The organism is Limnohabitans sp. TEGF004 (assembly GCF_027924965.1).
Taxonomy (GTDB): Bacteria; Pseudomonadota; Gammaproteobacteria; order Burkholderiales; family Burkholderiaceae_C; genus Limnohabitans.
The window spans coordinates 902,196-957,985 of record NZ_AP027056.1 but is presented as its reverse complement, the minus strand read 5'-3'; the positions used below and the strand labels follow the sequence as shown (position 1 = coordinate 957,985).

Annotated in this window: 56 protein-coding genes and 2 tRNA genes (2 of these 58 cut by a window edge); 22 read left to right on the top strand and 36 right to left on the bottom strand. The window is 55.6% G+C overall.

Features of this window, described 5'->3' with window-relative positions:
* Both LINBF2_RS04840 and LINBF2_RS04835 read left to right on the top strand, forming a co-directional pair.
* Window positions 1-794, top strand: partial view of a ThiF family adenylyltransferase gene (locus LINBF2_RS04840; RefSeq protein WP_281890837.1) — the 3' portion only. The gene continues 19 nt to the left of window position 1, outside the view; 794 of the gene's 813 nt are visible here — the last part of the coding sequence; its start codon lies off the left edge, out of view; it ends in the stop codon at window positions 792-794.
* A gap of 3 nt (window positions 795-797) precedes the next feature.
* Entirely contained in the window at window positions 798-2,567 is a 1,770-nt protein-coding gene (locus tag LINBF2_RS04835) for an FAD-dependent oxidoreductase (RefSeq protein ID WP_281890835.1), read from the top strand.
* A gap of 4 nt (window positions 2,568-2,571) precedes the next feature.
* Here LINBF2_RS04835 and LINBF2_RS04830 read toward each other — a convergent pair whose 3' ends face one another.
* On the bottom strand, window positions 2,572-3,381 hold the full coding sequence (locus tag LINBF2_RS04830) for an IclR family transcriptional regulator C-terminal domain-containing protein (RefSeq protein ID WP_281890833.1): 810 nt from the start codon (window positions 3,379-3,381) through the stop codon (window positions 2,572-2,574).
* Between the two features lie 124 nt (window positions 3,382-3,505).
* Between LINBF2_RS04830 and LINBF2_RS04825 the strand changes: the two genes are divergently transcribed.
* Window positions 3,506-4,522 (top strand): TRAP transporter substrate-binding protein, encoded by a 1,017-nt coding sequence (locus LINBF2_RS04825; protein ID WP_281890831.1) that lies wholly within the window; start codon window positions 3,506-3,508, stop codon window positions 4,520-4,522.
* Between the two features lie 58 nt (window positions 4,523-4,580).
* Here the strand turns inward: LINBF2_RS04825 and LINBF2_RS04820 are convergent, their stop codons facing one another.
* From LINBF2_RS04820 to LINBF2_RS04785, 8 genes are read right to left on the bottom strand one after another with little or no spacing between them, the layout of a single operon-like run.
* Window positions 4,581-5,537, bottom strand: coding sequence for a Gfo/Idh/MocA family oxidoreductase (locus tag LINBF2_RS04820; protein ID WP_281890829.1), 957 nt, complete (start codon window positions 5,535-5,537; stop codon window positions 4,581-4,583).
* A gap of 12 nt (window positions 5,538-5,549) precedes the next feature.
* Complete coding sequence (locus tag LINBF2_RS04815) at window positions 5,550-6,428, bottom strand: class III extradiol dioxygenase subunit beta (protein ID WP_281890827.1); 879 nt, start codon at window positions 6,426-6,428, stop codon at window positions 5,550-5,552.
* 2 nt (window positions 6,429-6,430) lie between these two features.
* A complete protein-coding gene (gene ligA / locus LINBF2_RS04810) occupies window positions 6,431-6,868 on the bottom strand; it encodes a protocatechuate 4,5-dioxygenase subunit alpha (protein WP_281890825.1) in 438 nt (145 codons plus the stop codon).
* Window positions 6,868-7,797: an amidohydrolase family protein gene (locus LINBF2_RS04805; RefSeq protein WP_281890823.1), complete on the bottom strand. Its 930-nt coding sequence runs from the start codon at window positions 7,795-7,797 to the stop codon at window positions 6,868-6,870. The genes ligA and LINBF2_RS04805 overlap by 1 nt, the downstream gene beginning before the upstream one ends.
* Window positions 7,798-7,819: 22 nt before the next feature.
* On the bottom strand, window positions 7,820-8,815 hold the full coding sequence (locus tag LINBF2_RS04800; protein WP_281890821.1) for a tripartite tricarboxylate transporter substrate binding protein: 996 nt from the start codon (window positions 8,813-8,815) through the stop codon (window positions 7,820-7,822).
* Window positions 8,816-8,841: 26 nt separating this feature from the next.
* Window positions 8,842-9,525, bottom strand: coding sequence for a 4-carboxy-4-hydroxy-2-oxoadipate aldolase/oxaloacetate decarboxylase (gene ligK, locus LINBF2_RS04795; RefSeq protein ID WP_281890820.1), 684 nt, complete (start codon window positions 9,523-9,525; stop codon window positions 8,842-8,844).
* Between the two features lie 22 nt (window positions 9,526-9,547).
* Entirely contained in the window at window positions 9,548-10,582 is a 1,035-nt protein-coding gene (locus LINBF2_RS04790) for an amidohydrolase family protein (RefSeq protein ID WP_281890818.1), read from the bottom strand.
* A 30-nt stretch (window positions 10,583-10,612) separates the two neighbouring features.
* Window positions 10,613-11,329, bottom strand: coding sequence for a substrate-binding domain-containing protein (locus tag LINBF2_RS04785; RefSeq protein ID WP_281890816.1), 717 nt, complete (start codon window positions 11,327-11,329; stop codon window positions 10,613-10,615).
* A gap of 106 nt (window positions 11,330-11,435) precedes the next feature.
* Here LINBF2_RS04785 and LINBF2_RS04780 point away from each other — a divergent pair, with 106 nt between their 5' ends.
* On the top strand, window positions 11,436-12,356 hold the full coding sequence (locus tag LINBF2_RS04780; protein WP_104800250.1) for a LysR family transcriptional regulator: 921 nt from the start codon (window positions 11,436-11,438) through the stop codon (window positions 12,354-12,356).
* A 5-nt stretch (window positions 12,357-12,361) separates the two neighbouring features.
* On the opposite strand, the gene LINBF2_RS04775 is transcribed toward LINBF2_RS04780, so the two are convergent.
* The 3 genes from LINBF2_RS04775 to LINBF2_RS04765 all read right to left on the bottom strand — a co-directional run bounded on the left by LINBF2_RS04775 (window position 12,362) and on the right by LINBF2_RS04765 (window position 15,245).
* Window positions 12,362-13,270 (bottom strand): tetratricopeptide repeat protein, encoded by a 909-nt coding sequence (locus LINBF2_RS04775; RefSeq protein WP_281890814.1) that lies wholly within the window; start codon window positions 13,268-13,270, stop codon window positions 12,362-12,364.
* A gap of 267 nt (window positions 13,271-13,537) precedes the next feature.
* Window positions 13,538-14,521, bottom strand: a complete 984-nt coding sequence (locus tag LINBF2_RS04770; protein ID WP_281890812.1) for a tripartite tricarboxylate transporter substrate binding protein — start codon at window positions 14,519-14,521, stop codon at window positions 13,538-13,540.
* Between the two features lies 1 nt (window position 14,522).
* Complete coding sequence (locus LINBF2_RS04765) at window positions 14,523-15,245, bottom strand: RraA family protein (RefSeq protein WP_281890811.1); 723 nt, start codon at window positions 15,243-15,245, stop codon at window positions 14,523-14,525.
* Window positions 15,246-15,277: 32 nt separating this feature from the next.
* Here LINBF2_RS04765 and LINBF2_RS04760 point away from each other — a divergent pair, with 32 nt between their 5' ends.
* Entirely contained in the window at window positions 15,278-16,165 is an 888-nt protein-coding gene (locus LINBF2_RS04760) for a LysR family transcriptional regulator (protein WP_281890809.1), read from the top strand.
* A gap of 214 nt (window positions 16,166-16,379) precedes the next feature.
* Here the strand turns inward: LINBF2_RS04760 and LINBF2_RS04755 are convergent.
* The 10 genes from LINBF2_RS04755 to uvrB form a co-directional block, all read right to left on the bottom strand.
* A tRNA-Val gene (locus LINBF2_RS04755) sits at window positions 16,380-16,454 on the bottom strand.
* 35 nt (window positions 16,455-16,489) lie between these two features.
* Entirely contained in the window at window positions 16,490-17,203 is a 714-nt protein-coding gene (gene dnaQ / locus LINBF2_RS04750; RefSeq protein ID WP_281890807.1) for a DNA polymerase III subunit epsilon, read from the bottom strand.
* 2 nt (window positions 17,204-17,205) lie between these two features.
* Window positions 17,206-17,544 (bottom strand): ISC system 2Fe-2S type ferredoxin, encoded by a 339-nt coding sequence (gene fdx / locus LINBF2_RS04745; protein ID WP_104800242.1) that lies wholly within the window; start codon window positions 17,542-17,544, stop codon window positions 17,206-17,208.
* Window positions 17,545-19,401 carry a Fe-S protein assembly chaperone HscA gene (hscA, locus tag LINBF2_RS04740; protein ID WP_281890804.1) on the bottom strand — a complete coding sequence of 619 codons (1,857 nt, stop codon included), beginning with the start codon at window positions 19,399-19,401 and terminating at the stop codon, window positions 17,545-17,547.
* An 18-nt stretch (window positions 19,402-19,419) separates the two neighbouring features.
* Complete coding sequence (gene hscB, locus LINBF2_RS04735; RefSeq protein ID WP_281890802.1) at window positions 19,420-19,968, bottom strand: Fe-S protein assembly co-chaperone HscB; 549 nt, start codon at window positions 19,966-19,968, stop codon at window positions 19,420-19,422.
* A gap of 28 nt (window positions 19,969-19,996) precedes the next feature.
* Window positions 19,997-20,320 (bottom strand): iron-sulfur cluster assembly protein IscA, encoded by a 324-nt coding sequence (gene iscA, locus LINBF2_RS04730; RefSeq protein WP_104800240.1) that lies wholly within the window; start codon window positions 20,318-20,320, stop codon window positions 19,997-19,999.
* Window positions 20,321-20,335: 15 nt separating this feature from the next.
* Window positions 20,336-20,725, bottom strand: a complete 390-nt coding sequence (iscU, locus tag LINBF2_RS04725; RefSeq protein WP_104797705.1) for a Fe-S cluster assembly scaffold IscU — start codon at window positions 20,723-20,725, stop codon at window positions 20,336-20,338.
* Window positions 20,726-20,740: 15 nt separating this feature from the next.
* A complete protein-coding gene (locus tag LINBF2_RS04720) occupies window positions 20,741-21,961 on the bottom strand; it encodes an IscS subfamily cysteine desulfurase (protein ID WP_281890800.1) in 1,221 nt (406 codons plus the stop codon).
* A gap of 16 nt (window positions 21,962-21,977) precedes the next feature.
* A complete protein-coding gene (iscR, locus tag LINBF2_RS04715; protein ID WP_104800237.1) occupies window positions 21,978-22,517 on the bottom strand; it encodes a Fe-S cluster assembly transcriptional regulator IscR in 540 nt (179 codons plus the stop codon).
* A 125-nt stretch (window positions 22,518-22,642) separates the two neighbouring features.
* A complete protein-coding gene (gene uvrB / locus LINBF2_RS04710) occupies window positions 22,643-24,694 on the bottom strand; it encodes an excinuclease ABC subunit UvrB (RefSeq protein WP_281891285.1) in 2,052 nt (683 codons plus the stop codon).
* A 224-nt stretch (window positions 24,695-24,918) separates the two neighbouring features.
* Here uvrB and LINBF2_RS04705 point away from each other — a divergent pair, with 224 nt between their 5' ends.
* Window positions 24,919-26,115, top strand: coding sequence for an amino acid aminotransferase (locus LINBF2_RS04705; RefSeq protein WP_108282382.1), 1,197 nt, complete (start codon window positions 24,919-24,921; stop codon window positions 26,113-26,115).
* Window positions 26,116-26,228: 113 nt separating this feature from the next.
* Here LINBF2_RS04705 and ygiD read toward each other — a convergent pair whose 3' ends face one another.
* Window positions 26,229-27,050, bottom strand: coding sequence for a 4,5-DOPA dioxygenase extradiol (gene ygiD, locus LINBF2_RS04700; protein WP_281890797.1), 822 nt, complete (start codon window positions 27,048-27,050; stop codon window positions 26,229-26,231).
* A gap of 104 nt (window positions 27,051-27,154) precedes the next feature.
* On the opposite strand from ygiD, the gene phaZ reads away from it, so the two are divergent.
* The 3 genes from phaZ to LINBF2_RS04685 are packed head-to-tail and all read left to right on the top strand — an operon-like array spanning window position 27,155 to window position 30,498.
* Window positions 27,155-28,582 carry a polyhydroxyalkanoate depolymerase gene (phaZ, locus tag LINBF2_RS04695; RefSeq protein WP_281890796.1) on the top strand — a complete coding sequence of 476 codons (1,428 nt, stop codon included), beginning with the start codon at window positions 27,155-27,157 and terminating at the stop codon, window positions 28,580-28,582.
* Window positions 28,579-29,238 carry an electron transport complex subunit RsxB gene (rsxB, locus tag LINBF2_RS04690; RefSeq protein WP_104800233.1) on the top strand — a complete coding sequence of 220 codons (660 nt, stop codon included), beginning with the start codon at window positions 28,579-28,581 and terminating at the stop codon, window positions 29,236-29,238. The genes phaZ and rsxB overlap by 4 nt, the downstream gene beginning before the upstream one ends.
* Window positions 29,239-29,295: 57 nt before the next feature.
* Window positions 29,296-30,498 (top strand): MFS transporter, encoded by a 1,203-nt coding sequence (locus tag LINBF2_RS04685; RefSeq protein WP_104800232.1) that lies wholly within the window; start codon window positions 29,296-29,298, stop codon window positions 30,496-30,498.
* A gap of 71 nt (window positions 30,499-30,569) precedes the next feature.
* On the opposite strand, the gene LINBF2_RS04680 is transcribed toward LINBF2_RS04685, so the two are convergent.
* On the bottom strand, window positions 30,570-31,439 hold the full coding sequence (locus LINBF2_RS04680; RefSeq protein ID WP_104800231.1) for an amidohydrolase family protein: 870 nt from the start codon (window positions 31,437-31,439) through the stop codon (window positions 30,570-30,572).
* A gap of 119 nt (window positions 31,440-31,558) precedes the next feature.
* Here LINBF2_RS04680 and LINBF2_RS04675 point away from each other — a divergent pair, with 119 nt between their 5' ends.
* Genes LINBF2_RS04675 through LINBF2_RS04650 form a run of 6 tightly spaced genes read left to right on the top strand, consistent with a single transcriptional unit; the run spans window position 31,559 to window position 38,207 of the window.
* On the top strand, window positions 31,559-32,335 hold the full coding sequence (locus LINBF2_RS04675) for a crotonase/enoyl-CoA hydratase family protein (RefSeq protein WP_104800230.1): 777 nt from the start codon (window positions 31,559-31,561) through the stop codon (window positions 32,333-32,335).
* A gap of 25 nt (window positions 32,336-32,360) precedes the next feature.
* A complete protein-coding gene (locus tag LINBF2_RS04670) occupies window positions 32,361-34,214 on the top strand; it encodes a feruloyl-CoA synthase (protein WP_281890793.1) in 1,854 nt (617 codons plus the stop codon).
* Window positions 34,215-34,226: 12 nt separating this feature from the next.
* A complete protein-coding gene (locus tag LINBF2_RS04665; protein WP_281890791.1) occupies window positions 34,227-34,991 on the top strand; it encodes an SDR family NAD(P)-dependent oxidoreductase in 765 nt (254 codons plus the stop codon).
* A 44-nt stretch (window positions 34,992-35,035) separates the two neighbouring features.
* Window positions 35,036-36,040 carry a Bug family tripartite tricarboxylate transporter substrate binding protein gene (locus LINBF2_RS04660; protein ID WP_281890790.1) on the top strand — a complete coding sequence of 335 codons (1,005 nt, stop codon included), beginning with the start codon at window positions 35,036-35,038 and terminating at the stop codon, window positions 36,038-36,040.
* 20 nt (window positions 36,041-36,060) lie between these two features.
* Window positions 36,061-37,770: an acyl-CoA dehydrogenase family protein gene (locus tag LINBF2_RS04655; protein WP_281890789.1), complete on the top strand. Its 1,710-nt coding sequence runs from the start codon at window positions 36,061-36,063 to the stop codon at window positions 37,768-37,770.
* Complete coding sequence (locus LINBF2_RS04650; protein WP_281890787.1) at window positions 37,767-38,207, top strand: MarR family transcriptional regulator; 441 nt, start codon at window positions 37,767-37,769, stop codon at window positions 38,205-38,207. Before LINBF2_RS04655 ends, LINBF2_RS04650 begins: the two co-directional genes overlap by 4 nt.
* Window positions 38,208-38,283: 76 nt before the next feature.
* Here LINBF2_RS04650 and LINBF2_RS04645 read toward each other — a convergent pair whose 3' ends face one another.
* The 5 genes from LINBF2_RS04645 to scpA are packed head-to-tail and all read right to left on the bottom strand — an operon-like array spanning window position 38,284 to window position 45,590.
* Window positions 38,284-38,766 carry a VOC family protein gene (locus LINBF2_RS04645; protein WP_281890786.1) on the bottom strand — a complete coding sequence of 161 codons (483 nt, stop codon included), beginning with the start codon at window positions 38,764-38,766 and terminating at the stop codon, window positions 38,284-38,286.
* On the bottom strand, window positions 38,766-40,814 hold the full coding sequence (locus tag LINBF2_RS04640; RefSeq protein WP_281890785.1) for an acetyl/propionyl/methylcrotonyl-CoA carboxylase subunit alpha: 2,049 nt from the start codon (window positions 40,812-40,814) through the stop codon (window positions 38,766-38,768). Before LINBF2_RS04640 ends, LINBF2_RS04645 begins: the two co-directional genes overlap by 1 nt.
* A gap of 20 nt (window positions 40,815-40,834) precedes the next feature.
* Window positions 40,835-42,367, bottom strand: coding sequence for an acyl-CoA carboxylase subunit beta (locus LINBF2_RS04635; RefSeq protein WP_281890783.1), 1,533 nt, complete (start codon window positions 42,365-42,367; stop codon window positions 40,835-40,837).
* Window positions 42,368-42,402: 35 nt separating this feature from the next.
* A complete protein-coding gene (gene meaB, locus LINBF2_RS04630) occupies window positions 42,403-43,416 on the bottom strand; it encodes a methylmalonyl Co-A mutase-associated GTPase MeaB (protein ID WP_281890782.1) in 1,014 nt (337 codons plus the stop codon).
* The gene (scpA, locus tag LINBF2_RS04625) at window positions 43,413-45,590 is read right to left on the bottom strand and encodes a methylmalonyl-CoA mutase (protein WP_281890781.1); all 2,178 of its coding nucleotides are present in this window, start codon (window positions 45,588-45,590) and stop codon (window positions 43,413-43,415) included. Before scpA ends, meaB begins: the two co-directional genes overlap by 4 nt.
* A 133-nt stretch (window positions 45,591-45,723) precedes the next feature.
* Between scpA and LINBF2_RS04620 the strand changes: the two genes are divergently transcribed.
* Window positions 45,724-46,359, top strand: coding sequence for a GntR family transcriptional regulator (locus tag LINBF2_RS04620; RefSeq protein WP_281890779.1), 636 nt, complete (start codon window positions 45,724-45,726; stop codon window positions 46,357-46,359).
* Window positions 46,360-46,371: 12 nt separating this feature from the next.
* On the opposite strand, the gene dusA is transcribed toward LINBF2_RS04620, so the two are convergent.
* Window positions 46,372-47,382 (bottom strand): tRNA dihydrouridine(20/20a) synthase DusA, encoded by a 1,011-nt coding sequence (gene dusA, locus LINBF2_RS04615; protein WP_281890778.1) that lies wholly within the window; start codon window positions 47,380-47,382, stop codon window positions 46,372-46,374.
* A gap of 81 nt (window positions 47,383-47,463) precedes the next feature.
* Here dusA and LINBF2_RS04610 point away from each other — a divergent pair, with 81 nt between their 5' ends.
* Both LINBF2_RS04610 and LINBF2_RS04605 read left to right on the top strand, forming a co-directional pair.
* A complete protein-coding gene (locus LINBF2_RS04610) occupies window positions 47,464-47,877 on the top strand; it encodes an NfeD family protein (RefSeq protein ID WP_281890776.1) in 414 nt (137 codons plus the stop codon).
* Window positions 47,878-47,897: 20 nt separating this feature from the next.
* Window positions 47,898-48,806 carry a stomatin-like protein gene (locus tag LINBF2_RS04605; RefSeq protein WP_281890775.1) on the top strand — a complete coding sequence of 303 codons (909 nt, stop codon included), beginning with the start codon at window positions 47,898-47,900 and terminating at the stop codon, window positions 48,804-48,806.
* A 63-nt stretch (window positions 48,807-48,869) separates the two neighbouring features.
* Here the strand turns inward: LINBF2_RS04605 and phbB are convergent, their stop codons facing one another.
* The 3 genes from phbB to phaC all read right to left on the bottom strand — a co-directional run bounded on the left by phbB (window position 48,870) and on the right by phaC (window position 52,569).
* On the bottom strand, window positions 48,870-49,607 hold the full coding sequence (phbB, locus tag LINBF2_RS04600) for an acetoacetyl-CoA reductase (protein ID WP_104800212.1): 738 nt from the start codon (window positions 49,605-49,607) through the stop codon (window positions 48,870-48,872).
* 72 nt (window positions 49,608-49,679) lie between these two features.
* Window positions 49,680-50,858: an acetyl-CoA C-acetyltransferase gene (locus LINBF2_RS04595; RefSeq protein WP_281890772.1), complete on the bottom strand. Its 1,179-nt coding sequence runs from the start codon at window positions 50,856-50,858 to the stop codon at window positions 49,680-49,682.
* A 34-nt stretch (window positions 50,859-50,892) separates the two neighbouring features.
* Window positions 50,893-52,569: a class I poly(R)-hydroxyalkanoic acid synthase gene (gene phaC / locus LINBF2_RS04590; protein WP_281890770.1), complete on the bottom strand. Its 1,677-nt coding sequence runs from the start codon at window positions 52,567-52,569 to the stop codon at window positions 50,893-50,895.
* Between the two features lie 106 nt (window positions 52,570-52,675).
* Between phaC and LINBF2_RS04585 the strand changes: the two genes are divergently transcribed.
* Complete coding sequence (locus LINBF2_RS04585; RefSeq protein WP_281890768.1) at window positions 52,676-52,993, top strand: hypothetical protein; 318 nt, start codon at window positions 52,676-52,678, stop codon at window positions 52,991-52,993.
* Here LINBF2_RS04585 and pgeF read toward each other — a convergent pair.
* A complete protein-coding gene (gene pgeF / locus LINBF2_RS04580) occupies window positions 52,925-53,725 on the bottom strand; it encodes a peptidoglycan editing factor PgeF (protein ID WP_281890766.1) in 801 nt (266 codons plus the stop codon). The two genes, LINBF2_RS04585 and pgeF, sit on opposite strands and share 69 nt — an antisense overlap.
* An 87-nt stretch (window positions 53,726-53,812) precedes the next feature.
* Between pgeF and LINBF2_RS04575 the strand changes: the two genes are divergently transcribed.
* The 3 genes from LINBF2_RS04575 to LINBF2_RS04565 are packed head-to-tail and all read left to right on the top strand — an operon-like array spanning window position 53,813 to window position 55,389.
* Window positions 53,813-54,118 (top strand): antibiotic biosynthesis monooxygenase, encoded by a 306-nt coding sequence (locus LINBF2_RS04575; protein WP_104800207.1) that lies wholly within the window; start codon window positions 53,813-53,815, stop codon window positions 54,116-54,118.
* A 22-nt stretch (window positions 54,119-54,140) separates the two neighbouring features.
* A complete protein-coding gene (locus tag LINBF2_RS04570) occupies window positions 54,141-54,836 on the top strand; it encodes a fumarylacetoacetate hydrolase family protein (protein ID WP_104800206.1) in 696 nt (231 codons plus the stop codon).
* Window positions 54,837-54,840: 4 nt separating this feature from the next.
* Complete coding sequence (locus tag LINBF2_RS04565; RefSeq protein ID WP_281890762.1) at window positions 54,841-55,389, top strand: NUDIX hydrolase; 549 nt, start codon at window positions 54,841-54,843, stop codon at window positions 55,387-55,389.
* Window positions 55,390-55,456: 67 nt separating this feature from the next.
* Here the strand turns inward: LINBF2_RS04565 and LINBF2_RS04560 are convergent.
* Together LINBF2_RS04560 and LINBF2_RS04555 are read right to left on the bottom strand one after the other, a co-directional pair.
* Window positions 55,457-55,533 (bottom strand) — tRNA-Pro (locus tag LINBF2_RS04560).
* Window positions 55,534-55,559: 26 nt separating this feature from the next.
* Window positions 55,560-55,790: the final stretch of a MerR family transcriptional regulator gene (locus tag LINBF2_RS04555; RefSeq protein ID WP_281890760.1), read on the bottom strand. 234 nt of this gene lie beyond the right edge of the window; the window shows 231 of its 465 coding nt (coding positions 235-465); its start codon lies off the right edge, out of view; the stop codon is at window positions 55,560-55,562.

The following is a 55,790-nucleotide window of genomic DNA, read 5'->3' as shown; positions in this document are numbered from 1 at the left end:
GCGCCACACGCGTTCACGTCATTGTGGGCGACCCCATTGCCCAAGTGAAATCACCTTTTGGCGTGACCCAAGCTTTTGAGTCGCATGGCCGCGACGCCATCTGCGTCCCCGCCCACGTTGCCCCCGCTGACTTGACCGACTGGTGGGCCGGCACCCAACGCGCGCAAAACATCGACGGCCTCATCGTCACCGTGCCGCACAAATTTGCGTGCACTGCGTTTTGCGATGTGCTGTCTGAACGCGCCGCCTTTTTGGGCACGGTCAACACCGTGCGTCGCGACACACAAGGCCGCTGGCACGGGGACATGTTCGACGGTTTGGGCTATGTGCGCGCCATGGAGAAAAACGGCTGCGTGCTGAAAAACAAACGTGCTTTGCTGGTGGGCGCAGGCGGCGCAGGCTCCGCCATCGCGCACAGCTTGGTGTTGGCGGGCGTGAGTGAGTTGGCCATTCACGACCCAGATGACCAACGTCGTCAGTCACTGATTGATCGCCTCAACAGCTTGAAGCTCGGCAAAGTCACCCATCTTGAAAAGTTCACACTTGGTAGCCCCGACCCCACAGGCTTTGATGTCGCCGTCAACGCCACGCCCATCGGCATGAAAGAAGCCGACCCCACACCGATTGACATCACCAAAATTCATGGCGACATGTTTGTCGGCTGCGTCATCACCGCGCCCGCCATCACGCCCTTGATTGCGGCAGCGCGTGCCAAGGGTTGCAAGACCGTGACAGGCGCCGACATGTTCGCGCAAGTGCGTGAGTTGATGGTCAACTTCTTGTTGGAGGTGTGAGCCATGAGCGACGCTTTGTATCCCATTCATCAACGCATCAGCACTGACCTCTCGCAACTCAAAGACCACGACACCGTGGATTTGGTGGTGATTGGTTCTGGCGGCGCAGGTTTCTCAGCAGCACTCAATGCTGCGATTGATGGCGCACGCGTGTTGTTGGTCGAACGCATGGCCCATGTGGGTGGTACCACCGCGTTGTCGGCAGCCACCACGTGGGTGCCCGGTACCAAGCGTGGCTTGGAAGTCAACCCAGACGACACACCTGAACGCGTGGCCACGTTTTTGAACCTCGCCGTCGGCGAACGCTCCGACCCCAAGTTGCGCCAAGCCTTCATCGACAACGGCCCACACGCCATTGCCAAACTCGAAGCCAACAGTGCGCTGCAATTCCAAGTGCGCATGTTGCATCCCGACTATTTGTCTGAACTCGAAGGCTCAGTGCTGCGCGGTCGCGCGATTGAGCCGCAACCCTTTGATGGCAAATTGCTCGGCCCCAACTTGCCGCTCGTGCGCAACCCCATCCCTGAGTTCACCGTGCTCGGCGGCATGATGGTGGACCGCGATGACATCTTCCATTTGCTGCGTTTGACAGAGACGTGGAAATCGTTCAGCTACAGCGTTCGCATCATCGTGCGTCATTTCCTCGACAAACTACTGCACCCACGCAGCACGCGCTTGGTCATGGGCAACGCCATGATTGCGCGCATGCTCTACAGCTACATCCAACGCCAAGGCCTGTTGGTGACAAACACCGAAGCCACACAACTGCTGCAAGACGGCAACGCCATTCAAGGCGTCGCTCTGCAACAAACCTTGCCCGATGGCAGCGTGGTCAAACGCACGGTGCGCAGCAAAGGCGGCGTGGTCATGGCCAGCGGGGGTTTCAACCGTCACGCCACACGCCGTGCAGACATGTTGCCCGGCGCCAAAGAAGCATGGTGCCCCGCAGGCCCCGGCCACACAGGCAAGGCGCAAGACTTGGCTTTGCAAGCGGGTGGTCAACTGGGCAGCGGTGGTTTGAGCCACGCATTTTGGGCGCCTGTGTCCACACGTCAACGCGCCGATGGCAGCACCGCCGTCTTCCCACACTTTGTGATGGACCGCGGCAAGCCCGGCATGCTCACCGTAGACAGCCAAGGCCAACGCTACCTGAACGAATCCACCTCGTACCACTTGTTTGGCATTGCCATGCAAGCCCACCACGCAACCACGCCCAGTGTGCCGTCGTGGTTGGTGTGTGATGCAGGCGCCTTGAAGCGCTACGGCATCGGCATGGTTCGCCCGGGCGGCAAAGGCTTAGCCCCATTCTTGGCCGATGGCTATTTGAAACAAGGCAACACCTTGGCCGAGTTGGCGCAACAACTGAATGTGCCCGCAGACAAACTGCAAGCCACCGTCGAACGCTTCAATGTGTTTGCCGACAAAGGTGTGGATGAAGATTTCCAACGCGGCACCACCGACTACCAACGCGCCAATGGCGATGCCACATGGCACGGCCCCAACCCGTGCTTGGGCGCGTTGCGCGAAGGCCCGTTCTACGCAGTGGCGCTCTACCCCGGTGACATTGGTGCAGCCACAGGCTTGGTCACCGATGGCGATGCACGTGTGCTCAACACACAAGGCGTGGCGATTGACGGCCTTTACGCGGCGGGTAACGACATGCACTCCATCATGGGTGGCATTTACCCAGCGCCGGGGATCACCATTGGGCCTGGCGTGACCTTTGGTTACTTGGCGGCCAAGCACGCCGTGGCACGCGCACGCCAGCTGTGAAACATCAAATCACGGCCCTGAGCACTTGAGATGTCTCAATGATCAGTGGCAGTAGTTTGTCCACAATCAACGCGTCGTTCCAAATGGTGGATTGCAAGGTCATGCTCAATGCGGCCTTGCATTCACCATGGCGGTCTCTCAGCGGAACTGCTACACCGGTGAGGCCCTGATCCAAGTTGCCGACCGAAATGCAGTAATTGGCTTTGCGCGCATGGAGCACCATCTTTTCAAACTTCTTGGGCGTGAGCACGGCATTACTGTTGAAAGTAGAAAACTCATGGGCGGCAATCCATGTTTTCAACTCGACATCACTCAACGTCGACAAAATAGCAGGCCCCGGCCCCACCACATGCGCAGGCACACGAGCACCGGCATAGAACCCAATCGACACGACTCTTGGGCTATTGCTACGTGCGACATACACAAGCTCATGACCATCTAACACAGACACATTGACCGTCTCGCCCGACGACATCGCCAAGCGCTGGATAAACGGTTGCACCAAACGCGGCAAACGTGCGCCATCCAAATAGCCTTGACCCAATCGGAGCACACGCGGCGTGAGCCAATAAAACTTGCCATCGGTGTCGCCATAGCCAAAGTGGCAGAGGTTGAGTAAATAGCGTCGCGCAGCGGTCCGCGGAATGCCTGTGCGTTCAGCCACTTGCGACACCGTCATGCGACCATATTCATCGTTGAAGGCTTCGATGACGGCCAACGCACGCCCTACCCCCGCAATCAAGTCGCCAGAGTCGATGGGGAATTCTTTGCTGGATGATTTTGAGACCAACGCAGACGCATTAGGAGAAACCATGGTTTTCACCGCCTTTCGGACAATATTGTCCGCCATTCGGTCAGGCTACGCTCGGTTGAAGTTGAAATTAGGCGACACCCAAATACAGTCCAGCTCTGATCTTTAACTCACACAGAGAAACCCCATGAACTCATTACGTCGCGTCCTCTCGCTGTCACTCTTGACCGCTGCTCTCGCATCCACAGGTTTGACTCACGCTGCGGACTTTGAAGCGCGTACCGTCAAATTCCCATCGGCCAGCAACAAAGGCCACCCTCAAGTGCAAGGTGTGGAAAAGTTTGCTGAATTGATGGCCAAGAAAACCAATGGCAAATTCAAAGTGCAAGCTTTCCCAGGCGGCGCCTTGGGCCCAGATTTGCAAACCGTGTCAGCCATGCAAGGCGGCACAGTGGAGATGACCGTGATGAACGCCAGCTTGTTGGCGGGCGTGGCCAAAGAAATGGCCATCTTTGATTTCCCATTCCTGTTTAACAACACCAAAGAAGCGGACGCTGTGTCTGATGGCCCCGTCGGCCAAAAGCTGTTGGACAAGCTGCAAGACAAAGGCTTGGTCGGTTTGGCTTATTGGGACTTGGGCTATCGCCAAGTGCACACCGGCAAAAAGCCCATTGCCAAAGCCGATGACTTCAAAGGCATGAAGATGCGCGTCATTCCTACGCCCATCTATGTGGACTTCATGAAATCTTTGGGTGCGTCGCCTGTGCCTATGGCCTTCACCGAAACCTACACCGCGCTGGAACAAGGTGCAATTGACGGCATGACCAACCCCTTGTTGAACATTTTGGACAGCAAGTTTGATGAAGTGTCCAAGTACCTCACCATCACCAACCACATGTACACCCCACAAGCTGTGGTGGTCAGCAAGAAGTTCTGGGACAAGCTCACACCTACCGAGCAAAAACTGATGCGTGAAAGCGCACAAGAAACAGCCGTGTACCAACGCAAAATTGCACGCGATGAAGCCGCCAAAGTGCTGGTTGAAATCAAGCGCAAAGGCATGACCGTGTTTGAGCTGTCACCCGAAGAAATCGCAAAACTGCGCGAGCGCTCTAAGCCAGTGATCGAAAAGTACACCACTGAACTCGGCCCCATCGTGAGTGAGATGTACGCGGCCGTGGACAAGGCGCGCAAAGCGAAATAAACAACGCACCAACAAAAAAAGGGAGCCAGATGGCTCCCTTTTTTGATGGACGAGAAACTCAAGCGTTGAGTTGCAACTCCAAGTCGTGCAACACCTTGTAGCAAGGCAACACTTGAGCGACGCTGGAATTTGGTTCACGGCCTTCTTTGATGGCAGCGAAGAACTCACGGTCTTGCAGCTCGATGCCGTTCATGGACACCGCCACTTTGGACACATCGATTTGCTCTTCCTTGCCGGTGTACAGGTCGTCATAACGGGCCAGGTAAGTGCCGGTGTCGCCGATATAGCGGAAGTACGTGCCCAAGGGGCCGTCGTTGTTGAACGACAAACTCAAGGTGCAGATCGCACCGTTGGCCGCTTGCAGCTGGATGCTCATGTCCATCGCAATGCCCAAGGTTGGGTGGATGGGGCCTTGCACCGCATTGGCTTTGACGATGGGGCTGCCAGCTTGGTAAGCAAACAAATCCACGGTGTGTGCAGCGTGGTGCCACAGCAAGTGGTCGGTCCAGCTACGGGCTTGACCCAGCGCGTTCATGTTGGTACGGCGGAAGAAGTAGGTTTGCACATCCATTTGTTGGATGTTGAATTCGCCTGCTTTGACTTTGTTGTGCACCCATTGGTGGCTGGGGTTGAAGCGACGGGTGTGACCGCACATCGCGACCAAGCCTTTTTCTTTGGCCACGCGTGCGACCTCTTCCGCATCTTTCCAGCTGTCGGCCAAGGGAATTTCCACTTGCACGTGTTTGCCAGCTTTCAAGCAAGCCAAGCTTTGTGCAGCGTGCATTTGTGTAGGCGTACACAAAATCACAGCGTCCACTTCGGGTAAGGCCAAGCTGTCGGCCAAGTCGGTGGTCACGTGCTTGATGCCGTATTTGTCGGCGACTTCTTTTGTTTTTTCCAAATCACGGCTAATCAATGAAACGACTTCGACGCCGTCGATGTTTTTGATGCCGTCCAAGTGTTTGATGCCGAAAGCACCTGCGCCAGCCAAGGCGACTTTGATGGTTTTGCTCATGTGATTTACCTCTTATGCGTTTTCAAGAATAGCGTGGCCTACAGCGGTATTCGATGCAGGCACATGGTAGAAGCGATGGGCCAGTTTAGGTGCTGGACCGACGACTTTGCCGTTTTGGATGTCAGACATCGCACCACGTGCGATGAGCCACATCACCAACTCAATGCCTTCGCTACCAGCTTCGCGTACGTAGTCGATGTGAGGCACAGCAGCGCAAGCCACTGGGTCGTTGATCATCAGGTCGAGCCAGTTGTTGTCCCACTCACGGTTGATCAGGCCCGCACGCGCGCCTTGCAACTGATGGCTCATGCCGCCTGTGCCCCAGATGTGGACATTGATGTCTTCGTCGTAGCTCTCAATCGCTTTGCGAATCGCTTGGCCAAGGTTGAAACAACGCTGACCACTTGGCACGGGGTACTGCACCACGTTAACTGCGAATGGAATCACAGGACAAGGCCAAGCGCCTTTGACAGGATCTTGCTCGCCACACATCAATGACAGCGGCACGGTCAAGCCGTGGTCCACGTCCATCTTGTTGACGATGGTCAGGTCAAAGTCTTGTTGAATGACCGACTGTGCGATGTGCGAAGCCAACTCTGGGTGGCCTTTCACTTTGGGCACAGGGCGTGCGCCGTAGCCTTCGTCAGCGGGCGTGTATTCAGCCGCGGTGCCGATGGCAAACGTAGGAATCATGTCCAAGCTAAACGCAGTCGCGTGGTCGTTGTAGACCAAGAAGATCACGTCTGGCTTGTTGTCCTTCATCCATTGTTTGGAGAAGTCGTAGCCAGCGAAGACGGGTTTCCAATAGTCTTCTTGTGTTTTGCCGAGGTCCAGCGCAGCGCCAATGGCGGGCACGTGGGAGGTGTAAACGGATGCGGTGATTTTTGCCATGGTTATGCTTTCTTTCCTGCTGCGCCTTGGGGCTGGTTCTGCGCTTGGGCATCACCGTTTTCGCCAATCACGCGGTTACCTTCGACCGAGCGACCGCCGTGAATCATCATGTTGCGGTATTCCTCTTCGGTCATGCCGGTCATCGAACCTGCCATTTGCTGGAAGCTCAAACCATCGGTCGCGCCGATTTTGGCGAGGAAATAAATATTGCCGCCGGTGCGCATGCACCAGTTCAAATCGCGGGCCAACACGGCCTGCTTTTGTTCTTCGGTCATGGCCCACTCGTCGAGGTAGGCGCGCTCGTTGGCCTTGAAAAGCGTGCGGTTCTCAGCCTTCATCAGTGACATACAAAACTGGTTAAGCCAGTAGCCTTTGCGTGATTGCTCGGCATCAAAAATGATGGTGCCGGGAACGTCTGTGTAGGGTTTGTCGAGTGCCATTAAAAAGTCTCCTCAGGCCAGTACAAGCGCATCGGGTTGTCCACCAACAACTTGCGTTGTTGTTCTTCGGTGGTGGCGATGTGCGGGATGAAGTCCACCAGCAAGCCGTCATCGGGCATGTGGTCTTTGAGGTTGGGGTGCGGCCAATCGGTGCCCCAGATCACGCGGTCGGGGAACTCGTCCACGATGCGCTTGGCAAAGGGAATCACGTCTTTGTAGGCGCCTGATTCCAAATCTTTTTCGCCATTCAAAGCCTTGGGGCCAGAGACCGACAAACGCTCGGGGCAAGTCACCTTGCTCCACACGTTCTTGTGCTCGCGCATGAACTTCACAAACAACTCAAACTCAGGGCCATCCACAGGCTTGGTCACATCGGGGCGGCCCATGTGGTCCACCACCACGTTGGTAGGCAATGCAGTGAAGAAGTCCCACAATTCGGGCAAGTCGACGGCTTCAAAATAAATCACCACATGCCAGCCGTACAACTGGATGCGCTTGGCGATTTCAAGCAATTCGTCTTTCGGTGTGAAGTCGACCAAGCGCTTCACAAAGTTAAAGCGTACGCCGCGCACGCCTGCGTCGTGCATGGCTTGCAACTCGTCGTCGGTCACGCTGCGTTTGACGGTGGCCACGCCACGTGCTTTGCCGCCTGAGTTGACCAAGGCATCCACCATCGCGCGGTTGTCGGCACCGTGGCAAGTGGCTTGCACCACCACGTTGCGGGCAAAGCCGAGGTGGTCGCGCAAGGCATACAACTGAGCCTTGGATGCATCACACGGTGTGTACTTGCGCTCAGGGGCGTAAGGGAACTCGTGGCCAGGGCCAAACACGTGGCAGTGGGCGTCCACCGCACCTGCGGGCAATTTGAATTTGGGTTTGCTGGGGCCGGTGTACCAGTCCATCCAGCCAGGGGTTTTTTGAAATTCCATGTTGCTCCTCTTGTGTCTTCAATCAATCCAATGAAACTTGTGCTTTTTTGATGATGCCGCCAAAGCGGGTTGATTCCGCCTGGATGTAGGCGTTCAACTGTTCGCGGTTCAAAGTGAACGGCTCGTAGGCAAACGATGCAAACTTTTCGCGCACATCGGGTTCGGCCAAGGCTTTTTCGATGTCGCGTTGAATCTTGTCAGTGATGGCCTTGGGCAATCCGCGTGGTGCAGCAATGGTGGTCCAGCCACTCACTTCAAAACCGGCGGGGCCACCCGACTCACCGATGGTGGGCACATTGGGAAATGCGCTCACACGCTTGGGTGCAGCCACGGCCAAATACTGCACTTTGCCGGCGCGGTACATCGCACCTGCCGTGGCGTTAGAACCCAAGGCAAAGGCCAATTCGCCCGTGGCCACACTGCTGTAAAGCATGCTGGTTTCTTTGTAAATCACATGTTGCATGTCGGTGCCCGTGACCGACTCAAACAAAGCCGAACCCAAATGCACGGGGTTGCCCACAGACCAAGAGCCGTAGTTCAGCTTGCCAGGATGCGCTTTGGCATCGGCAATCAGGTCAGACACTTTTTTGTATTTGCTGTCGGTGGCGACGGTGACAAAAAAGTAGGTTTTGAACAAAGGTGCCAAAGGCTCGAAATCGGCCTTGATGTCGTAGGGCAGCTTTTTGAACAGATGCGGGTAAGCTGACAAATGCACGCTGTCGAGCTGAATCAAATCATGGCCATCGGTAGCACCGCGTTTGAAGGTGTCAATGGCGATGAAGCCATTGCCACCAGGCTTGTTCTCGACCACCACAGGCTTGCCCCAGGTGCGTGACAACTTGTCCGCCACCAAACGCAACACGCCCTCAGGGCCACTGCCCACGGGAAATGGCGTGAGGATGCGCACGGGTTTGGTGGGAAAGTCTTGGGCGTGCGCAGACGGTCCGCACAGCGCTAAAGCACCCAAGGTACCCAACGCCAAAGCTGTAAACAGTTGACGTTTAGAGGTGTGTGTCATGGAACAAGCTTTCAAAGTCATCGATATCAATCGATGTACTTTAAGCCCGCAGCAGCCAAAGGCTCGCGCATTTTGTACATATCGAGGCCCAAGACGCCTGAAGCCAATTTATCGCGCTTCTCGCCTTCAAAGCTTTCGCGCTTTTGTGCAGCGGACAAAGTCTCGGCAGCGCGTGCAGCGGGCACACACACCACACCGTCGTCGTCCGCCACGATCACGTCACCAGGCGTGACCAACATGCCAGCGCAAACGATAGGAATATTGACCGAGCCAAGCGTAGCCTTGATCGTGCCTTTGCTGCTAATGGCTTTGCTCCACACGGGGAAGTTCATCTTTTGCAGCTCTTTCACATCGCGCACACCGGCGTCGATGATGAGGGCACGTGCGCCGCGTGCTTGGAAAGAGGTGGCCAACAAATCGCCAAAGTAACCGTCGGTGCACTCTGCCGTGATGGCTGCCACCACGATGTCACCGGGCTGAATTTGTTCAGCGGCCACGTGCATCATCCAGTTGTCGCCGGGGTGCAAGAGCACGGTCACTGCGGTGCCTGACACTTGCGCACCTGGGAAGATGGGACGCATATAAGGCTTGAGCAAGCCCACACGGCCCATGGCTTCGTGCACAGTGGCCGAGCCCAAAGCGGCCAAGCCGTCTGCTGCTGCGCGGTCTGCGCGTTTGATGTTGCGATACACAACGCCGAGTTCGTACATAAGAAATCTCCTGAGAATTGAATTAACGGCCTTGCGACTTGAGCTTGGTGTCCAAGCGCGAGAACACGCGGCGTGCGTTGCCCTCGTACACCTGATGGCGCTCGTCGGCATTGAGATTGAGCGTGGACTCGATGTAGCGCTTGGTGTCGTCGTAGTAATGGCCAGTTTCTGGGTCGATGCCACGCACGGCGCCAATCATTTCTGACGCGAACATGATGTTCTTGACGGGAATCACTTTGGTCAACAAGTCGATACCGGGCTGGTGGTACACGCAGGTGTCGAAGTAAATGTTGTTCATCAAGTGCTCTGTGAGCAAAGGCTTTTTCAGCTCTTGCGCCAAGCCACGGAAACGGCCCCAGTGGTAAGGCACAGCGCCGCCGCCATGCGGAATCAAGAACTTCAAGGTGGGGAAGTCTTTGAACAAGTCAGAGGTCAAACACTGCATGAAGGCAGTGGTGTCTGCGTTCAAGTAATGCGCGCCAGTGGTGTGGAAGCAGCCATTGCAGCTGGTCGACACGTGAATCATGGCGGGGATGTCGTACTCGACCATCTTCTCGTAAATGGGATACCAAGACTTGTCGGCCAACGATGGCGATGTCCAATGGCCGCCCGATGGATCGGGGTTGAGGTTGATGCCGACGTTGCCGTATTGCTCGACGCACTTGACCAATTCAGGAATGCAAGTGGCGGGGTCCACACCGGGCGACTGGGGCAACATGGCCGCAGGCACGAAGTTGTTGGGGAACAGCTCAGACACGCGAAAGCACAGCTCGTTACAAATGGCGGCCCAAGTGGATGACACTTGGAAATCACCAATGTGATGGGCCATGAAGCTCGCACGTGGGCTGAAGATGGTGATGTCAGAGCCGCGCTCTTTCATCTTGGCGAGTTGGTTGGTCTCGATGGTTTCGCGCAACTCGTCGTCGCTGATTTTCAAATCAGACACTTTGGGCATAGACGCTGGGTCTTTGATGCCAGCGATTTGTTTGTTGCGCCACTCTTCCAAAGCCTTAGGCGCTGTGGTGTAGTGACCGTGGACGTCGATGATGAGAGACATGAATACCCCTTACAAAATGAAATTTAAAAATTAAAGCCAGTTCATGCCTTGCTTGCGCTTGACGTCTTCCACGCCAGCCGAAGCCAAGAACTGTAAAAACGATTGCACTGCCGCCACGCGAGCCGCGTCGTTGGCAATGACTGCAGGAATGCCCGATGAAAACGTGGTGATGAACGCCACATCCGCAGGCAAAGTGCCCAACACATCGATGCCGGGCAAGGCAATGAGTTCGCTCAATTGCTGAAAGCCCAATGCGGCTTTGCCGCTCGCCACCAATGCGCCCACAGGCGTGCCGGGTGGTGGCACCACGATGCGTGGTTTCACCTCGTCGGCGATGCCCCAACGTGCGAACAATTTTTCAAGGTACACGCCGCTTGGGCCTGTGGAGTAGCTCAGTGTGGGGCTGGCCAACACCGCCGCTTTCAGCGCGGCTTCGTTGCTCAAGTCAGGACGCACAGCACCTGCTTGAACGGCCACCGCTACAGGTGAACGCACCCAGTCGCAGCGTGAGCCGGTTTGCACATGGCCCGAGGCCATCAACTTGTCAATCGCATCGGAAGCCAAGAGCACCATGTCAAAGGCCTCACCCGCTTGCACGCGTTTGGCGGCATCCACACCGCCCACTGACTCGATTTGCACAGACACACCAGTTTGCGCAAAGTAAGCCTGCGTCAAATCAGCCAACAAAGCCTTGGTGGCCATGGATGAAATACCGCGCAGCACAAGAGAGGAAGATGGGGTTTGCATGGGCGTGATTCTAGAGATTTACCCCAGAAATAGGCCTCAAATGAGGAACTAGCTGCTATAACGTTTTTAAATAACGGACAATTGGTTATTCAAAATAGAGAACGCCATGGAACTCAAACAAATCGAATCATTTGTACGCGTCGCAGAGCTGGGCAGTTTCACCAAAGCGGCACTGGCTTTAAGCATCCCCCAACCTCTGCTGAGCCGCCATGTGCGCCAGTTAGAAGTGGAGTTGCACCAAAACTTGCTGATGCGCAATGGCCGTGGCGTGACCGTGACCGAAGCAGGTTTGGTCATGCTCGAACACGGACGCGGCATTCTGCACCAAGTAGCTGTGGCCCAAGAAGAACTGGGCTCGGTGCGAGGTGCACTGGCTGGGCGTGTGTCGATTGGTTTGCCACCCAGTTTGTCCAAATTGGTGACCGTGCCACTGACCATGGCGTTTCGTCAGGCCCTGCCCCATGCACAGCTGTCGCTGACCGAAGGCTTCTCGGTATTGATGGTCGAGAGTTTGCGTGCAGGTCGCCTAGACATGGCTGTGCTCTACAACCCAGCACCTTCACCCGATTTGGAAATGTCTTTGTTACATGAAGACACCTTGGTGCTGATTGCAGGCAAAAAAAGTAAGCCAATTGCAGGCAACACCCCGCTGAAAAATGTGGTGCAACTGGCAGACTTGGCCAAACTGCCACTCATCGCACCCAGCCGCCCGAATGCGTTTCGTTTGCTGATTGACACTGAGATGCTGCGTCTGAACTGCAAGCCCAACATCGTGCTGGAGATTGATGGTTTGAACGCGATTTTGGAATTGGTCAAAGAAGGCATGGGCTACGCCGTGCTGCCCGCCTACACCCTGAGCAACTTTGCCAAGCCCGAAGACTTCACCACGCATCGCGTGGAGAAACCCAAACTGATGAGCCAGCTCATGCTGGTGTGGTCAGCGCGCCGCCCGATGACGGCGACGCACAAAGCAGCCATGCAGCTCACCCAAGACGTGGTGTCTCAAGCGCTGCAGGCCAACAGCTAAGCCGTTTACCAGCTGTCGTCGCTGCCACCGCCTGAGTCGGCGCTGTCCCAATCACTGCCAGAGCCTGCATCGAAGGCGCCCAAGTCGGGCTGAGCTGGCGTGTCAAACGGCACATAGCCACCGTTGCCAGCAGAAGACGATGCACCCGCTGACGTTGGCGCTGCAGTCTGATGGTCGCCTTCAAAGGCTTTAGACAAAGCGTAACCAGCCGCCACACCCGCCAAGCCACCAACCACAGCCCCCGTCATGGTGGAGCCGCCGCTGTTGGGTTGTGCGTAGCCCTGAGGGGCATAGCCAGCAGGCGCGGCATTGGGCGTGAATTGCGCACCGAAACCACGCGGTGCAGGAGGTGTCCCCATAGGCGTTGCAACAGGTGCATAGGCGGTTTGGCTGGCGTTGTTAGTGGCATTGGCCGCCGAGCGACGCAGCCACAGACCCAACACCACCAAACCGGCAATGGCCAGCCAAACGTAGGTCAAGGGCGAACTGCCGCCACTCGCGGCAGACTCTGGTGCAACCTTGGCTGCTGCATGCGTACCAGGGGCCACCGAGGGTTCCATCACCACGGAAGACGTGGGCGCCGCAGCCAGGTCGTTCACCTTGGTCAACACCGTGTTGAACTTGTCTGGGCTGGTGGCGAACTTCAAAGACGGGTCAATGTCTTTGGCTTTTTGCAATTCGGTTTGTGCTTCTTTGTAACGGTGCTCATGCGCCAACACTTGGCCCAACTCGTAATGGGCTTTGGCACTTTGCGGTTTGTCTTGCAACACCTCGCGCAGCATGCTTTCGGCTTGCGTGTACTGGCCAGCGGCCACGGCGGCCTCAATGTCTTTCGGCGTAGGCAGCGCCAAAGCGAGCGTGGCGCTCAGCACCAAGGCACCGGCCACAACAGATTTCAACAAACGAGACAACATGGTTTAACACCTTTCCATCCAAACTGAACACTTCAGCGGCGTTGCATTGTGCAGCACCGATGTGACGGTTCACATGGCACTTAGATGAGCGCGGCCTACTGAAATACAAGGGGGATAGAAAAGTAAAGCAGAAACGAAAAAGGCTCCTTGCGGAACCTTTGACTTTTGCTTTTGAAGAAGCGATGGGACTGGTAAAAATGGTGGGCGATGCAAGTTTCGAACTTGCGACCCCACAGTGTAAAGACTCTTTACGCTTGTCCTTTTCAGTTACTCCTTAGGAGCACCAGAGTTCTTGACGATAGCTTCGTAACGTTTCAACTCTGAAGTGGTGAATTTTGCAAACTCAGCAGATGTTCCCCCCATCACCTCAGCCCCCATTTCAACCAACCGAATATTAACTTCTTTAGATTTCAAGATTTTGTTGATTTCGGTGTTGAGGCGATTGACAACATCTTCGGGGGCTCCTGCTGGAAGAACCAATCCGTACCATGCAGACGCAACCATCGGGACACCAGCCTCATTGAATGTTGGCACATGAGGCAGCACAGAAAGTCGCTTAGATGAAGCTACAGCGATAGGTCGCAATAAACCACCTTTGATACTTCCCAGTGATCCAGTATCAATCATCATGTCGATGTGACCAGCGACCAAGTCCTGAGCAGCTGGCCCACTCCCCTTGTATGGCACATGACGTATGTCGATGTTGGCCGTTGTTTTAAATTGAGCGCCCGCCAAGTGTTGTGATCCGCCGATCCCAGCGGAACCATAGGTGAAGTTACCGGGTGATTTGGTAGACGCATCAACGATGTCTTTGAGTGAATTCCAAGGTGACTTCGTTGGTACCACCATCACGTTTGGAATAGAACATAGTGAAACCACAGGTGTGAAATCATTCACTGGATCAAAACCAAGTTTTGAGTAGAGATACGGAGCTGCGGCATTTGTCGAGCTGGTCGCAAGCAACACCGTATAGCCATCAGCTTTTTCTTTCACAAACAACTGTGTACCGATAACACCACCAGCACCGGCTTTGTTTTCAACGACAACAGGAACGCCCAGCGCCTGCGATAGGGGCTGAGCGAGCATACGTCCAACCTGATCAGTCGCACCACCTGGTGCCCAAGGAACAATGATTTTGATCGGCTTCTCGGGATAAGCAGCCCAAGCGCTTAGGGCTAAGCAAGAGAGTCCTAAAGAAAAAATAGAACGCGCTTGCTTGTTAACGATTTGGGAAATAAATTTCAATGTCATCTCAGTCTCCTTTTTGTTTAATTTGTGCATCTACCCAAGCCGAGCTGTAAGAGCCGGACTTAATGTCAGCAATCATTTTTTGCTCATCCAACACTTTGTCGTGAGCCTTCTTTCCAACCAACAACGCTTCAACAGCAGGTACAGCGACGACACCATCAGCATCGCCAACGATGATGTCCCCGGGATTGACCAGCATTCCGCCCACAGTGACGGTTGAATTGATCGAGCCTGGGCCATCTTTGTAGGGGCCGCGCAAATTCACGCCCCGCGCCCAACAAGGAAACTTGTGTTCTTCAAATGCTTCAGAATCACGAATGGCTCCATCAATGACAAAGCCAATAGCGTTATGAACGATGGCGGAAGTCATCATGATTTCTCCTACCAAGGCACGTGATACGTCGCCTTCACCATCGACAACTAAGACATCCCCTGGACGCAACATATCCAAAGCTTTATGAATGAGCAGGTTGTCCCCCGCTCTTACCTTGACAGTCACAGCAACGCCGCACACAGTGAGTTTGGTTCGGTTGACAAGGCTCAGGCCTGTTGTACCAAGCAAGCGCCCCATCACATCGCTGACGACAGATGACGGTAATCCTGATAAAGCAGCGACAGCTGCATCGTTTCTTGGAGCGCTAGGGTGTATTGATATCCCATTACTCATAACAACTTCTCCTGTTTTTCTAATTGGGAGAATTCTTAGATACATATAATTTGAAATCAATGTCTTTATTTTGAATATATGTTCAATTTTTTATGAACCTAAAACACCTAAAAGTCTTTTGTCAGATCGTTGATTCCGGAAGCGCCAACCTTGCCGCGGAAAAGCTCCATATCGCAGCAACGGCAGTAAGCATGCAAATGTCAAACCTTGAGGAGTCCTTAGGGGGGAAGCTTTTTGATAGATCAACTCGCCCCATGAGCCTGACAACGCTAGGCCAGTACATCTACCCAAAAGCTAAGGAATTGCTCTCCAATGCCAGACAGATGGAGAACGAGGCCAAGGGAATAGCCTCAGGTGACTACGGTTGGCTAAGTATTGGCTTTGTGAGATCTACCCTGCACTCGCTGATTCCGGAGTCAGTACGTGCGATGCGAGAACAGTCCCCCAAGATTCGCATTGATCTTGATGAGATGTTGAGCGAGCATCAGGCGGAAAACATCCGCAAGGGAGTCATACATATCGGCATTTCAAGGCAGATCGGTCAGTATGAAAAAGAGAAGGACATGCGCTACATCCCTCTTATTCAAGACCCAATGGTTGCAGCCATCCCGATCAATCACGCTCTCGCAAAGAAAAAAGCAGTGAAACCCAGTGAGTTGGATTGCTTGCCATTCATCTCGTTCCCCAAAGATCCATTCAGTAAATTTTCAAGCCAATCACTGAGCTATCTCCAAGAGCATGGAGGAACTCCAAGCGTTGGTTATGAGGCGAGAGAAATTCAGACAGCTCTGGGTCTTGTTGCTGCTGGCCTAGGCGCTACTTTGGTTGGTAAAACTGTTGCACAGAACAATCGGACGGATGTTGTTTTCGTTCCCGTTAAAGGCGCGCAATTGGAGTCTGAAATTTTTGCAATTACCAGCTCAGACAAACCCAATCTAGTTGTTCAAGAATTTATTCGAATCTTGTGCGCTCGCATGTAATTTGCAATTTTTCTGCTCAAAACTTTGCTCACGTCGCGCGGGCATATGGAGTTTTGTAATCTAATTCAATCAGTTTTAGCGAGATGTATCAAACAAGAGGGTGCAGCTTTCGTTAGACGAAAAAAATGCTCCCAAGGGAAGCATGTATCTAACTCTTAAAAAGTAAATTCTGAAAACAACCTAAGTGGTTGATGGAGTTTAGATTTGGTAAAAATGGTGGGCGATGCAAGTTTCGAACTTGCGACCCCCACAGTGTGAATGTGGTGCTCTACCCCTGAGCTAATCGCCCATCTTTACCGTTTTCCATTTCTGGAAAGACCGCAATTATGCCACAGAATTTTCCAGTTTTCGCCAAACTGTATTTCCACCGCTCGATTTATCAAGCTGCGCCAACACATCGGTGTGCTGCGTCATCTCTTGCTCTGTAGCAGCAATCACGGGCAGCTGGTAGCTGCTGAGGTCCACGCGTTCGGTGGTGCGGGTTTGTTCGTCGTTGCTTTCCACCTCCATGAGCAAGGCATCTTGGCCACGCGTCATGTTGATGTACACATCGGCCAACAACTCGGCATCGAGCAACGCGCCGTGCAATGTGCGGCCAGAGTTGTCGACCTCTAAGCGGTCGCACAAAGAGTCGAGCGAGTTGCGCTTGCCCGGGAACATTTCTTTGGCCATCACCAAGGTGTCGGTGATGCCATCCACAAACGTGGTGAAACGCGGACGGCCTTGCAGCTCTAGCTCTTTGTTCAAAAAGCCCACGTCAAACGGGGCGTTGTGAATGATGACTTCTGCGCCTTCGATGTATTCCAGAAACTGATCGACCACCTCAGCAAACTTGGGCTTGTCTTTCAAAAACTCATTGGTGATGCCGTGAACGCGCAAGGCGTCTTCATGACTGTCACGCTCAGGATTCAAATAGAAATGCAGGTTGTTGCCCGTGAGCTTGCGATGCAGCAGCTCGACGCAACCAATCTCAATGACGCGGTCGCCGTTCTCGGCCGAGAGGCCTGTGGTTTCGGTGTCTAGAAAAATCTGGCGCATGGTCAGTGGTTTTCTTTGGCGTGGTTGATGGTGTACTTTGGAATTTCCACCACCAAGTTTTGCTGGGCCACGATGGCTTGGCAGCTCAAGCGTGAATTGGGCTCCAAGCCCCAAGCACGGTCGAGCAAGTCATCTTCGTTTTCATCGGCCTCATTGAGCGACTTGAAACCTTCGCGCACGATGACGTGGCAAGTGGTGCAAGCGCAGCTCATGTCGCAAGCGTGTTCGATGTTGATGTGATTTTCCAACAGCACTTCGCAGATGGTGCTACCGGCGATGGCTTGCAACTCTGCACCTTGTGGGCAGAGTTCGGCGTGAGGCAAAATTTTGATGACAGGCATTTAGATGTTCTCGATGTTTTGTCCGGCCAAGGCGTGTTGAATGCCTCGGTTCATGCGTTGTGCTGCGAAAGCTTCTGTACCTTTGGCCAGCGCTTCTGTAATGGCTTCAATGGTGGCTGCATCTTCCAGCTTTTTAGCGTCAAGCGTTGCAGTCATGAGTGTGTCGATACGTGTCCGATCTTCGACAGACAGCAAATCACCATCAGCTTGCAAGGCGCTTTGTGTGGCCAGCCACATGCGGTCGGCATCCACGCGGGCTTCGACCAAAGCACGCGCTTTGATGTCTTGCTCGGCGGTCTTGAAGCTGTCTTGCAACATGGCGGCAATTTGGTCGTCCGACAAACCGTAGGACGGTTTGACCGTGATGTTGGCCGTGACGCCGCTGAGCTGCTCTAACGCGCTCACGCTCACCATGCCATCGGCGTCCACCGTGAAGGTCACGCGAATGCGCGCAGCGCCTGCGGCCATAGGAGGAATGCCACGCAACTCAAAGCGCGCCAAGCTGCGGCAGTCGGCCACCATGTCACGCTCGCCCTGCACCACATGCAAAGCCAAGGCGGTTTGGCCGTCTTGGTAGGTGGTGAAGTCTTGCGCCATCGCAGTGGGAATGGTTTGGTTGCGCGGCACGATGCGCTCCACCAAACCGCCCATGGTTTCAATACCCAGCGACAAAGGAATCACGTCAAGCAACAGCAACTCACCATCGGGGTTGTTGCCTGCGAGTTGGTTGGCTTGAATAGAGGCACCAAGTGCCACCACTTCGTCAGGGTTGAGGTTGTTCAGGGGTGCGCAGCCCAACAGATCAGCCACGGCTTGCTGCACTTGCGGCATGCGGGTGGAGCCGCCCACCATGACCACGCCTTTGATGTCGTCTTTGCTGAGCTTGGCATCACGCAAGGCTTTGCGCACAGCAGACAAGGTGCGCTGGGTCAACGCGGCAGTGGCGGCCTCAAACTCGGCACGTGTGACGGTGTGGCGCAATGCGCCGCTCGACAAGGCCACTTCAAACGTAGCGCTATCAGCCGCAGACAACGCTTCTTTGCAAGCACGCGCCGCCACCAATACTTTCGATTTATCAGCAGGTGTCGCAATGACACAGCCGGTTTGGGCTTGCACCCAATCGACCAAAGCCCGGTCGTAATCGTCGCCGCCCAAAGCGGAATCGCCACCGGTGGCCAACACTTCAAACACGCCGCGTGTCAAACGCAACACAGAGATATCAAACGTGCCGCCGCCTAGGTCGTACACGGCGTACACGCCTTCGCTGGCTTGGTCTAAACCGTAAGCAATGGCCGCAGCGGTGGGTTCGTTGATGAGGCGCAGCACGTTGATGCCTGCGAGTTGCGCAGCGTCTTTGGTGGCTTGGCGTTGGGCATCGTCAAAGTACGCGGGCACGGTGATGACCGCGCCGTACAAATCGTCGTTGAAGGTATCTTCGGCGCGAAAGCGCAAGGTGGCCAAAATTTCAGCGCTCACCTCAACAGGCGACTTTTCGCCCACACGGGTTTGAATGGCCAACATACCGGGCTTGTCGACAAACACGTAGGGCAACTGATCGCGGTTGGCAATGTCAGCCACGCCACGGCCCATGAAACGCTTGACAGACACCAGCGTGTTTTGTGGGTCTTCGGCTTGCGAAGCCAACGCAGCACGGCCAATTTGGCGGCCATCGTTTTCAAGGTAGCGCACTGCCGACGGCAAGATGACATGACCCTCAGCATCGGGCAAGCACTCGGCAAAACCGTTGCGCATGGAAGCCACGAGCGAGTGGGTGGTGCCTAAGTCAATGCCCACCGCGATGCGTCGCTGGTGTGGGTCTGGGGCTTGGCCAGGTTCGGAAATTTGTAACAACGCCATAGGTGTGTATTGTCGCTTTCAGGAGGCGTCTAGTTGGTCAATTCGGGCTTCGATGTCGTGCAAAAACTTCTCGATGAACATCAGCCCCCTCACCTGCTGCGCGGCAGCGGGCAGGTCGTGTGCGGTGTCGATGAGCTGTGCGCATTGCTGCAAGGCTGTTTTGTGGGCTTGCTGCACTTCGTCAAACAAGGTTTCGAGCGCGGCCACATCGGCGGCATCGTCCATGGCTTCGCGCCATTCCATGTGCTGCATCAAAAATGCAGCGGGCATGGCCGTGTTGTTCTCGGCTTGAATGGGTGCACCGCCCAGTTCACACAAATAGGCGGCGCGGCGCATCGGGTCTTTCAAGCGTTGATACGCCTCGTTGATGCGCACCGACCACTGCATGGCTACACGTTGTGCGGCTGTGCCTTGAGAAGCAAATTTGTCAGGGTGGGCTTCGCGCTGCAAGTCTTTCCAGCGTGCATCAAGCTGGGCGCGGTCTTGTGCAAACTGCACGGGCACGCCGAAGAGTTCAAAGTCGCTGACAGCGAGCTGCGCCGACAACGGCTTGGCCGATTCGTTCACGTCACGCCTCGCTTTGATCTATCGAAATTTAAATACGGAACGATTCGCCGCAACCGCAACGATCACGCTCGTTCGGATTCAAAAACTTGAAGCCCTCGTTCAGGCCTTCGCGCACGAAGTCGAGTTGCGTACCGTCGATGTAGGCCAAGCTCTTGGGGTCGATCAACACCTTCACGCCGTGGTCTTCAAAGATCACGTCTTCTGGTTCTTGGTCGTCCACGTATTCGAGCTTGTAAGCCAAACCCGAACAGCCTGTGGTCTTGACACCCAAACGCACGCCCACGCCCTTGCCACGTTTGGCAAGGTAGCGGGTCACGTGTCGTGCCGCGGCTTCAGTCAATGTGATCGCCATGGTGTTCTTCTTTGATTAGGCCGCTGCGTGTTTCTTTTTGTAATCATCCACAGCGGCCTTGATGGCGTCTTCCGCCAAGATGGAGCAGTGAATTTTCACAGGTGGCAGCGCCAGCTCTTCAGCGATTTCGCTGTTTTTCAAAGCTGCCGCTTCGTCCAAAGTTTTACCCTTGACCCACTCGGTCACCAGTGAAGAAGAAGCGATGGCAGAGCCGCAACCGTAGGTTTTGAAACGTGCATCTTCAATCACGCCCGTCACAGGGTTGACCTTGATTTGCAACTTCATCACGTCGCCGCAAGCGGGCGCGCCCACCATGCCGGTGCCCACAGAGTCGTCGCCCTTGTCAAAGGAGCCCACGTTGCGGGGGTTTTCGTAGTGGTCAACCACTTTTTCAGAATAAGCCATGGTGAATCTCCTTAATTAATGCGCAGCCCATTGGATGGTGCTGATGTCGATGCCTTCTTTGTACATGTCCCACAAGGGGCTCAGTTCACGCAGCTTGGCCACGTTGAGACGAATGGTTTCGATGGCGTAGTCAATTTCTTCTTCGGTGCTGAAGCGACCAATCGTCATGCGCAAGCTGCTGTGCGCCAACTCGTCGCTGCGGCCCAAGGCACGCAACACATAGCTGGGCTCCAAGCTGGCCGACGTACAAGCCGAGCCCGACGACACCGCCAAGCCCTTGATACCCATGATGAGCGACTCGCCTTCCACATAGTTGAAACTGATGTTCAAGTTGTGCGGCACACGGTGTTCCATGTTGCCGTTGATGAAGACTTGCTCCATGTCCTTGAAACCATCGAGCAAACGCCGTTGCAAAGCTTTGGCTTTGGCCAAGTCTTTGGCCATGTCTTCTTTGGCAATGCGAAACGCTTCGCCCATGCCCACGCACTGGTGCGTTGGCAAAGTGCCGCTGCGCATGCCGCGCTCGTGACCGCCGCCGTGCATTTGCGCTTCCAAGCGCACGCGAGGTTTGCGACGCACATACAAAGCACCAATGCCTTTGGGGCCGTAGGTTTTGTGTGAAGCCAAGCTCATCAAGTCGACAGGTAAGGTGGTCAAGTCGATCTCAACTTTGCCTGTGGCTTGTGCTGCGTCGACGTGGAAGATGATGCCTTTTTCGCGGCACATCGCGCCAATGCCAGCGATATCTTGAATCACGCCGATTTCGTTGTTCACGAACATCACGCTGATCAAAATGGTGTCAGGGCGAATGGCTGCTTTGAGCGCATCCATGCTAAGCATGCCGTCTTCTTGCACGTCGAGGTAAGTCACTTCAAAGCCTTGACGCTCCAACTCACGCATGGTGTCGAGCACAGCTTTGTGCTCGGTCTTCACGGTGATGAGGTGCTTGCCTTTGGACTTGTAGAAATGTGCTGCGCCTTTGATGGCGAGGTTGTTTGACTCTGTCGCGCCTGATGTCCACACGATTTCGCGCGGGTCAGCGCCAATGAGTGCTGCCACGTCTTCACGGGCTTTCTCAACGGCGGCTTCAGCTTCCCAGCCCCATGCGTGGCTGCGTGATGCGGGATTGCCAAAGTGCTCGCGCAGCCAAGGAATCATGGCGTCCACAACGCGTGGGTCACACGGGTTGGTCGCGCCGTAGTCGAGGTAAATGGGGAAATGGGGTGTCATGTCCATGATGGGTCCGTAAAAATTAAAGAGGCTTCGCGAAGGCGTTGCCTAAAGCAAACACCGAGTTGGGTGCATTGACGCGAATGGGTTTGACCACAGGCATGGGCTGAATAGCGCGCTTCAACGTGGGCTTGTTTTCAATTTCCACGCCTTTGGCGATTTGTTCGTCCACCAGCTTTTGTAGATTGACCGAGTCTAAAAACTCAACCATGCGTTGGTTGAGCGATGCCCACAGCTCATGCGTCATACAACGGCCGGTTTCGCCCAAACAGTTTTCTTTGCCGCCGCAGTGGGTGGCGTCGATGGGCTCGTCTACCGACAAAATAATGTCGGCCACGGTGATGTCGGCAGCCTTGCGCCCCAGCGAATAACCGCCACCTGGGCCACGGGTGGATTCCACCAAGTCGTGGCGGCGCAATTTACCGAACAGCTGCTCGAGGTAAGACAACGAGATTTGTTGGCGCTGGCTGATGGCCGCCAAGGTGACGGGGCCTGTGTTTTGACGCAGGGCCAAATCGATCATGGCAGTGACCGCAAAACGGCCTTTGGTGGTGAGACGCATGGCAAGCTCCTTGATGGTTGGGCTTTGTCGACTAATTAGGTCAAGTATAGCTTAATCCCCACGGATTTGCTCGGGTACTCGGCCAATAACCCTACTTGTCGATGACAAGAACGAAGGGTTGGCTGTCAGGCTTTTTGCGCCAGCACCGCCACGTTGTCGTGCCCTGCCCCGCCAAAAGCTTGCTCACGCAAGGTGGCCAGTTGGTCACGCACGCGGGCGGCGTTTTCGAACTCGAGGTTGCGGGCGTGTTCCATCATCAGCTTCTCTAGGCGTTTGATTTCCTTGGCTACATCGCGTTCGCTCATGTCTTCGAAAGCGGCGCGTTGAATTTCGCGCTCTTGCGCTTCTTTGCCAGCCTTCTCGCTGTAGACGCCATCGATCAAATCGCGAATGCCCTTGACCACACCGCGTGGCGTGATACCCATCTCGAGGTTGTGCGCGATTTGCTTGGTGCGGCGACGCTCGGTTTCGCCAATCGCTTTCTTCATCGACTCGGTCATGCGGTCGGCATACAAAATGGCTTTGCCGCTCAGGTTACGCGCCGCACGGCCAATGGTTTGAATCAAGCTGCGCTCTGAGCGCAAAAAGCCCTCTTTGTCGGCATCCAGAATGGCCACCAACGACACCTCGGGCAAGTCAATACCCTCGCGCAGCAAGTTGATGCCCACCAGCACATCGAAAGTACCTAGGCGTAAGTCACGCAAAATTTCAACACGTTCCACCGTGTCCACGTCGCTGTGGATGTAGCGCACTTTCACGCCGTTGTCGGTCAAGTAATCGGTCAGTTGCTCGGCCATGCGCTTGGTGAGTGTGGTGATCAGCACGCGCTCATTTAGATCCACACGGATGCGAATTTCTTGCAGCACGTCGTCCACTTGGTGTGTGGCTGGGCGCACTTCCACCAAGGGGTCGACCAAGCCCGTTGGCCGCACCAACTGCTCCACCACTTTGCTGGCATGGGTCTTTTCGTAGTCAGCGGGCGTGGCGGAGACAAACACCACTTGGCGCATGCGCTTTTCAAACTCTTCGAGCTTCAAGGGGCGGTTGTCCAAGGCGCTGGGCAAACGAAAGCCGTATTCCACCAGCGTGGTCTTGCGCGCACGGTCACCGTTGTACATGCCGCCAAGCTGGCCAATCATGACGTGGCTCTCGTCCAAAAACATGATGGAGTCTTTGGGCATGTAGTCGGTCAATGTGCTGGGCGGTGCGCCAGGAGGCGCGCCCGACAAATGGCGGGTGTAGTTCTCAATGCCTTTGCAGTGGCCAACTTCGCTGAGCATCTCCAAGTCAAAGCGTGTGCGTTGCTCTAAGCGCTGTGCTTCGACCAACTTGTTCATGCCCACCAGTTCTTTCAAACGGTCGGCCAACTCCACCTTGATGGTCTCCACCGCAGCCAACACGCGGTCACGCGGTGTGACGTAGTGGCTGGATGGGTAAATGGTGAAGCGTGGAATCTTTTGTCGAATGCGGCCTGTGAGTGGGTCAAACAGTTGCAGGCTTTCAATTTCGTCATCAAACAACTCAATGCGAATCGCCAGCTCGGAGTGTTCTGCGGGGAACACATCAATCGTGTCGCCACGCACGCGGAATTTGCCGCGTGAAAAATCTTGGTCGTTGCGCTCGTACTGCATGCGCACCAGCTGGGCGATGGCATCGCGTTGGCCCACTTTGTCGCCGGCACGCAGCGTCATGATCATCTGGTGGTAGCTCTCGGGCTCACCGATACCGTAGATGGCTGAGACCGTGGCCACCACGATCACATCGCGGCGCTCCAAGATGCTCTTGGTGCAGCTCAAGCGCATTTGCTCGATGTGCTCGTTGATGGCGCTGTCTTTTTCGATGAACAAATCGCGCTGGGGCACATAGGCCTCGGGCTGGTAGTAGTCGTAGTAGCTGACGAAATACTCCACCGCGTTGTTGGGGAAAAACTCACGGAACTCGCTGTACAGCTGCGCGGCTAAGGTTTTGTTGGGCGCAAAGATGATGGCGGGCCGCCCCAGCTGGGCAATCACGTTGGCCATGGTGAAGGTTTTGCCCGAACCCGTCACACCCAACAGGGTTTGAAACACCTCGCCGTCATTCACCCCTTCCACCAGCTGGGCAATGGCCGTGGGCTGGTCACCAGCAGGCGGGTAAGGCTGAAACAGCTCAAACGGCGAGCCTGGGTAGCTGACCATCGTGCCCTTTGGCTGCTCTGGCGCTTCTTTAGCGGCTGGCGATGCGTCAGGAAGTGTTTCTGCGGTGTCAGACATGGTGATGCAAACGGTATGGCTCGAAAAAAACGCATGATTTGAAAAACCATACGGGTTGACCCTTAAAATTCAGGCCGAACGTGCAAGCCTACCGCAGACTGCGCTTGTTTACCTAACCTCCCCTCTTTATCCGTGATCAAGGACTGACGATGTCAATGTTTACCGCTGTCGAAATGGCACCCCGCGACCCCATCTTGGGCCTCAACGAGCAATACAACGCCGACACCAACCCCAACAAGGTCAACCTCGGCGTGGGTGTGTACTTCGACGACAACGGCAAACTTCCCTTGCTGCAATGCGTGCAAGCCGCAGAAAAAACCATGATGGCCACACCCACTGCGCGCGGCTACTTGCCCATCGATGGCATCGTGGCATACGACGCCGCCGTCAAAGGCTTGGTCTTCGGCGCTGACTCCGAGCCCGTCACCTCTGGCCGTGTGGCCACGGTGCAAGGCATTGGCGGCACCGGCGGCTTGAAAATCGGCGCTGACTTCTTGAAGCGCCTGAACCCCAACGCCACCGTGTTGATTTCTGACCCCAGCTGGGAAAACCACCGCGCTTTGTTCACCAACGCCGGTTTCAAGGTCGACACCTACGCTTACTACGACGCAGAAAAACGCGGCGTGAACTTTGAAGGCATGTTGGCTTCGTTGAACGCTGCTGCTGCTGGCACTGTTGTAGTGCTGCACGCTTGCTGCCACAACCCAACCGGCTACGACATCACTGCTGCTCAATGGGACCAAGTGGTGGCAGTGGTCAAGGCCAAAAACCTGACCGCCTTCTTGGACATGGCCTACCAAGGCTTTGGCCACGGCATTGCCGAAGACGGCGCTGTGATTCAAAAATTCGTGGCCGCTGGCCTGAACTTCTTTGTGTCCACTTCATTCTCTAAGAGCTTCAGCTTGTACGGCGAGCGCGTGGGTGCGTTGAGCGTTTTGTGCGCTGACAAAGAAGAGTGCAGCCGCGTGTTGTCACAACTCAAAATCGTGATTCGCACCAACTACTCCAACCCACCTATCCACGGCGGTGCTGTGGTGGCTGCGGTGTTGAACAACCCAGAGCTGCGCGCTTTGTGGGAAAAGGAATTGGGCGAAATGCGCGTGCGCATCAAAGCCATGCGCCAAACCTTGGTCGACGGTCTCAAAGCCGCTGGCGTGAAGCAAGACATGAGCTTCATCACCACACAAATCGGCATGTTCAGCTACTCTGGTTTGAGCAAGGACCAAATGGTTCGCTTGCGTTCTGAGTTTGGTGTGTACGGCACCGACACCGGCCGCATGTGCGTGGCTGCGTTGAACAGCAAAAACATCGACTACGTGTGCCAAGCTATCGCAAAAGTGATGTAACTGCACATCGATTGCACGCCTCGCGTGCAGCCAAGAAAAAGGGCCTTCACAGGCCCTTTTTTCATTGGCTTAAACACCGCTAGCTAAGCGCAGCCCACTCAACGAAACTCTGCTTAACCCCAAATCACAGAGCGCATGGCAATCGAAGCGAACTGATACCCCTCGTTGAAAAACTCAACCGGCTCACCCGCCTCTACCGCGCCTGCGGCGTAGAGCAAAGGCAAGAAGTGGTCGTAGCTAGGGTGCGACATCTTCGCTATGTCACCTTGAGCTTGAAAGTCCACCAAAGCCTCGGGGTGACCGTTTGTAATTTGCTCTGCCACCCATTGGTCAAACTCAATGGCCCATTCATAAGCTTGGTTATCAGGCGCTGAACGGTTCATGGTGCGCAAGTTGTGCACGGTGTTGCCACTGGCCAAGATGAGCACGCCTTGTTCACGAAATGCACGCAGCTGCTGCCCAAGTGCAAAGTGCTCTGTGGGCGGGCGGTGGTAGTCGATGCTAAGTTGCACCACAGGAATATCTGCAGCAGGAAACATGGGCTTGAGCACCCCCCACGCGCCGTGGTCTAAGCCCCAGGTGGTCATGTCCACGCCCACGGGTTGACCATTGTTTGGCTGACGCAACTGTTGCGCTGTGTGCGCAGCCCACTCAGGCGCACCGGGTGCTGGATATTGCTGGTCAAACAGTTCTTGCGGAAAACCACCAAAGTCGTGAATGGTTTTGGGCTGAGCCATACCCGTCATCCACCAACCTTCGGTGATCCAATGCGCAGAAATGCACAAAATCAGTTTGGGCTTGGGCCAACGCAGGCCAAACTGGGCGCCCAAGTCTTGCCATGCGCGGCGATAAGGGCTGTCCTCGATCACATTCATAGGGCTGCCGTGGCCGACAAACAGCACCGGCATGCGTGTAATATTTATGTATGAATTCATCAGTAGCCTTCGTCGGTGCCTGCTTTATGTCAATTGGAGGACAAACTCCATTTTCAACCAAGTAAGTGCGCTATATTGCACTGCAACATTTTTGAGACAACACCATGCTTTACCAAATCTTCGAGACGCAACGTAGCCTGATGGAGCCGTTCGCAGACTTTGCGCAAGCCGCCTCCAAACTTTACGGCCAAACCAACTCCCCCATTGCACAAAACCCGATGGCTCAGCGCGTATCCGCCGGTTATGACTTGCTCTACCGCTTAGGCAAAGACTACGAAAAGCCACAATTCGGCATCAAATCTGTCGAAGTCGAAGGCACAGAGGTTGCCATTCACGAACGCATCGAAATGGACAAACCGTTTTGTGAGCTGCGCCGCTTCAAGCGCTTCACCGACGCCGCCGCCACACTGACCAAACTCAAAGCACAACCTGTGGTGCTGATCGTGGCCCCCTTGTCTGGCCACTACGCCACCTTGCTGCGCGACACCGTCAAAACCATGCTCAAAGACCACAAGGTCTACATCACCGACTGGAAGAATGCACGCTTGGTCCCACTGAGCGATGGTGAATTCCACCTCGACGACTACGTGAACTACGTGCAAGAGTTCATCCGTGATTTGCAAAGCAAATACGGCAACTGCCACATCATGAGCGTGTGCCAACCCACCGTGCCCGTGTTGGCTGCTGTGTCATTGATGGCCAGCCGTGGCGAGAAGACCCCCATCACCATGACCATGATGGGCGGCCCGATTGATGCCACCAAATCCCCCACAGCGGTGAACAACTTGGCGATGAACAAGAGCCACAGCTGGTTCGAAAACAACGTGATCTACCGCGTGCCCGACAACTTCCCAGGTGCAGGCCGTCGCGTTTACCCCGGCTTCTTGCAGCACACGGGCTTCGTGGCCATGAACCCCGATCGTCACTTGAAGAGCCATTACGACTACTTCAAAGACTTGATCAAGGGCGATAACTCCAGCGTCGACTCACACCGCGATTTCTATGACGAGTACAACGCGGTGCTCGACATGGATGCCGATTACTACTTGGAAACCATCAACACGGTGTTCCAAGACTTCAAACTGGTGCGCGGCACATGGGAAATCAAAAACCCACAAGGCAAGCTTGAGTTGGTGCGCCCACAAGACATTCGCACCACAGCGTTGTTGACTGTGGAAGGTGAGTTGGACGACATCTCTGGCTCAGGCCAAACCGAAGCCGCGCACAAGCTGTGCAGCGGCATCGTGCGCCAAGAACACCACCACCTCGAAGCCAAAGGCGCAGGCCACTACGGCATCTTCAGTGGCCGCCGTTGGCGCGATGTGGTGTACCCACACGTCAAGAGCTTCATCTTGGAACACAACAAAGGCCAAGGCAAAGGCGTTGTGAAGGCGGTTGCAGCCAAGCCCAAAGCTGTGGCGAAGAAAGCTATCCCCGCAGTGAAGAAGGCGGCACCTGTGGCTGCTAAAGCTGCACCGGTCAAAGCCGTTGCCAAGCCTGCCGCTAAAAAAGCTGCTGCCGCACAAAAGTGAGTCTGGTCGAACAGCTCAACAACGCCCTGCCACAAACGCAATGCACGCGTTGTGGCTACCCTGACTGTCAGCAATACGCCGAGGCCATCACCCAAGGCGAGGCTGACATCAACCAGTGCCCACCAGGCGGCACAGAAGGCGTTGAACGGCTGGCAGCCCTCACAGGCAAGCCTGCCCTACCCCTGAACCCAGAAAACGGCTTAGAAGGCCCGCGCACCATCGCCATCATTGACGAGGCGTGGTGCATTGGCTGCACGCTGTGCATTGCGGTATGCCCAACCGATGCAATCATCGGCGCCAACAAGCGCATGCACACCGTGGTGGAAAGTTATTGCACGGGCTGCGAGCTCTGCATTCCTGCTTGCCCTGTGGACTGCATCTCACTCGAACCCATCGACATCAACCTCAGCGGTTGGGCCTCATGGCCGCAAGAACTGGCTAACCTCGCGCGTCAGCGCTACGACACACGCCTTGCCCGTTTGAAGCGTGAGGCAGTAGAACATGACGAGCGCTTGCAAGCCAAAGCTGTGAAAAAACTTGCCGACCTGCCCGCACACACCAAAGGGACCGAGCACGCACCCGAGGTCGATCGCAAACGTGCGATCATTGAGGCTGCACTCGCCAAAGCCAAAGTCCGCCAAGCCACCAAAGCTTGACTGACACAGCGGCATCAAAGGGCACCTTCTGCCCTCCCCGCGATACCTGACATTTCAATGCACACCCAACTCACTGCACGCAGAGAACTTCTGCTTCTTTTGTCGCTCGCCGGCATTCAGTTCACACACATCGTGGACTTCATGATCATGATGCCGCTCGGCCCACAGCTGACCAGCTTGTTTGCAATCAGCTTCGCGGAGTTTGGTTTGTTGGTCTCGGCCTACACCGTGGCGGCGGGCCTGTCTGGCTTGTTTGCCACCACTTTCATTGACCGCTTTGACCGCAAGCGTTTGTTGCTCACGCTCTATGTGTTGTTCGCCCTCACCACCGTGGCCTGCGGCATTGCACCCACCTATGGCTGGCTGATGGCCGCACGCATTGCCTCTGGCTTTTTTGGAGGCGTGCTGTCCACCATGACGCAAACCATCATTGGCGACGTGGTGCCGTTCGAACGCCGTGGTCGCGCCACCGGCATTGTGATGACGTCGTTCTCTGTGGCCACCGTGGCTGGCGTGCCTGCCGGTTTGCTGTTTGCCAACCTCTGGGGTTGGCACACCGCCTTCTTTGGAATTGGTGTGATGTGCATCGCTGTGGGCGTGTTGGCCAACTACAGCGTGCCCAAGTTAGATGCCCATGTGGCCCACGCCAAAGACAAACATGTGCTGCACGCCATGGGCCAAGTGCTGAGCGAGCCCAACCAACGCATGGCCTTGCTGTTATCAGCCACCATGATGTTTGCCGCCTTCACCATCATTCCGTACATCACGCTGTATTTGCAAAACAACCAGGTGATGGCCCCCCACGAGATTCCGTGGCTGTACTTTTGTGGCGGTGTGGTCACCCTGTTCAGCGGTCGCTGGGTGGGCGGCGTCACAGACCGCTTGGGCAAGCGTGAAACGTTTCAACGCGCGGTGCTGTTCTCAATCATTCCGATGTTTGCCATCACGTTGATCGAGCCTGTGCCGCTGTATGTGGTGTTGCTGGTCACCAGCACTTTGTTCTTCGCCATGAACGCACGCATGATTCCAGGCATGGCCTTGCTCACCTCGGCAGCCAATCCTAAATTCCGTGGCACGTTCATGTCACTCAACGGTGCGGTTCAATCGTTCTCCATGGGGGTAGCAGCCTGGGTCGGCGGCATGCTGCTACAGAACGAACCGAGCGGACAAGTCACGCACTATTGGCTGTGTGCCGTCGTGGCAACCTGTGCGTCTTTGCTGGCATATCAACTTGCCAAACGCGTGCACATGAACGAATAAAAGAGACTCTTGGAACGCAACAAAAAAGCCGTGACTGCATCGCAGCCACGGCTTTTAATTTGTAAAAACACTTAGGCTTTGTCGAGGCCCAACAAACGCACCGCGTTGTCTTTCAAGATGCCGGGCATCACCTCGGGCTTGAAGCCTGCGACCTCAAAGTCTTTCATCCAGCGCTCAGGCGTGATCAGCGGGTAGTCACTGCCAAACAACACGCGGTCTTTCAACAAGGTGTTGGCGTATTGGATGAGTTGCTTGGGGAAGTACTTGGGGCTCCAGCCTGAGAGGTCAATCCACACGTTGGGCTTGTGGGTGGCCACGCTCAAGGCCTCGTCTTGCCAAGGGAAGCTGGGGTGCGCCATGACGATTTGCATGTCAGGCCAATCAATCGCTACATCATCCAAATGCATGGGGTTGCTGTAGGCCAAACGCAAGCCGCCACCACAACGCATGCCGCTGCCAATGCCGCTGTGGCCTGTGTGGAAGATGGCGGGTAGTTTGTATTCGTTGATCACTTCATAGATGGGCCAAGCCATCTTGTCGTAGGGGTGATAGCCCTGCACCGTGGGGTGAAATTTGAAGCCCTTGATGCCATCTTCTTTGATCAGGCGCTCGGCTTCGCGCGCGCCCATCTTGCCTTTGTGCGGGTCGATGCTTGCAAAGGCCACCATCATGTCGCTGTTCTTTTTGGCCGCATCTGCAATCTCTTCGTTCGAAATGCGACGACGCCCTGTCTGGGATTCGCTGTCCACCGTGAACATGACCAAGCCCATTTTGTGCTCCCGGTAGTACGCCACGGTTTCGTCAATCGTGGGGCGATGGCTGGAGCCAAAGTATTTATCGGCTGCGCGGTCGTACTCCTCGCCGTAGTTGTCAAAGGGGTTGCGACAACTCACCTCGGCGTGGGTGTGAATGTCAATGGCAATCAGATTTTTGTAGTCCATGGTCAATCTCCAGAGTGGTTTTATTTTCCAACAAGTTTAGGGTAAGTCCCAATTATTTAGTTATTAGACATAACCATAATTCATTTCCAGATCAAAAGCAACCACGAGCAAACCCGACCATGAATCAAAACTCAGACATCCACTTTGAAATGCGCGGCGACATCGCGGTCATCCGTTTGACACGCCCAGCAAAGCGCAACGCTCTCAACGATGCCTTGATTGCCTCTCTGCGTCATATTTTTGAGAACCTGCCCGAGAACGCGAAAGCCGCTGTCATCGCAGGCGATGGTGACCATTTCTGCGCGGGCTTGGACTTGAGCGATTTGAAAGAACGCGATGCCGGCCAAGGCATGCACCACTCACGTTCATGGCACTACGCCTTGGAGCGTTTGCAATACGGCCCCGTGCCTGTCGTCGCTGCCTTGCATGGCGCAGTGGTGGGCGGTGGTTTAGAACTAGCCAGCGCATGCCACATCCGCGTAGCAGATGAAAGCACCTTTTACGCACTGCCCGAAGGCACACGCGGTATTTTCGTGGGCGGTGGCGGTGCCGTGCGTATCCCTCGTTTGATTGGCGTCGCGCGTATGACAGACATGATGATGACCGGCCGCGTCTACAACGCGGTGGACGGCGAGCGTGCTGGTTTTGCGCAATACCTGGTACCCACTGGCACATCGTTTGACAAAGCCTTCGAGTTGGCACAACGCATTGGCAGCAATGCCCCACTCACCAACTACGCCTTGATGAATGTGTTGCCACGCATTGCGGAGCAACCTGCGGACCAAGGCTTCATCACCGAATCCATGATGTCGGCGATTGCACAAGCGGCCCCCGAAGCCAAGCAGCGTGTGCGTGATTTCTTAGAAGGCCGCGCCGCCAAGGTTCAAAAGAGCTGATCACAGCCGCAACCGGAGACAAACCATGACTGCAGTGAAATTTCGCCCCATGAAGTTTGGTGTCACGCGCGTGAAGATGCGCGAAGGCCAAAACGGCGTGCGCTACATGATGGCCGACCAAGCACTCGCGCCCTATGCCGAACGCATGACCGACCGCTTGGTGCACTGGGCCAAAGAAAAGCCCGAGCAAACTTTGTTTGCGCGTCGCGTTAAAAATGCAGATGGCACTTCGGGTGACTGGCAACACATCAGCTTCTCGCAAGCACTCGATGCAGCACGCCGCATCGCGCAAGGTTTGATCAACCGCGGGCTCAACGCCGATCGCCCTGTGGTGATCTTGTCCGAGAACGACCTTGAACACGCTTTGATGGCTTTGGGTTGCATGGTGGCCGGTGTGCCGTATTGCCCTGCATCGCCCGCCTACTCGACCATCAGCCAAGACTACGACAAGCTGCGCCACATCCTCAGCACACTCACGCCAGGTTTGGTGTTTGCCGCTGATGCCGCGCGCTACGGCAAAGCCATTCAAACAGCAGTGGCCTCTGATGTGGAAGTGGTGCTGACGCACGGCACCGCAGAAGGCCACACCAACACCTCGTTTGCAGATCTGTTGGCCACCCCCATCACACCTGCCGTGGATGCAGCCATGCAAGCCACAGGCCCAGACACCATCGCCAAATTTTTGTTCACCTCAGGCTCTACCAAGCTGCCCAAAGCAGTGATGAACACACAACGCATGTGGTGCGCCAACCAACAGCAGATGTGCCAATCCATGCCCTTGTTGGCCGAGCAGCCACCTGTGCTGATCGACTGGTTGCCATGGAACCACACCTTCGGTGGCAATCACAACTTCGGCATGGTCATCTACAACGGCGGCACGCTCTACATTGACGATGGCAAACCCACGCCCGCATTGATACAAGAAACCTTGCGCAATTTGCGCGAGATTGCCCCCACGGTTTACTTCAACGTGCCCACTGGTTTTGAAGCCATTGCCAGCGCGATGCAAACCGACGATGTGCTGCGCAAAAACTTGCTCAGCCGCGTCAACATGTTTTTCTATGCAGGCGCCGCCATGGCTCAGCCTATTTGGGACAGCCTGTACGCCAGCCAAGAGCGCGAAGTGGGTGAACGCATTGCCATGACCACAGGCTTGGGCATGACCGAGTCTGGCCCCTTCGCTTTGTTTGTCACCAACCCGCATGTGAAAACCGCCGACCTGGGCGTACCCACACCCGGCTTGGAAATCAAGCTCATTCCTGACGGCGACAAAATCGAAATTCGCTACAAAGGCCCCAACATCACGCCCGGCTACTGGCGCGCGCCCGAAGAGACACGCGACCACTTTGACGAAGAAGGCTTCTTCTGCACAGGCGATGCGGTGAAGTGGATTGATGAGTCCGATGTGCACCAAGGCCTGCGGTTTGATGGCCGCATCGCCGAAGACTTCAAACTCGCCACAGGCACCTTTGTGAGCGTGGGCCCTTTGCGCGCCAAAGTGATTGGCGCCGGTGCGCCGTACATCCAAGACGTGGTGGTCACAGGCTTGAACCGCAAAGAAGTGGGCGCCATGATTTTTCCAACCGCCGCTGTGCGTGGCCTGAGTGGTTTAAGTGCAAACGCCAGCATGGCCGATGTGCTGGCCAGCGCCCCCGTGGTGGCGCACTTTCAAGGTGTGCTCAACCACTTGGCTGAAACCGCCACCGGCAGTGCCTCGCGCATTGCGCGTGCAGTGTTGCTGAGCGAGCCGCCCTCCATCGACAAAGGTGAAGTGACCGACAAAGGCTCTATCAACCAACGCGCTGTGCTCAAACACCGCGATGCTTTGGTGCAAGCCATGCACGAAGGCACCGCCCCCAACATCTTGCTGCCTCAGTAAAGGACAACGCACATGGACATTCAAGGACAAGCCGTTTTAGTCACCGGTGGCGCATCAGGCCTCGGTGAAGCCACCGCACGCGAACTGGCGCGACTGGGCGCCAAAGTCGCCGTCATCGACGTGAACTTAGAGCTCGCTGAAAAAGTGGCCGCAGACATCGGCGGCGTTGCTTGCCAATGCGACATCACAAACACCGACAGCGTGCAAGCAGCCTTGGCCAAAGCCACTGCAGCGCATGGCCCTGCCCGCATCTTGATGAACATTGCAGGCATTGGCACCGCCAAACGCATCGTGGGCAAAGACGGCAATGCAGCACCATTGGAAGATTTTGCACGCGTGGTCAATGTCAACCTTGTGGGCGCGTACAACATCAGCCGTTTGTTTGCCGCTGAATGCGCCAAGTTACCAGCAGGCATCGATGGCCAACGCGGGGTGATGATGTTCACCGCATCGGTCGCAGCCTTCGACGGACAAGTGGGCCAACAAGCCTACAGCGCCTCCAAAGGCGGCTTGGTCAGCATGACCTTGCCCATGGCGCGTGACTTGGCGCAACACGGCATTCGCGTGTGCACCATCGCCCCCGGCTTGTTTGCCACACCACTGATGAAGACATTGCCTGAGGCGGTGCAACAGTCATTGGCCGCATCGATTCCCTTTCCTTCGCGCTTGGGTAAACCCGAAGAGTTTGCCCAGCTCGCTTGCCATATCGTGACCAACGACCATTTGAACGGCGAAGTCATTCGCTTGGACGGTGCGCTACGTATGGCACCGCGTTAAACCGATCACCCTTCACTCAACTCACCATAGCTAGGAGACAAACCATGAGCAATCGTCGTCAATTCATCCAAACCGCCCTCACGCCCGTCGCGATGGCCGCCATTGCGCCCTTCAGTGCTTTTGCACAAAGCGGTGCACTGCCTTTGGAGCAAATCAAAATCATCAACGGCTTTCCTGCCGGTGGCACCGCTGACGTGACCAGCCGCCGTATCGGCGACAAGCTGGGCAACGGCGCGTACAGCAAAAACGCTGGCGTCGTCGAAAACAAAACCGGTGCTGCAGGTCGCATCGCTGTTGAGGCCGTCAAGATTGCTCCCGCCGATGGCGGCACTTTGTTGCTCACGCCTTACTCCATGATGTCGATCTATCCACACATCTACAGCAAGCTCAGCTACGACCCGTTCAAAGACTTCGTGCCTGTTGCGATCGCATCTATGCTGACGCATGGTTTGGCTGTTGGCCCCATGGTGCCCGCCTCTGTGAAAAACGTGAAAGACTTTTTGGCTTGGGCCAAAGCCAATCCAAACGATGCCAGCTACGGATCGCCCGCTGCGGGCTCTACCCCTCATTTCTTGGGCGCGTTGTTGAGCATCAACACAGGTGTTGAACTCAAGCACATCCCCTACCGCGGTTCTGTGCCTGGTGTCACCGATGTCATTGGCGGCCAGCTCGCCGCCATGATCACCCCACACGGTGATTTCTTGGCCAACCACAAAGCTGGCAAGTTGCGCGTGATCGCCACCTCTGGTGCCAAGCGTTCACCCTTCTTGCCAGATGTTCCAACCTTTGCCGAACAAGGGTTCCCTGACTTGGTGATTGAGGAGTGGTTCGGTTTCTACGCGCCCGCCAAAACACCTGCCAACACCGTGGCTGCTGCCAATGCCGCCATCAACGTTGCTTTGAAAGACAAAGTGGTCATCGACAGCTTGGCACTCTCTGGCTTGGTGCCTGTCGGCGGCACCCCCGAAGACATGGTGCGCGACATGAAGAAGCAATACGACGTGTGGGGCCCACTCGTCAAACGCATTGGCTTCACCGCTGAATCTTGATCAACCCCTAGAGCACACACATGAACTACCAACCCCGTCTTGAAGATATCCAATTCATTTTGGAGAAGGTGCTTCATGTGCCACAACGCATTGCTGAATTACCAGCGTTTGCGGAAGTTGATGCCGACTTGATGAACCAAGTGCTCGACGAAGCTGGCAAATTTGTGGCCAACGAAATCGCGCCACTCAATCGCGTCGGCGATGAAGTCGGCGCACAATTCAACCAAGGGCATGTGACCATGCCGCCTGGTTTCAAAGACGCGTACCAAGCGTTTTGGCAATCGGGCTGGGCATCTTTGTGCACAGCCACCGAAGATGGCGGTCAAAGCCTACCTGCCGTGCTTGAGAGCGTGTTGTACGAGTGGCTCTCTGCTGCCAACCATGGCTGGACCATGGCGCCCGGTTTGTTGCACGGCGCATATGAGTGCATCAAGCACCACGCCAGCGACGAGCTGAAAGCACAGTACCTCAGCAAAGTAGGCACAGGCGAATGGCTGGCTACGATGTGCTTGACCGAGCCCCATGCGGGCAGCGACTTGGGGCTGGCACGTACCAAAGCCGTGCCGCAAGCGGATGGCAGCTACCACATCAGCGGCACCAAAATTTTCATTTCTGGCGGCGACCACGACCTGACCGAAAACATCGTGCACTTGGTGTTGGCACGCTTGCCCGAGGCACCGGCAGGCCCCAAAGGTTTGTCACTCTTTTTGGTGCCCAAGTTTTATGCCGATGGCTCGTGCAGTGCGGTGCATTGCGAACGCATCGAAGAAAAAATGGGCATCCACGGCAGCCCCACTTGTGTGATGCGCTTTGACGAAGCCAAAGGCTGGTTGGTTGGAGAAGTGGGCAAAGGCCTCAACGCTATGTTTGTGATGATGAACGCCGCGCGCCTGCATGTGGGCCTGCAAGGCGTTGGCCTGTTGGACGCCGCTTGGCAAAAAGCCAATGCGTATGCACACGAGCGCCGTCAAATGCGCGCGCCCAAACCTGCAGGTGTGAAGGGTGAGCCCACCGACTTCATCATTGAACACCCCGCCATGCGCCGCATCTTGGACACACAGCGTGCGTGGATTGATGGCTCACGCGTGTTGGCTTACCAAACTGGTCTCGCATTGGACATTGCCAAGCATCACCCCGATGCAGCGCAGCGCGAATCTGCGCAGCGCTGGTGCGCACTGACCACGCCCATCTTGAAAGCGGCTTGCACCGAGCAAGGTTTCCACGGTGCGAGCGACTGCTTGCAAGTGTTTGGCGGCCACGGCTATGTGAGTGAATGGGGCATTGAGCAAAACGTGCGTGATGCCCGCATCGCCATGATTTACGAAGGCACCAACGAAATTCAAGCCATTGACTTGCTGATGCGCAAAGTCTTGGGCGATGGCGGTGTCGCTTTGAATGCCATGTTGGACGAACTGTCCGCAGGCTTGAATGCGCAAGCACCGCACGAAGCGCAAGTGCTGCACTTGTTTGCACAACTGCGTGACATCACCCAACAAGCCACGCAAGTGCACACACGCCCCGATGGCAGTGTGACCTTGAGCTGGATTGCCGGTGACTATTTGCGTGTGGCCACCCTCGCCTTGCTGGCTTGGAGCTGGACGCGCATTGAAGCTGCTCAGCCCACCGATGCTGCCCGTTGGCATGCACCTGCGGCTGCCTTGCGTGCTTGGGTACTGCCAGAGTTTGAAATGCGCTTGAACATAATTCGCGCACAATTCAAACCAGCATGACCGACAAGATAGACACCCGTTACCTCGAAACCCTCCTCGGCTACAACACCCGCCGCGCCACACTGACCATCATCAGCCGCTTCATCGAGCGCATGGCTGAGTTTGATCTTCGTCCCGTCGATTTTTCGGTGCTGTCATTGATTGGGCATAACCCAGGCATCACCTCGCGTGAGCTGTGTAATGCGCTCAACATCTTGCCGCCCAACATGGTGGGATTCTTGAAAGCGTTTGAAAAACGCGATTTGATCGAGCGCACCCCTCACCCCACGGATGGACGAGCCATGGGTTTGTCGCTCACCAAAAAAGGCCAGCAACTCATGCAAAAAGCAGAACTGGCTGCCATTGAATCAGACGCCAGCGCCGCGCATCAACTCAGTGCAGCAGAGCAAAAAACATTGATGCGTTTGCTGCAAAAGATTTACAGAACCCCTGATTGATCAAGCTTCACGCCATTTTTCTGGCAACAAAAAAGCCGTGACTGCCTAAGCAATCACGGCTTTTTGTTGCCAAAGTTTAAGCGTGCGAAGCCGCCAAAGCTGCAAAGGCCTTCACCACTTCAGGTGGCGCTTGCACCAGCTCAATCAACACGCCTTCACCACCAATGGGAAACTCGTCGTTCGCCTTGGGGTGCATGAAGGTGATGTCAAAGCCAGCCGCGCCCTTGCGGATGCCGCCGGGTGCAAAGCGCACACCTTGCGCCGTGAGCCATTCCACAGCCACGGGCAGGTCATCGATCCACAAGCCAATGTGGTTCAACGGCGTGGCGTGAACCGCAGGCTTTTTCTCGATGTCCATGGGCTGCATCAAATCGACTTCGACCTTGAAAGGGCCGGCGCCGATGGCACAGATGTCTTCGTCCACGTTCTCGCGTTCGCTTTGAAACGTGCCCGTGACTTCGAGGCCAAACATGTCAACCCACAGCTTTTTCAAGCGGCCCTTGTCAGGGCCGCCGATGGCGATTTGTTGAATACCGAGAACTTTGAATGGACGAGCCATTATTCGAACTCCACAATCATCTGGTCCACAGTCAATGATTCGCCCTTAGCGGCCACCACTTTTTTGACCACGCCGTCTGCAGCTGCAAACAACACGTTTTCCATCTTCATCGCTTCGATGACGGCGACGCGCTCACCCGCTTGCACTTTTTGGCCAGGTGTCACAGACACTTCGACCAACAAGCCAGGCATGGGCGACAACACGTACTTACTCAAGTCTGGTGGTGCTTTGAATGGCATGAGCTTGTGCAACTCGGCCATGCGTGGCGACATCACCAAAGCTTCGATGCGCGTGCCGTTGTGCTGCACTTGCAAAGCCAATGGGTTTTTCAAAGTGCCGCGCTCGACTTGCGCTGTGAAAGGCTTGCCGTTGCAAGTGCCTTCGATGCGAATATCGTTCAAACGTGACTTGCTTTCGATCGCGTAAGTTTTTCCAGCGATGGTGATTTGCGCCACACCGGGTTTGCCGATGAACTCGTCCACATGCACTAACACGTAGCGGTTGTTGCCGCCTTGGCCCAACTCGACCACTGCGTAGTCTTGACCAATTTGCACGTCGTAGCCAGGCAGCTGACCGCTCAAACCTGCGGCACGTTCGCGAGATTTACGACGCACAAACGCAGCCAAGGCAGCCAAGAAGTCGTGGTCTTCGTGTGGCACGTCTTCAGCGCGGAAGCCGTGCGCGTATTGCTCAGCAATGAAGCCCGTGTTGAAGTCACCCGAGACAAACTTGGGATGCGCCAACAAAGCGGCTTGGAATGGGATGTTCGAGCTGATGCCGCGAATCACAAAGCCGTTCAGTGCTTCGCGCATTTTGGCAATCGCGTCGTTGCGGTCTTTGCCGTGCACGATGAGCTTGGCGATCATCGAGTCGTAGAACATCGGAATCTCGCCACCGTCTTGCACACCGGTGTCCACACGCACGCCGAGCAAGTCAGCGGTGTTGCCTTGGAACATGGTTTGTTTTGGCGTTTGGAAACGCACCAAACGGCCAGTGGAAGGCAAGAAGTTGCGGAACGGGTCTTCGGCGTTGATACGGCACTCAATAGCCCAACCATTGCGTTTGACATCGACTTGCGTCAGTGTGAGTTTTTCACCTGCTGCCACGCGAATCATTTGCTCGACCAAGTCGAGGCCTGTGATGGCTTCGGTCACAGGGTGTTCCACCTGCAAACGTGTGTTCATCTCGAGGAAGTAGAAGCTTTGGTCTTTGCCGACCACAAACTCCACCGTACCTGCGGATTGGTATTTCACCGCCTTGGCCAACTGCACGGCTTGCTCGCCCATGGCTTTGCGCGTGGCTTCGCTGATGAAGGGTGATGGCGCTTCTTCAATCACTTTTTGGTGACGGCGTTGAATCGAGCACTCGCGCTCGTTCAAGAACACCACGTTGCCGTGGCTGTCGCCCAGCACTTGGATTTCGATGTGGCGCGGCTCTTCGACAAACTTCTCGATGAACACGCGGTCATCGCCAAAGCTATTGCGAGCTTCATTACGGCAAGAGGTGAAACCTTCAAAGGCCTCTTTGTCGTTGAATGCAACGCGCAAGCCTTTACCACCGCCACCAGCTGAGGCCTTGATCATGACGGGGTAGCCAATGCCTTGGGCAATCTTCACCGCTTCTTCAGCGGTGTCGATGGCGTCGTTGTAGCCAGGAATGCAGTTCACGCCCGCAGCACCAGCCAACTTCTTGGATTCAATCTTGTCGCCCATGGCGGAGATTGAGAAGTGGCGTGGGCCGATGAAGGCAATGCCTTCGTCTTCGCAGCGCTTTGAGAACTCGGCGTTCTCACTCAAAAAGCCGTAGCCAGGGTGAATAGCTTGTGCGCCAGTTGCCTTGGCTGCCGCGATGATTTTGTCAGCCACGAGGTAAGACTCGCGCGAGGCCGCTGGGCCAATCAACACAGCTTCATCAGCCAGTTGCACATGACGTGCTTCTTTGTCGGCTTCAGAGTAAACGGCCACGGTTTTGATGCCCATTTTGTGAGCGGTGGCGATGACGCGGCATGCGATTTCGCCACGGTTTGCAATCAGAATTTTTGTAAACATGTTCTTCTTCTCCTAGCGGCTTAGAGCGGAATATTGCCGTGCTTGCGCCATGGGTTTTCGATCTTCTTGTCTTTCAACATCACCAGCGAGCGGCAGATGCGCTTGCGTGTTTCGTGCGGTTGAATCACGTCGTCGATGAAGCCGCGTGCGCCAGCCACGAAGGGGTTGGCAAAGCGGGCTTTGTATTCGGCTTCGCGGGCAGCCAGTTTTTCTGGATCGTTTTTGTCTTCGCGGAAGATGATTTCCACCGCACCCTTGGCACCCATCACTGCGATTTCGGCGTTAGGCCAAGCAAAGTTCACGTCGCCGCGCAAGTGCTTAGAGGCCATCACGTCATACGCACCGCCGTAGGCTTTGCGTGTGATGACGGTGATTTTTGGCACCGTGCACTCGGCATACGCGTACAGCAACTTGGCGCCGTGCTTGATGATGCCGCCGTACTCTTGTGAGGTACCGGGCATGAAGCCGGGCACGTCCACAAAGGTGATGACGGGAATGTTGAACGCATCGCAGAAGCGAACAAAACGTGCGGCCTTGATGGAGCTCTTGATGTCCAAGCAACCTGCCAACACCAAAGGTTGGTTGGCCACGATGCCGACGGTTTGGCCTTCCATGCGGGCAAAGCCGATCAGGATGTTTTTGGCGTAGTCGGGTTGCAGCTCAAAGAAGTCGCCGTCATCCACAGTTTTGAGGATGAGCTCTTTCATGTCGTAGGCTTTGTTGGGGTTCTCAGGCACCAAAGTATCCAAGCTCATGTCCATGCGGCTCGATGGATCACCGCTGACGCGCACAGGTGCTTTTTCTTTGTTGTTGAGTGGCAGGTAGTTGTAGAGGCGACGCAGCATGAGCAAGGCTTCCACGTCGTTCTCAAAAGCCATGTCAGCCACGCCGCTCTTGGTGGTGTGTGTCAGAGCGCCACCCAATTCTTCGGCTGTCACTTCTTCGTGGGTCACAGTCTTGACCACATCAGGACCGGTCACAAACATGTAGGACGTGTCTTTGACCATGAAGATGAAGTCGGTCAAGGCGGGTGAATACACCGCACCACCCGCTGATGGGCCCATGATCATGCTGATCTGTGGCACCACACCGCTGGCCATGACGTTGCGTTGGAACACGTCGGCGTAGCCGCCCAATGCGGCGACACCTTCTTGAATACGCGCACCGCCCGAATCGTTCAAACCAATCACAGGTGCGCCAACCTTCATGGCTTGGTCCATGATCTTGCAGATTTTTTCGGCATGCGTTTCAGACAGCGAACCACCCAGCACGGTGAAGTCTTGGCTGAACACAAACACCAAACGGCCATTGATCATGCCGTAGCCAGTGACTACGCCGTCACCTGGAATTTTGTCGCCGTCCATACCGAAGTCGGTGCAACGGTGTTCAACAAACATGTCCCACTCTTCGAAGGTGCCTTCGTCCAACAACACTTCGATGCGCTCGCGTGCTGTGAGTTTGCCTTTGGCGTGCTGCGCATCAATGCGCTTTTGGCCGCCACCTAAGCGAGCCGCAGCGCGCTTTTGTTCCAGTTGTTCGATGATGTCTTGCATGGTTGCTCTTTCTTTACTCCAGGAAGATTTTCAAATTAACCCTGCGCTTGATAAGCGCTGAGCAGTTGACGGGAAGCCGTCGAGGCGGCCAGCTGGCCCGCCGCGACTTGTTGACTCAATTGGGGCAGCAACGTTTGCACACGCGGCTGCGCTCTAAAGTTTTGTTTCAAGCCTGCATCGATGCGTTCCCACATCCATGACAGGGCTTGGTTTTGGCGGCGCTCAGAGAAGCGGCCGTTTTGTTTTTGAATGGTTTGAAACTCACCCACCGCTGCCCAAAATACATCCACGCCTTGGCCCAGTAACGCGCTGAGTTGCACCACCTTGGGGTGCCACACCTCGATGTTGCGGTGCGCGTGGCCCGAGCCACCGTGCATGCCCAACAACTGCAAAGCGCTGGTGATTTGCAGCTCGGCACGTGTGGCTGCGATGGCGTCGATGTCTGCTTTGTTGATGACCACCAAATCGGCAATCTCCATCACGCCTTTTTTGATGGCTTGCAAATCGTCGCCTGCATTGGGCAACTGCAGCAACACAAACATATCGGTCATGTTGGCCACAGCGGTTTCGCTTTGGCCCACACCCACGGTTTCCACAATCACCACGTCGTAACCTGCGGCTTCGCAGACCAACATCGACTCACGCGTTTTTTCGGCCACACCACCCAAGGTGCCACTCGATGGGCTGGGTCGAATGTAGGCTTGGTCGTGCACACTCAAAAACTCCATGCGGGTCTTGTCACCCAAAATGGAGCCGCCAGATACTGTCGACGATGGGTCAATAGTCAACACCGCCACACGGTGGCCTTGACCAATCAAATACAAACCCAACGCTTCGATAAAGGTGGACTTGCCCACACCCGGCACACCACTGATGCCCAGTCGAAACGACTTGCCCGTGTGCGGCAACATGGCGGTGAGTAACTCATCCGCAGATGCGCGATGATCCGTGCGCGTGGACTCCAGCAAGGTGATTGCTTTGGCCATCGCACGGCGTTGCACGGGCGGGTTGCCCTGCAACAGTCCATCGAGCAACTGTGCAGGCGTCACCCAACGGCCTTTTTGATTTGCTCCAACACGTCTTTGGCGCTGGCTGGAATGGGGGTGCCTGGGCCGTAGATGCCTTTGACGCCCGCTTCGTACAAGAAGTCGTAGTCTTGACGTGGAATCACGCCGCCCACGAACACGATGATGTCGTCAGCGCCTTGCTTCTGCAACTCAGCAATGATGGCGGGCACCAAGGTTTTGTGGCCAGCAGCGAGTGTTGACACACCTACGGCGTGCACGTCGTTTTCAATGGCTTGGCGAGCGCACTCTTCAGGTGTTTGGAACAAGGGGCCCATGTCCACGTCGTAGCCGAGGTCGGCAAACGCAGTGGCCACCACTTTGGCACCACGGTCGTGGCCGTCTTGGCCCAACTTGGAAATCATCACGCGAGGACGACGACCATGGTCTTCGGCAAACGCAGCAATGTCGGTCTTGAGGGCATTCCAGTATTCCATGGTGTCTCCCACGTTTTCGCCATCGTCATACGCAGCGGCGTACACACCCGTGACCTTTTGGGTGTCAGCGCGGTGGCGGCCAAACACTTTTTCGAGTGCGTCACTCACCTCGCCCACTGTGGCGCGCAGGCGAATGGCCTTGATGGACAAGTCGAGCAAGTTGCCTTCGCCAGTTTCAGCTGATTGCGTCAACGCGGCCAATGCAGCTTCCACCTTGGCAGTGTCGCGTGTTGCTTTGATTTTTTGCAAACGCTCAATCTGACCGTCGCGCACGCGGACGTTGTCAATCGACAGGGTTTCGATCGGATCTTCTTTGGCGAGTTTGTATTTGTTCACGCCCACGATGACGTCTTTGCCAGAGTCGATGCGCGCTTGCTTTTCAGCGGCAGCAGCTTCGATCTTTAGCTTGGCCCAACCGCTGTCCACGGCTTTGGTCATGCCGCCCATGGCCTCGACTTCTTCGATGATGGCCCAGGCTTTGTCAGCCATTTCTTGGGTGAGCGACTCCATCATGTACGAGCCGGCCCATGGATCAATCACGTTGGTGATGTGGGTCTCTTCTTGAATGATGAGCTGGGTGTTGCGGGCAATGCGTGACGAAAACTCGGTCGGCAAAGCAATCGCTTCGTCAAACGAGTTGGTGTGCAGTGACTGTGTGCCACCAAACACCGCAGCCATGGCTTCGATGGTGGTACGCACCACGTTGTTGTAGGGGTCTTGCTCGGTGAGTGACCAGCCAGAAGTTTGGCTGTGCGTGCGCAGCATCAAGCTCTTGGAGTTCTTGGCGTCAAAGCCCTTCATGATGCGGCACCACAGCAAACGTGCGGCGCGCATCTTGGCAATTTCCAAATAGAAGTTCATGCCCACCGCCCAGAAGAACGACAAGCGGCCCGCGAAGGCGTCCACATCCAAGCCTGATGCAATGGCGGTCTTCACATACTCTTTGCCGTCGGCCAAGGTGAAAGCCAATTCCAAGGCTTGGTTGGCACCGGCCTCTTGCATGTGGTAACCCGAAATCGAGATCGAGTTGAACTTGGGCATGTGCTTGGCGGTGTAGCCAATGATGTCGCCAATGATCTTCATCGAAGGCTCAGGCGGGTAGATGTAGGTGTTGCGCACCATGAACTCTTTCAGAATGTCGTTCTGAATCGTGCCAGACAACAACTCTTGGCTCACGCCCTGCTCTTCAGCGGCCACCACGTAGCCAGCCAGCACAGGCAGCACCGCGCCGTTCATGGTCATAGAGACCGACACTTTGTCCAACGGAATTTCGTTAAACAAGATCTTCATGTCTTCCACCGAGTCAATCGCCACGCCGGCCTTGCCCACGTCGCCTGTCACACGGGGGTGGTCTGAGTCATAGCCACGGTGGGTGGCCAAGTCAAACGCGACCGACACGCCTTGACCACCGGCGGCCAAAGCCTTGCGGTAGAACGCGTTGGATTCTTCTGCGGTGGAGAAGCCTGCGTATTGGCGAATCGTCCATGGACGCACCGAGTACATGGTGGCTTGCGGGCCGCGCACATAGGGCTCGAAGCCTGGCAATGTGTTGGCGTAAGGGAGGTTTTGGGTGTCTTCAGCGGTGTACAACGGCTTGACGCTGATACCGTCCAAAGTCTTCCAGTTCAGGGCGTTGACGTCGCCGCCTGGGGCTGATTTAGCAGCGGCTTTGGCCCATGCTTCGAGGTTGGCGGCGTTGAATTCGGTTGGCTTTTGGCTCATGGCAAATCACTCTTGAAAGGGGTGTGCAGCGATCAAAGAAACCCAAGGTTAACCTAGGGTTTTGATCTGTTACAGAATCATATCATTCATAATTATTGATTCAAAATCTTATATCAGCTTACAATTCGAGTCCATGTCCGCCGTCACCCTCACCCCTCGCGCCCTGTACGAAGAAGTCGCTGAACTGCTGCGTCAGCGTATTTTTGCGGCCGAATTAGAGCCCGGCAGCTGGATTGACGAGATGCGCTTGGCCGAGGAATACGGCATCAGCCGCACGCCCATGCGCGAAGCCCTCAAGGTGCTGGCCGCTGAAGGCTTGGTGACCATGAAAGTGCGCCGCGGTGCGTATGTGACCGAGGTCAACGAAAAAGACCAACGCGATGTGTACCACCTGCTCTCTTTGCTGGAGTCAGATGCTGCAGGCGTGGTGGCCAAAGACGCCAGCGATGAGCAGCTCAAAGATTTGCAAGCCCTGCACGCCGAGCTCACGGCCGCTGTGGCTGACCGAGAAAAGTTCTTTGAAATCAACGAGCGCTTTCACATGCGCTTGCTGGAAATCGCCAACAACCGTTGGCGCGACCAAATGGTGGCGGACTTGCGCAAGGTGATGAAGCTCAACCGTCACAACTCGTTGTTCAAAAACGGCCGCCTCGAAGAATCGCTCAAAGAGCACCAAGCCATCATGGATGCGTTGATGGCACGTGACGCAGCACTGACGGTGCAGCGCATGAACGAACACTTTGCCAACGGCTTAGAGGCCGCCAGCTAAAGCGCCATACTGTCAGTTTGTTTCTGCGGGATGTTCCGCGCCGCGAGCCAAAGCCTCACGGGCAATTTTCAGCACTTCACGCGGTGGCAATGGTTTGAGCTTGTGGTTGCTCCATACCTGACGCCACAAACGCGCACCGCGTTGGCCATGAAATAGCCCTAGCATGTGACGTGCAATCGGATACCAAGGGCAACCATCTTCTGCTTGAGCTCTCTCCATGTAAGCGACCATCGCCTCCTCCACCGCTTCGCGGCTGAGTGTCTCGTGCGGGTCGTTGTAAAACTCGGCATCCCACGTCGTCATCAGCCACGGACGGTAATAGGCTTCGCGCCCCAACATCACACCATCGACATGCTGCAAGTGCTCGGCCATTTGCGCATTGGTGGTGATGCCGCCGTTGATGGCGATCACCAAGTTGGGAAAGTCTTTTTTCAGCTGGTAACCCAACTCGTAGCGCAGCGGCGGCACTTCGCGGTTTTCTTTGGGACTCAAACCATCGAGCCACGCATTTCGTGCGTGCACGATGAACACCTTGCACCCCGCATCGCTGACCGTACCCACAAAGTCGCGCACAAAGTCGTAGCTCTCGATGCGGTCAATGCCAATGCGGTGCTTGACGGTGACAGGAATGCTCACCACATCCATCATGGCTTTCACGCCATCGGCCACGGTGCGTGGCTCGTTCATCAAACACGCGCCAAACGCGCCACGCTGCACTCGGTCAGACGGGCAGCCGCAATTGAGGTTGATTTCGTTGTAGCCCCATTGCTCGCCCAACTTCGCACCGTGCGCCAAATCAGCCGCGTCGCTGCCACCCAGCTGCAAAGCCACCGGATGCTCTTCCGCGTTGAAGCGCAAATGCCGCTGTGTATCGCCATGGCGAAGCGCACCGGTGGTGACCATCTCGGTGTAGAGCAAAGTGTTGCGGCTGAGCAGGCGGTGGAAATAGCGGCAGTGGCGATCAGTCCAATCCATCATGGGGGCGACGGACGTGCGCCAAAGCGAGGCATCGGGAAAATTCATGCCTTAATTATCCCGTGCCACTCTTTTCAAATTAGGCACAATGGTGATGTACCTAAAAATATTTAGTTCAAGGTGTGAATGATGGATAACCCAACCCTCTGGTTGATCGTCGCAGGCGTGCTCGTGATGGCCGAACTGCTGACCGGCACGTTTTATTTGCTCATGCTCTCGCTAGGCGCTACTGCCGCTGCGCTGACAGCCTATGCAGACGGCACGCTCACTTGGCAAATCGTCACAGCGGCAGTCGTGGGCGGTGGTGCTGCCGTGCTGTGGCACTTGAAAAAACCACTCAGCAACGACGCACAAGACAGCAATGTGCACCTCGACATTGGCGAGACCGTGACGGTAGATGCGTGGGACACCCAAGGCCACGCCCAAGTCAAACACCGTGGCGCGCAATGGACTGCTGTGTGTGCGGCGAACGCGACACCCGAACCTGGCTTGCACCGCATCAGTGAGATGCAAGGCAACCGCTTGGTGCTGGAAAAAATTTAACTTCTCTCAAAGGCTCAGCTATGGAAATCGCAATTCTCTTTTTGGCCATCGCCGTTTTGTTCATCGTCAAAACGGTCAAAGTCGTGCCCCAGCAAAACGCTTGGGTGGTTGAGCGTTTGGGCAAGTACCACGCCAGCCTCACACCGGGCTTGAACTTTGTCGTGCCCTTCATTGATAACGTGATTCAAAAGCACAGCCTCAAAGAAATTCCGCTCGATGTGCCCAGTCAGATTTGCATCACACGTGACAACACGCAACTGCAAGTCGATGGCATTTTGTATTTCCAAGTGACCGACCCGCGCTTGGCGAGCTACGGCTCGTCCAACTACATCATGGCCGTGACGCAACTGGCACAAACCAGCTTGCGCAGCGTGATTGGCAAACTCGAACTCGACAAGACCTTTGAAGAACGCGACATCATCAACGCGCAAGTGGTGGCTGCGATTGACGAAGCCGCCTTGAACTGGGGTGTGAAAGTGTTGCGCTACGAAATCAAAGACCTGACGCCGCCCAAAGAAATCTTGCATGCCATGCAATCGCAAATCACGGCTGAGCGTGAAAAGCGTGCGCTGATCGCCGCCTCAGAAGGCCGTCGTCAAGAACAAATCAACATTGCCACGGGTGAACGCGAAGCTTTCATTGCGCGCTCTGAAGGTGAGAAGCAAGCGGCCATCAACAAGGCCCAAGGTGAAGCCGCTTCCATCACCGCAGTGGCCGATGCCACGGCACAAGCGATTGAACGTATTGCCGCCGCCATTCGCCAGCCCGGCGGTGAACAAGCGGTGCAACTCAAAGTGGCCGAGCAAGCCGTGCAGGCATACGGGAAAGTGGCATCAGATGCCACCACCACCCTCATCGTGCCCAGCAACATGACCGAAGTATCGGGCTTGATTGCCTCGGCCATGCAGATGGTCAAGCTCAACAAATAAACGGTTTTGCTAGACGTGAAAAAGCCCGCTTCGAGCGGGCTTTTTCATGGAAGCCACAAAGGCTTAACCCATGTGCAAACCACCGTTCACGGCGAAGTCAGCGCCGGTGGTGTAGCCACCGTCTTCGCTGGCCATCCACGCAATGATGGACGCGATTTCGGCAGGCTTGCCCAAACGCTTGACGGGCACCGTGGCCACAATTTTTTCCAGCACATCAGGACGAATGGCGTTGACCATGTCTGTACCGATGTAGCCAGGTGACACGGTGTTGACCGTCACGCCTTTGGTGGCCAGCTCTTGCGCCAACGCCATGGAGAAACCGTGCATACCGGCCTTGGCAGCCGAGTAGTTGGTTTGACCCGCTTGGCCTTTTTCACCGTTCACCGATGAGATGTTGATGATGCGACCCCAGCCACGTTCGACCATGTCTGGCACCACTTGCTTGGTGACGTTGAACATCGAATCGAGGTTGGTGTTCATCACCGCATCCCAATCTTCGCGTGTCATCTTCAAGAACATGCGGTCCTTGGTGATACCGGCGTTGTTCACCAACACGTCGATGGGGCCGTGCTCGGCTTTGGCTTTGGTGAAAGCTTCGACCGTGGAATCCCAATCACCCACGTTGCCGACGGATGCGTAGAAGGTAAAGCCCAAAGCTTTTTGCTCATCCAACCATTTGTTGAAATCACGGGTTGGACCGCAACCGGCGATCACGGTGAAGCCTTCTTTGTGCAGACGTTGGCAGATCGCGGTTCCGATGCCACCCATGCCACCTGTGACGTACGCTACTTTTTTGCTCATTTTTTGTCTCCTGATTTATGAGTTTTTAGTGAAAGAAATCTGAATTCGAGTGAAGTGCGAATCAACGCTGCATCAACGCTCGAGTGCCAACGACACGCCCATGCCGCCACCGATACACAGCGCGGCCAAGCCTTTCTTGGCGTTGGTGCGTTGCATTTCGTGCAGCAAAGTCACCAAGATGCGGCAACCGGATGCACCGATGGGGTGACCAATGGCAATCGCGCCACCGTTGACGTTGACCTTGGCTGGGTCGATGTCCAACTGTTGGTTCACGGCGCAAGCTTGTGCAGCGAAAGCTTCGTTGAGTTCGAACAGGTCCACATCTGATGCTTTCCAGCCTGCACGCTCCAAAGCTTTGCGTGAAGCAGACACAGGGCCCATGCCCATGATTTTTGGGTCTAAACCGCTGGTGCCGAATGCGGCGATGCGAGCCAAAGGAGTGAGGCCCAAAGCAGCTGCTTTCTTAGCCGTCATCACCACCACAGCGGCAGCGCCGTCGTTGATGCCTGATGCGTTACCGGCTGTCACGGAACCTGCTTTGTCAAACGCTGGGCGCAAACCGGCCAAGGCTTCGGCGGTGGTTTTTTTGTTGATGTATTCGTCGGCGTTGAACACCACGGGGTCACCCTTGCGTTGGGGAATGTTCACCGACACGATTTCGTCTTTGAACTTGCCAGCGTCTTGGGCTGCCGATGCTTTTTGCTGGCTGGCCAAAGCCAGTGCGTCTTGCATGTCGCGGGTGATGTGGAATTCTTTGGCCACGTTCTCAGCCGTGATGCCCATGTGGTACTGGTTGTACACGTCCCACAAACCGTCGACGATCATGGTGTCAATCATGTTCCAGTTGCCCATGCGTTGACCATCACGTGAACCCAGCAGCACATGGCCTGAAGCGCTCATGTTTTCTTGGCCACCGGCCACCACGATGTCGCTGTCGCCATACGCCACAGCTTGTGCAGCCAACATCACGGCTTTGAGGCCAGAGCCGCATACCGCGTTAATGGTCAAAGCAGGCACTGCATTGGGAATGCCAGACTTGATCAAGGCTTGACGCGCAGGGTTTTGGCCAGCGCCAGCAGCCAGCACTTGGCCCATGATGACTTCGCCCACCATCGCAGGATCAACCTTGGCACGCGCCAAGGCTTCACGAATGACGATAGAGCCCAGCTCAGTGGCTGCGATTTTGGCGAGTGAACCACCAAACTTGCCCACGGCTGTGCGTGCGGCTGAAACGATGACGATGTCTTCCATGTGTGTCTCCAAAAATATAAGAAGTTTTTAAAAATTAATGACTGGCGCGTTCTTTGACGTAACGACCGGGTGCGACCTCAATCGCTTTGTGCTTGCCCTTGCCGTAGGCTTTGGGTGCTGCGATTTGTTTGCCTGCGTGTGTTTTGAGCCAAGCAGACCAATCGGTCCACCAACTGCCAGCGTGCTCTTTGGATTTGGCAATCCATTGCTCAGCGTCTTTGGGGAAACTGGTTTCGCTGCCCGTCCAGTAACAACGCTTCTTGGCCGCGGGTGGATTGATCACGCCTGCGATGTGGCCAGAGGCCCCCATCACAAAACGCTTCTTGCCAGGGAACACATGTGTGCTGGCATACGCGCCGCCAATCGGCACGATGTGGTCTTCACGCGAGCCGTAGATGTAGATGGGCATGTCCACCTTGCGCAAGTCAATCTTCTCGCCGCACACCATGGCTTTGCCAGGCTTGATGAGGTTATTCTCAAGGTAGGTGTTGCGCAAGTACCAGGCATACATGGGGCCGGGTAAGTTGGTGGAATCGCTGTTCCAGTAAAGCAAGTCAAACGGTGGCGGTGTTTCACCTTTGAGGTAGTTGCCAACCACGTAGTTCCACACCAAATCGTTGGGGCGCAAGAAGCTGAAGGTCGACGCCATGTCTTTGCCCTTCATCAGCCCGCCTTCGGCAAACTGGCCTTCGCGGTACTTCACAAACCCTTCGTCAATGAACACATCCAAGATGCCGGTGTCTGTGAAGTCAATCAGCGTAGTCAACAAAGTTGCGCTGGCCACTGGTTTTTCGCCACGCGCGGCCAGCACAGCCAGCGCATTAGAAAGAATGGTGCCGCCCACGCAGAAACCCAGAGCATTAATTTGCTTTGCGCCGCCAATTTCTTGTACCACCTTGATGGCTTGAATGGCCACATCCTCCACATAGTTGTCCCATGTGGTGTTGCGTAGGCTTTCATCAGGATTGCGCCAGCTCACCACAAACGTGCGATGACCTTGGGCCACGGCGTAGCGGATGAATGAGTTTTCAGGCTGCAAGTCCAAGATATAGAACTTGTTGATGCAAGGCGGGATGAACAAGAACGGACGCTCATACACCTTGGCGGTGAGTGGCTTGTATTCGAGTAACTGGAAAAACTCGTTTTCAAACACCACTTTGCCTTCGGTGGTGGCCACGTTTTTGCCCACTTCAAACAGGCTTTCGTCGGTCATCGACACATGGCCTTGCTGCATGTCGTGCAACAAGTTTTGAATGCCTTTGGAAATGCTCTCGCCTTTGGTCTCAATCGCTTTTTGCTGAGCTTCTGCGTTGAGTGCCAAGTAGTTGCTAGGCGCAGCAGCAGCAGCCCATTGCTCAACGGCGAATTGAATACGTGCTTTGGTTTTGGCGTCAGTTTCGGCGGCTTCGGTGAGCGCCATCATCGTGCGGGTGTTGAGCAAATACGCCGCCGCGGTGAATGCGGCCATGGGGTTGTGTGCCCATGCATCGCCTTTGAAACGGCGGTCTTTCACTTCTGGTTTGCCGTGCAAACTTTGGTTCCACAAGTCAGTGGCTTCTTCGATGTACTGCTTTTGCAGGGCTTCCAGTTTGTCTGGCGAGAAGCTCAACGAAGGCGTTTTTGCATCTCCACCACCGCCGATTGTTTGAAATGAGGCCAAAGCTTTGAGCCAGCTATCCCCTAGGCTCTTGAGGGCCGCATTCTGATCCATCGCACATCTCCTATACAGTCGCAGTTGTCTTTTTAACTGTCACCAGTATGTCAGTGATTTACCTTCGAATTTCTGACAGATATCAAACTCAAGAGAAAACCCCTAGATGTATTTGGTCCTGATCGCGTGGATTTACGTGGCTTTGATGATGGCAATCGCTGAAGCGACAAGCCCAGTGGGCTCTTTGCTTGGCGCCCTGTTTACTTTCTTGCTCTATGGCTTATTACCCATGGGCGTGGTCGGCTACATCATGGGCACGCCTGCAAGGCGCCGTGCCATCAAGGCAAAAGAAGCCGCAGAACGCGAACAAGCGCTTGCGGCAAACGGTATACAAAACGCTGGCGGTGATGGCGCTTCAGTTGCGCCAAATACACACGGCAAAGCGTCCGGTGACACCATCGCGCCGGTACGAAAAGAGCCTTGAGCGCTGCGCGACCGTGCACCACTCGGGCGTGCTGTCGTTGCCTGCGATCGACGTAACGCCTAAAGCCTGCAAGCGCAAACGCGCCAAGCCTGCAAGATCAGCCAACCATTTGCCTGCGTGAGATGGGTGCGGTTTGAAAAAACCTCGGGCTTGGGTTGGGTCTACAGCATCGCCCGAAGTAAACGCCACACGCACATCGTCCCCCACCTCAAACGCATCAGAGCCAATGCATGGTCCCAGCCACACACGCACTTGCGCTGCAAACACGCCTGCTTGTGCACACACCCCATTCACCGTTTGTTCAATCACACCCGAAGCTAAGCCACGCCATCCAGCATGTGCGGCAGCCACCACTTGGCCAGCATCATCGGTGAACAACAAAGGCAAACAATCGGCCACCATGATGGTGCAAGCCACTCGGGACTCTTGCGTGAGGCAAGCATCAGCTTCTGTGCCATCGGGCGTCACGGCGCTGAGCTGAGCCACCTCCACGCCGTGCACTTGACTGAGAAACACAGGCCGCGCCCCCCCCAGCTGCGCTTGTAGCAAAGCGCGGTTTTGCGCGACAGCCTGTGTGTCGTCTTGTACGTGGTCCCCCAAATTGAAACCATCAAACGGAGCTTGCGACACACCGCCCACACGCGTGGTGCAGAGCGCTTGCACACCCGCAGGCAATGCCCAATCCATGGGCCAAAACAAAGGCGGTGTGGTCGTATCAGATGTGTGGCTCATAAGGCGAAAGGATATCCCGAATGCGACGGCTGGCTGGGCGCTGTGACGGTAGACTTGGGCTCAGTTTTAACTTGCAAGACACACACCATGATTCTCGAACTCGTCGACATTCGCATTCAACCCGGTCAACAAGCCGCATTTGACGAAGCCATCCAACGCGGCGTGAACACCGTCATCGCCAAGGCCAAAGGCTTTCAGGGCTTCAAAATCAACCGTGGCATCGAGTCACCCGAGCGCTATCTGCTGCAAATTTTTTGGACCACGCTTGAAAACCACACCGTGGACTTCCGTGAGTCCCCTGCCTTTGGCGAGTGGCGCGCCATCGTAGGCCCCTTCTTTGCACAGCCTCCCATCGTGGAGCACTTCGAGCTCGTGAGCAAATCACAAGGCTAAGTCTTTTCAACTGGAGCACGCTATGAGCTATGCGTTTGAACCTACGCCCGTTGTGTCTGTGCCCGTGGTGGGCAAAGCTGAACGTTTTCCTGTGCACCGCATTTACTGCGTGGGCCGCAACTACGAAGAACACGCCAAAGAGATGGGCTTCACAGGCCGTGAGCCGCCCTTCTTCTTCATGAAGCCTGCAGACGCTGTGTTGGTGGTCAATGCGGGTGAAACGGGTGACATGCTCTACCCCAGTCTCACCAAAAATTTGCACCACGAAATTGAGTTGGTGGTGGCCATTGGCAAAGGCGGCAAGAACATCCAAGCCGCAGATGCAATGAGCCACATCTACGGCTACGCCGTGGGCTTGGACATGACACGCCGCGATTTGCAAAACGACATGAAAAAACAAGGCCGCCCTTGGTGCATTGGCAAAGGCTTTGACCACAGCGCGCCCATTGGCCCTATCACCCCCGCAGCACTTGCGGGCGATGTGGCACACGCTGAGATTTATGTGCAAGTCAACGGCCAAGACCGTCAACGCAGCAGTGTGAGCCAACTCATTTGGAACATCGCTGAAACCATCGAGCATGTGTCTGCCGCATGGGAGCTGCAACCCGGTGATTTGATTTACACCGGTACCCCCGAAGGCGTGGGTGCGGTGGTGGCGGGCGACACCATGGTGGGTGCGGTGAGCGGCTTGGGCGAGCTCAAAGTTCGCCTGGTCTAACGCCATGCTGCACCGCCCGCTCATCCAACATTGCAAAGCCTGCGGCAGCGCGGTGACCTACCGCCTGCCCGACGATGGCGACACGCGCGAGCGTGCGGTCTGCAACGCGTGCCACACCATCCACTACGAGAACCCACTCAACGTGGTGGGCACCGTGCCAGTGTGGGGCGACAAAGTGCTGCTGTGCAAACGCAACATCGAACCACGCTTGGGCAAGTGGACGCTGCCTGCGGGCTTCATGGAACTGAACGAAACCGTGGCGCAAGGCGCAGCGCGTGAAACGGTGGAAGAAGCCGGCGCGCAGTTTGAAATGCAAGAGCTGTTCACGCTAATGAACGTCACACGCGTGGGCCAAGTGCATTTCTTTTACCGTGCACAACTCACCAGCGACACCTTTGACCCCGGCCACGAAACGCAAGAAGCGCGTTTGTTTGCTGAGCATGAAATACCTTGGGACGAGATTGCGTTTCGCACCGTCAAAGAAACTTTGCAGCACTACTTTGCAGATGCGAAGACGGGCAAGTTTGAGCTGCACCACGTCGACATTGTTTGACGCGCATTGAGCGACGCCAGAAAAGACAAAAGGGCTAGCAATTTGCATTGCTAGCCCTTGGTCATTTTGGTCGGTGTGAAAGGATTCGAACCTTCGACCCCTTGCACCCCATGCAAGTGCGCTACCAGGCTGCGCCACACACCGAATCAGGCTGAAATTATAACGCTTACTCAGTGCAGCTCAGAGAGCAAGTCGCGAATTTGTGTGAGTTCTTTGCGCAAGGTTTGCAGCGCTTCGTCGCTGCTGCTCAACGCGAGCGGTGGCAATTCGTGCGCGTCGTCTGAGTCGACATCCAAGTCGTCGTCAAACCCATCGTCATCGGGCAAGTCCACATCAATCAACTCACCGCCCACGCGACGACGCTCGCGCTCAGACTGCACCAGCTCTTGCAGCTTGTTGCG

Bases quoted from the DNA above. Each gene is read 5' to 3' on its own strand.
- LINBF2_RS04785 (WP_281890816.1), bottom strand. From the start codon at position 11,329: ATGCAAACCCCATCTTCCTCTCTTGTGCTGCGCGGTATTTCATCCATG.
- iscR (WP_104800237.1), bottom strand. From the start codon at position 22,517: ATGCGTCTCACCACCAAAGGCCGTTTTGCGGTCACTGCCATGATCGAT.
- LINBF2_RS04820 (WP_281890829.1), bottom strand. From the start codon at position 5,537: ATGAGCAAAACCATCAAAGTCGCCTTGGCTGGCGCAGGTGCTTTCGGC.
- LINBF2_RS04800 (WP_281890821.1), bottom strand. From the start codon at position 8,815: ATGACACACACCTCTAAACGTCAACTGTTTACAGCTTTGGCGTTGGGT.
- LINBF2_RS04805 (WP_281890823.1), bottom strand. From the start codon at position 7,797: ATGGAATTTCAAAAAACCCCTGGCTGGATGGACTGGTACACCGGCCCC.
- LINBF2_RS04790 (WP_281890818.1), bottom strand. From the start codon at position 10,582: ATGTCTCTCATCATCGACGTCCACGGTCACTACACCACAGCGCCTAAG.
- LINBF2_RS04685 (WP_104800232.1), top strand. From the start codon at position 29,296: ATGCACACCCAACTCACTGCACGCAGAGAACTTCTGCTTCTTTTGTCG.
- LINBF2_RS04670 (WP_281890793.1), top strand. From the start codon at position 32,361: ATGACTGCAGTGAAATTTCGCCCCATGAAGTTTGGTGTCACGCGCGTG.
- fdx (WP_104800242.1), bottom strand. From the start codon at position 17,544: ATGCCTGTCATCAAAATTTTGCCTCACGCCGAACTCTGCCCACAAGGT.
- phaC (WP_281890770.1), bottom strand. From the start codon at position 52,569: ATGGATCAGAATGCGGCCCTCAAGAGCCTAGGGGATAGCTGGCTCAAA.
- hscA (WP_281890804.1), bottom strand. From the start codon at position 19,401: ATGGCGTTGTTACAAATTTCCGAACCTGGCCAAGCCCCAGACCCACAC.
- dusA (WP_281890778.1), bottom strand. From the start codon at position 47,382: ATGAATTTTCCCGATGCCTCGCTTTGGCGCACGTCCGTCGCCCCCATG.
- LINBF2_RS04680 (WP_104800231.1), bottom strand. From the start codon at position 31,439: ATGGACTACAAAAATCTGATTGCCATTGACATTCACACCCACGCCGAG.
- ygiD (WP_281890797.1), bottom strand. From the start codon at position 27,050: ATGAATTCATACATAAATATTACACGCATGCCGGTGCTGTTTGTCGGC.
- LINBF2_RS04640 (WP_281890785.1), bottom strand. From the start codon at position 40,814: ATGTTTACAAAAATTCTGATTGCAAACCGTGGCGAAATCGCATGCCGC.
- uvrB (WP_281891285.1), bottom strand. From the start codon at position 24,694: ATGGTCAGCTACCCAGGCTCGCCGTTTGAGCTGTTTCAGCCTTACCCG.
- LINBF2_RS04705 (WP_108282382.1), top strand. From the start codon at position 24,919: ATGTCAATGTTTACCGCTGTCGAAATGGCACCCCGCGACCCCATCTTG.
- LINBF2_RS04635 (WP_281890783.1), bottom strand. From the start codon at position 42,367: ATGCAAGACATCATCGAACAACTGGAACAAAAGCGCGCTGCGGCTCGC.
- LINBF2_RS04720 (WP_281890800.1), bottom strand. From the start codon at position 21,961: ATGGACATGACACCCCATTTCCCCATTTACCTCGACTACGGCGCGACC.
- ligK (WP_281890820.1), bottom strand. From the start codon at position 9,525: ATGTACGAACTCGGCGTTGTGTATCGCAACATCAAACGCGCAGACCGC.
- LINBF2_RS04595 (WP_281890772.1), bottom strand. From the start codon at position 50,858: ATGGAAGACATCGTCATCGTTTCAGCCGCACGCACAGCCGTGGGCAAG.
- LINBF2_RS04565 (WP_281890762.1), top strand. From the start codon at position 54,841: ATGCTGCACCGCCCGCTCATCCAACATTGCAAAGCCTGCGGCAGCGCG.
- LINBF2_RS04770 (WP_281890812.1), bottom strand. From the start codon at position 14,521: ATGACATTGAAATTTATTTCCCAAATCGTTAACAAGCAAGCGCGTTCT.
- pgeF (WP_281890766.1), bottom strand. From the start codon at position 53,725: ATGAGCCACACATCTGATACGACCACACCGCCTTTGTTTTGGCCCATG.
- LINBF2_RS04645 (WP_281890786.1), bottom strand. From the start codon at position 38,766: ATGGCTCGTCCATTCAAAGTTCTCGGTATTCAACAAATCGCCATCGGC.
- LINBF2_RS04660 (WP_281890790.1), top strand. From the start codon at position 35,036: ATGAGCAATCGTCGTCAATTCATCCAAACCGCCCTCACGCCCGTCGCG.
- LINBF2_RS04760 (WP_281890809.1), top strand. From the start codon at position 15,278: ATGAACCTAAAACACCTAAAAGTCTTTTGTCAGATCGTTGATTCCGGA.
- LINBF2_RS04620 (WP_281890779.1), top strand. From the start codon at position 45,724: ATGTCCGCCGTCACCCTCACCCCTCGCGCCCTGTACGAAGAAGTCGCT.
- LINBF2_RS04575 (WP_104800207.1), top strand. From the start codon at position 53,813: ATGATTCTCGAACTCGTCGACATTCGCATTCAACCCGGTCAACAAGCC.
- dnaQ (WP_281890807.1), bottom strand. From the start codon at position 17,203: ATGCGCCAGATTTTTCTAGACACCGAAACCACAGGCCTCTCGGCCGAG.
- LINBF2_RS04825 (WP_281890831.1), top strand. From the start codon at position 3,506: ATGAACTCATTACGTCGCGTCCTCTCGCTGTCACTCTTGACCGCTGCT.
- LINBF2_RS04815 (WP_281890827.1), bottom strand. From the start codon at position 6,428: ATGGCAAAAATCACCGCATCCGTTTACACCTCCCACGTGCCCGCCATT.
- LINBF2_RS04830 (WP_281890833.1), bottom strand. From the start codon at position 3,381: ATGGTTTCTCCTAATGCGTCTGCGTTGGTCTCAAAATCATCCAGCAAA.
- LINBF2_RS04605 (WP_281890775.1), top strand. From the start codon at position 47,898: ATGGAAATCGCAATTCTCTTTTTGGCCATCGCCGTTTTGTTCATCGTC.
- iscU (WP_104797705.1), bottom strand. From the start codon at position 20,725: ATGGCTTATTCTGAAAAAGTGGTTGACCACTACGAAAACCCCCGCAAC.
- iscA (WP_104800240.1), bottom strand. From the start codon at position 20,320: ATGGCGATCACATTGACTGAAGCCGCGGCACGACACGTGACCCGCTAC.
- phaZ (WP_281890796.1), top strand. From the start codon at position 27,155: ATGCTTTACCAAATCTTCGAGACGCAACGTAGCCTGATGGAGCCGTTC.
- LINBF2_RS04585 (WP_281890768.1), top strand. From the start codon at position 52,676: ATGTATTTGGTCCTGATCGCGTGGATTTACGTGGCTTTGATGATGGCA.
- scpA (WP_281890781.1), bottom strand. From the start codon at position 45,590: ATGAGCCAAAAGCCAACCGAATTCAACGCCGCCAACCTCGAAGCATGG.
- phbB (WP_104800212.1), bottom strand. From the start codon at position 49,607: ATGAGCAAAAAAGTAGCGTACGTCACAGGTGGCATGGGTGGCATCGGA.
- LINBF2_RS04835 (WP_281890835.1), top strand. From the start codon at position 798: ATGAGCGACGCTTTGTATCCCATTCATCAACGCATCAGCACTGACCTC.
- LINBF2_RS04655 (WP_281890789.1), top strand. From the start codon at position 36,061: ATGAACTACCAACCCCGTCTTGAAGATATCCAATTCATTTTGGAGAAG.
- ligA (WP_281890825.1), bottom strand. From the start codon at position 6,868: ATGGCACTCGACAAACCCTACACAGACGTTCCCGGCACCATCATTTTT.
- LINBF2_RS04610 (WP_281890776.1), top strand. From the start codon at position 47,464: ATGGATAACCCAACCCTCTGGTTGATCGTCGCAGGCGTGCTCGTGATG.
- LINBF2_RS04780 (WP_104800250.1), top strand. From the start codon at position 11,436: ATGGAACTCAAACAAATCGAATCATTTGTACGCGTCGCAGAGCTGGGC.
- LINBF2_RS04675 (WP_104800230.1), top strand. From the start codon at position 31,559: ATGAATCAAAACTCAGACATCCACTTTGAAATGCGCGGCGACATCGCG.
- LINBF2_RS04650 (WP_281890787.1), top strand. From the start codon at position 37,767: ATGACCGACAAGATAGACACCCGTTACCTCGAAACCCTCCTCGGCTAC.
- LINBF2_RS04775 (WP_281890814.1), bottom strand. From the start codon at position 13,270: ATGTTGTCTCGTTTGTTGAAATCTGTTGTGGCCGGTGCCTTGGTGCTG.
- LINBF2_RS04570 (WP_104800206.1), top strand. From the start codon at position 54,141: ATGAGCTATGCGTTTGAACCTACGCCCGTTGTGTCTGTGCCCGTGGTG.
- LINBF2_RS04665 (WP_281890791.1), top strand. From the start codon at position 34,227: ATGGACATTCAAGGACAAGCCGTTTTAGTCACCGGTGGCGCATCAGGC.